The organism is Sneathiella sp. HT1-7 (assembly GCF_020731145.1).
Taxonomy (GTDB): domain Bacteria; phylum Pseudomonadota; class Alphaproteobacteria; order Sneathiellales; family Sneathiellaceae; genus Sneathiella.
Genome location: NZ_JAJFZN010000003.1, coordinates 691,079 through 748,177, shown reverse-complemented (window position 1 = coordinate 748,177; position 57,099 = coordinate 691,079). Strand labels below are relative to the sequence as shown.

Annotated in this window: 55 protein-coding genes (1 of these 55 running past the window's edge); 21 read left to right on the top strand and 34 right to left on the bottom strand. The window is 53.4% G+C overall.

Annotated features, from left to right (window positions below; translation table 11 throughout):
* Window positions 1-111: 111 nt before the first annotated feature.
* A complete protein-coding gene (gene alaS / locus LKE13_RS13270; protein ID WP_227951857.1) occupies window positions 112-2,793 on the bottom strand; it encodes an alanine--tRNA ligase in 2,682 nt (893 codons plus the stop codon).
* A gap of 190 nt (window positions 2,794-2,983) precedes the next feature.
* Here alaS and LKE13_RS13265 point away from each other — a divergent pair, with 190 nt between their 5' ends.
* Genes LKE13_RS13265 through LKE13_RS13250 form a run of 4 tightly spaced genes read left to right on the top strand, consistent with a single transcriptional unit; the run spans window position 2,984 to window position 7,141 of the window.
* Window positions 2,984-3,922: an AAA family ATPase gene (locus LKE13_RS13265; RefSeq protein ID WP_415776536.1), complete on the top strand. Its 939-nt coding sequence runs from the start codon at window positions 2,984-2,986 to the stop codon at window positions 3,920-3,922.
* Window positions 3,922-5,364, top strand: a complete 1,443-nt coding sequence (locus LKE13_RS13260) for a VWA domain-containing protein (RefSeq protein ID WP_227951855.1) — start codon at window positions 3,922-3,924, stop codon at window positions 5,362-5,364. The genes LKE13_RS13265 and LKE13_RS13260 overlap by 1 nt, the downstream gene beginning before the upstream one ends.
* A 56-nt stretch (window positions 5,365-5,420) precedes the next feature.
* Complete coding sequence (locus LKE13_RS13255) at window positions 5,421-6,251, top strand: sulfite exporter TauE/SafE family protein (RefSeq protein WP_227951854.1); 831 nt, start codon at window positions 5,421-5,423, stop codon at window positions 6,249-6,251.
* Window positions 6,248-7,141: a DUF1853 family protein gene (locus LKE13_RS13250; RefSeq protein ID WP_227951853.1), complete on the top strand. Its 894-nt coding sequence runs from the start codon at window positions 6,248-6,250 to the stop codon at window positions 7,139-7,141. Before LKE13_RS13255 ends, LKE13_RS13250 begins: the two co-directional genes overlap by 4 nt.
* Here LKE13_RS13250 and LKE13_RS13245 read toward each other — a convergent pair.
* Genes LKE13_RS13245 through LKE13_RS13185 form a run of 13 tightly spaced genes read right to left on the bottom strand, consistent with a single transcriptional unit; the run spans window position 7,138 to window position 18,505 of the window.
* Window positions 7,138-8,451 (bottom strand): TadE/TadG family type IV pilus assembly protein, encoded by a 1,314-nt coding sequence (locus tag LKE13_RS13245; RefSeq protein WP_227951852.1) that lies wholly within the window; start codon window positions 8,449-8,451, stop codon window positions 7,138-7,140. The genes LKE13_RS13250 and LKE13_RS13245 overlap by 4 nt on opposite strands.
* 11 nt (window positions 8,452-8,462) lie before the next feature.
* Window positions 8,463-9,023 carry a TadE/TadG family type IV pilus assembly protein gene (locus tag LKE13_RS13240; protein WP_227951851.1) on the bottom strand — a complete coding sequence of 187 codons (561 nt, stop codon included), beginning with the start codon at window positions 9,021-9,023 and terminating at the stop codon, window positions 8,463-8,465.
* Window positions 9,013-9,489 (bottom strand): TadE/TadG family type IV pilus assembly protein, encoded by a 477-nt coding sequence (locus LKE13_RS13235; RefSeq protein WP_227951850.1) that lies wholly within the window; start codon window positions 9,487-9,489, stop codon window positions 9,013-9,015. Before LKE13_RS13235 ends, LKE13_RS13240 begins: the two co-directional genes overlap by 11 nt.
* Entirely contained in the window at window positions 9,486-10,307 is an 822-nt protein-coding gene (locus LKE13_RS13230) for a tetratricopeptide repeat protein (protein WP_227951849.1), read from the bottom strand. Before LKE13_RS13230 ends, LKE13_RS13235 begins: the two co-directional genes overlap by 4 nt.
* A 4-nt stretch (window positions 10,308-10,311) precedes the next feature.
* Window positions 10,312-11,289, bottom strand: coding sequence for a type II secretion system F family protein (locus LKE13_RS13225; RefSeq protein WP_227951848.1), 978 nt, complete (start codon window positions 11,287-11,289; stop codon window positions 10,312-10,314).
* The gene (locus LKE13_RS13220) at window positions 11,286-12,245 is read right to left on the bottom strand and encodes a type II secretion system F family protein (protein WP_227951847.1); all 960 of its coding nucleotides are present in this window, start codon (window positions 12,243-12,245) and stop codon (window positions 11,286-11,288) included. Before LKE13_RS13220 ends, LKE13_RS13225 begins: the two co-directional genes overlap by 4 nt.
* Window positions 12,242-13,594, bottom strand: coding sequence for a CpaF family protein (locus LKE13_RS13215; protein WP_227951846.1), 1,353 nt, complete (start codon window positions 13,592-13,594; stop codon window positions 12,242-12,244). Before LKE13_RS13215 ends, LKE13_RS13220 begins: the two co-directional genes overlap by 4 nt.
* Window position 13,595: 1 nt before the next feature.
* Complete coding sequence (locus tag LKE13_RS13210; protein ID WP_227951845.1) at window positions 13,596-14,816, bottom strand: AAA family ATPase; 1,221 nt, start codon at window positions 14,814-14,816, stop codon at window positions 13,596-13,598.
* A 14-nt stretch (window positions 14,817-14,830) separates the two neighbouring features.
* Complete coding sequence (locus LKE13_RS13205) at window positions 14,831-15,463, bottom strand: hypothetical protein (RefSeq protein ID WP_227951844.1); 633 nt, start codon at window positions 15,461-15,463, stop codon at window positions 14,831-14,833.
* A gap of 19 nt (window positions 15,464-15,482) precedes the next feature.
* Complete coding sequence (locus tag LKE13_RS13200) at window positions 15,483-16,889, bottom strand: type II and III secretion system protein family protein (protein ID WP_227951843.1); 1,407 nt, start codon at window positions 16,887-16,889, stop codon at window positions 15,483-15,485.
* 6 nt (window positions 16,890-16,895) lie between these two features.
* On the bottom strand, window positions 16,896-17,756 hold the full coding sequence (gene cpaB, locus LKE13_RS13195; RefSeq protein ID WP_227951842.1) for a Flp pilus assembly protein CpaB: 861 nt from the start codon (window positions 17,754-17,756) through the stop codon (window positions 16,896-16,898).
* 5 nt (window positions 17,757-17,761) lie between these two features.
* A complete protein-coding gene (locus LKE13_RS13190) occupies window positions 17,762-18,262 on the bottom strand; it encodes a prepilin peptidase (RefSeq protein WP_227951841.1) in 501 nt (166 codons plus the stop codon).
* Window positions 18,263-18,319: 57 nt separating this feature from the next.
* The gene (locus tag LKE13_RS13185) at window positions 18,320-18,505 is read right to left on the bottom strand and encodes a Flp family type IVb pilin (protein ID WP_227951840.1); all 186 of its coding nucleotides are present in this window, start codon (window positions 18,503-18,505) and stop codon (window positions 18,320-18,322) included.
* A 613-nt stretch (window positions 18,506-19,118) separates the two neighbouring features.
* On the opposite strand from LKE13_RS13185, the gene LKE13_RS13180 reads away from it, so the two are divergent.
* A complete protein-coding gene (locus tag LKE13_RS13180) occupies window positions 19,119-20,351 on the top strand; it encodes a glycosyltransferase family protein (RefSeq protein WP_227951839.1) in 1,233 nt (410 codons plus the stop codon).
* 11 nt (window positions 20,352-20,362) lie between these two features.
* On the opposite strand, the gene LKE13_RS13175 is transcribed toward LKE13_RS13180, so the two are convergent.
* Window positions 20,363-21,268: a glucosaminidase domain-containing protein gene (locus tag LKE13_RS13175; RefSeq protein ID WP_227951838.1), complete on the bottom strand. Its 906-nt coding sequence runs from the start codon at window positions 21,266-21,268 to the stop codon at window positions 20,363-20,365.
* A gap of 321 nt (window positions 21,269-21,589) precedes the next feature.
* Here LKE13_RS13175 and LKE13_RS13170 point away from each other — a divergent pair, with 321 nt between their 5' ends.
* From LKE13_RS13170 to LKE13_RS13155, 4 genes are all read left to right on the top strand, one after another.
* Window positions 21,590-22,894, top strand: coding sequence for an NAD(P)/FAD-dependent oxidoreductase (locus tag LKE13_RS13170; protein WP_227951837.1), 1,305 nt, complete (start codon window positions 21,590-21,592; stop codon window positions 22,892-22,894).
* Between the two features lie 30 nt (window positions 22,895-22,924).
* A complete protein-coding gene (locus LKE13_RS13165) occupies window positions 22,925-25,342 on the top strand; it encodes a GcvT family protein (RefSeq protein ID WP_227951836.1) in 2,418 nt (805 codons plus the stop codon).
* A 29-nt stretch (window positions 25,343-25,371) separates the two neighbouring features.
* On the top strand, window positions 25,372-26,919 hold the full coding sequence (locus LKE13_RS13160) for a trimethylamine methyltransferase family protein (RefSeq protein ID WP_227951835.1): 1,548 nt from the start codon (window positions 25,372-25,374) through the stop codon (window positions 26,917-26,919).
* Between the two features lie 89 nt (window positions 26,920-27,008).
* Window positions 27,009-27,344, top strand: a complete 336-nt coding sequence (locus LKE13_RS13155; RefSeq protein ID WP_227951834.1) for a hypothetical protein — start codon at window positions 27,009-27,011, stop codon at window positions 27,342-27,344.
* Window positions 27,345-27,347: 3 nt separating this feature from the next.
* On the opposite strand, the gene paaE is transcribed toward LKE13_RS13155, so the two are convergent.
* The 5 genes from paaE to paaA are packed head-to-tail and all read right to left on the bottom strand — an operon-like array spanning window position 27,348 to window position 30,946.
* Window positions 27,348-28,418 (bottom strand): 1,2-phenylacetyl-CoA epoxidase subunit PaaE, encoded by a 1,071-nt coding sequence (gene paaE, locus LKE13_RS13150; protein WP_227951833.1) that lies wholly within the window; start codon window positions 28,416-28,418, stop codon window positions 27,348-27,350.
* Between the two features lie 10 nt (window positions 28,419-28,428).
* Window positions 28,429-28,917, bottom strand: coding sequence for a 1,2-phenylacetyl-CoA epoxidase subunit PaaD (gene paaD, locus LKE13_RS13145; RefSeq protein ID WP_227951832.1), 489 nt, complete (start codon window positions 28,915-28,917; stop codon window positions 28,429-28,431).
* Window positions 28,911-29,669 (bottom strand): 1,2-phenylacetyl-CoA epoxidase subunit PaaC, encoded by a 759-nt coding sequence (paaC, locus tag LKE13_RS13140; RefSeq protein WP_227951831.1) that lies wholly within the window; start codon window positions 29,667-29,669, stop codon window positions 28,911-28,913. The genes paaD and paaC overlap by 7 nt, the downstream gene beginning before the upstream one ends.
* A gap of 8 nt (window positions 29,670-29,677) precedes the next feature.
* The gene (gene paaB, locus LKE13_RS13135) at window positions 29,678-29,962 is read right to left on the bottom strand and encodes a 1,2-phenylacetyl-CoA epoxidase subunit PaaB (RefSeq protein WP_415776535.1); all 285 of its coding nucleotides are present in this window, start codon (window positions 29,960-29,962) and stop codon (window positions 29,678-29,680) included.
* 24 nt (window positions 29,963-29,986) lie between these two features.
* Window positions 29,987-30,946, bottom strand: a complete 960-nt coding sequence (gene paaA, locus LKE13_RS13130) for a 1,2-phenylacetyl-CoA epoxidase subunit PaaA (RefSeq protein ID WP_227951829.1) — start codon at window positions 30,944-30,946, stop codon at window positions 29,987-29,989.
* 166 nt (window positions 30,947-31,112) lie between these two features.
* Here paaA and LKE13_RS13125 point away from each other — a divergent pair, with 166 nt between their 5' ends.
* Together LKE13_RS13125 and denD are read left to right on the top strand one after the other, a co-directional pair.
* Entirely contained in the window at window positions 31,113-32,168 is a 1,056-nt protein-coding gene (locus LKE13_RS13125) for a hypothetical protein (protein ID WP_227951828.1), read from the top strand.
* Window positions 32,165-33,154 carry a D-erythronate dehydrogenase gene (gene denD / locus LKE13_RS13120; protein ID WP_227951827.1) on the top strand — a complete coding sequence of 330 codons (990 nt, stop codon included), beginning with the start codon at window positions 32,165-32,167 and terminating at the stop codon, window positions 33,152-33,154. Before LKE13_RS13125 ends, denD begins: the two co-directional genes overlap by 4 nt.
* On the opposite strand, the gene mtnA is transcribed toward denD, so the two are convergent.
* Complete coding sequence (gene mtnA, locus LKE13_RS13115) at window positions 33,151-34,242, bottom strand: S-methyl-5-thioribose-1-phosphate isomerase (RefSeq protein WP_227951826.1); 1,092 nt, start codon at window positions 34,240-34,242, stop codon at window positions 33,151-33,153. The genes denD and mtnA overlap by 4 nt on opposite strands.
* Before the next feature lie 115 nt (window positions 34,243-34,357).
* Between mtnA and LKE13_RS13110 the strand changes: the two genes are divergently transcribed.
* Complete coding sequence (locus tag LKE13_RS13110) at window positions 34,358-35,467, top strand: S-(hydroxymethyl)glutathione dehydrogenase/class III alcohol dehydrogenase (RefSeq protein ID WP_227951825.1); 1,110 nt, start codon at window positions 34,358-34,360, stop codon at window positions 35,465-35,467.
* Window positions 35,468-35,478: 11 nt separating this feature from the next.
* On the top strand, window positions 35,479-36,318 hold the full coding sequence (gene fghA, locus LKE13_RS13105; protein WP_227951824.1) for an S-formylglutathione hydrolase: 840 nt from the start codon (window positions 35,479-35,481) through the stop codon (window positions 36,316-36,318).
* Here fghA and LKE13_RS13100 read toward each other — a convergent pair.
* Genes LKE13_RS13100 through LKE13_RS13090 form a run of 3 tightly spaced genes read right to left on the bottom strand, consistent with a single transcriptional unit; the run spans window position 36,315 to window position 39,061 of the window.
* Window positions 36,315-37,103: an alpha/beta fold hydrolase gene (locus LKE13_RS13100; protein ID WP_227951823.1), complete on the bottom strand. Its 789-nt coding sequence runs from the start codon at window positions 37,101-37,103 to the stop codon at window positions 36,315-36,317. The genes fghA and LKE13_RS13100 overlap by 4 nt on opposite strands.
* Before the next feature lie 36 nt (window positions 37,104-37,139).
* Complete coding sequence (locus LKE13_RS13095; protein ID WP_227951822.1) at window positions 37,140-37,877, bottom strand: isochorismatase family protein; 738 nt, start codon at window positions 37,875-37,877, stop codon at window positions 37,140-37,142.
* 14 nt (window positions 37,878-37,891) lie between these two features.
* Window positions 37,892-39,061: a substrate-binding protein gene (locus LKE13_RS13090; protein ID WP_227951821.1), complete on the bottom strand. Its 1,170-nt coding sequence runs from the start codon at window positions 39,059-39,061 to the stop codon at window positions 37,892-37,894.
* Window positions 39,062-39,310: 249 nt separating this feature from the next.
* On the opposite strand from LKE13_RS13090, the gene LKE13_RS13085 reads away from it, so the two are divergent.
* From LKE13_RS13085 to LKE13_RS13060, 6 genes are all read left to right on the top strand, one after another.
* A complete protein-coding gene (locus LKE13_RS13085) occupies window positions 39,311-40,030 on the top strand; it encodes an ATP-binding cassette domain-containing protein (RefSeq protein WP_227951820.1) in 720 nt (239 codons plus the stop codon).
* A complete protein-coding gene (locus LKE13_RS13080) occupies window positions 40,023-40,724 on the top strand; it encodes an ABC transporter ATP-binding protein (protein WP_227951819.1) in 702 nt (233 codons plus the stop codon). The genes LKE13_RS13085 and LKE13_RS13080 overlap by 8 nt, the downstream gene beginning before the upstream one ends.
* A gap of 11 nt (window positions 40,725-40,735) precedes the next feature.
* Entirely contained in the window at window positions 40,736-41,596 is an 861-nt protein-coding gene (locus LKE13_RS13075) for a branched-chain amino acid ABC transporter permease (RefSeq protein ID WP_227951818.1), read from the top strand.
* Window positions 41,586-42,560 (top strand): branched-chain amino acid ABC transporter permease, encoded by a 975-nt coding sequence (locus tag LKE13_RS13070; protein WP_227951817.1) that lies wholly within the window; start codon window positions 41,586-41,588, stop codon window positions 42,558-42,560. The genes LKE13_RS13075 and LKE13_RS13070 overlap by 11 nt, the downstream gene beginning before the upstream one ends.
* 125 nt (window positions 42,561-42,685) lie before the next feature.
* On the top strand, window positions 42,686-43,366 hold the full coding sequence (gene ung, locus LKE13_RS13065) for a uracil-DNA glycosylase (protein WP_227951816.1): 681 nt from the start codon (window positions 42,686-42,688) through the stop codon (window positions 43,364-43,366).
* A gap of 2 nt (window positions 43,367-43,368) precedes the next feature.
* Window positions 43,369-44,124 carry a glycerophosphoryl diester phosphodiesterase gene (locus LKE13_RS13060; RefSeq protein ID WP_227951815.1) on the top strand — a complete coding sequence of 252 codons (756 nt, stop codon included), beginning with the start codon at window positions 43,369-43,371 and terminating at the stop codon, window positions 44,122-44,124.
* A gap of 6 nt (window positions 44,125-44,130) precedes the next feature.
* On the opposite strand, the gene LKE13_RS13055 is transcribed toward LKE13_RS13060, so the two are convergent.
* The 3 genes from LKE13_RS13055 to LKE13_RS13045 all read right to left on the bottom strand — a co-directional run bounded on the left by LKE13_RS13055 (window position 44,131) and on the right by LKE13_RS13045 (window position 48,475).
* A complete protein-coding gene (locus tag LKE13_RS13055; RefSeq protein ID WP_227951814.1) occupies window positions 44,131-45,756 on the bottom strand; it encodes a Na/Pi cotransporter family protein in 1,626 nt (541 codons plus the stop codon).
* A 135-nt stretch (window positions 45,757-45,891) separates the two neighbouring features.
* The gene (locus LKE13_RS13050) at window positions 45,892-47,073 is read right to left on the bottom strand and encodes an iron-containing alcohol dehydrogenase (RefSeq protein ID WP_227951813.1); all 1,182 of its coding nucleotides are present in this window, start codon (window positions 47,071-47,073) and stop codon (window positions 45,892-45,894) included.
* A gap of 10 nt (window positions 47,074-47,083) precedes the next feature.
* Window positions 47,084-48,475 carry an aldehyde dehydrogenase family protein gene (locus LKE13_RS13045; protein WP_227951812.1) on the bottom strand — a complete coding sequence of 464 codons (1,392 nt, stop codon included), beginning with the start codon at window positions 48,473-48,475 and terminating at the stop codon, window positions 47,084-47,086.
* Window positions 48,476-48,685: 210 nt separating this feature from the next.
* Between LKE13_RS13045 and LKE13_RS13040 the strand changes: the two genes are divergently transcribed.
* Window positions 48,686-49,438, top strand: a complete 753-nt coding sequence (locus LKE13_RS13040; RefSeq protein ID WP_227951811.1) for a DeoR/GlpR family DNA-binding transcription regulator — start codon at window positions 48,686-48,688, stop codon at window positions 49,436-49,438.
* Between the two features lie 20 nt (window positions 49,439-49,458).
* Here LKE13_RS13040 and LKE13_RS13035 read toward each other — a convergent pair whose 3' ends face one another.
* The 3 genes from LKE13_RS13035 to LKE13_RS13025 all read right to left on the bottom strand — a co-directional run bounded on the left by LKE13_RS13035 (window position 49,459) and on the right by LKE13_RS13025 (window position 52,760).
* Entirely contained in the window at window positions 49,459-50,322 is an 864-nt protein-coding gene (locus tag LKE13_RS13035; RefSeq protein ID WP_227951810.1) for a type 1 glutamine amidotransferase, read from the bottom strand.
* A 15-nt stretch (window positions 50,323-50,337) separates the two neighbouring features.
* A complete protein-coding gene (locus LKE13_RS13030) occupies window positions 50,338-51,192 on the bottom strand; it encodes a TauD/TfdA dioxygenase family protein (protein ID WP_227951809.1) in 855 nt (284 codons plus the stop codon).
* A gap of 119 nt (window positions 51,193-51,311) precedes the next feature.
* Entirely contained in the window at window positions 51,312-52,760 is a 1,449-nt protein-coding gene (locus tag LKE13_RS13025; RefSeq protein ID WP_227951808.1) for a PLP-dependent aminotransferase family protein, read from the bottom strand.
* A gap of 118 nt (window positions 52,761-52,878) precedes the next feature.
* Between LKE13_RS13025 and LKE13_RS13020 the strand changes: the two genes are divergently transcribed.
* Window positions 52,879-53,301, top strand: coding sequence for a GNAT family N-acetyltransferase (locus LKE13_RS13020; RefSeq protein ID WP_227951807.1), 423 nt, complete (start codon window positions 52,879-52,881; stop codon window positions 53,299-53,301).
* Here the strand turns inward: LKE13_RS13020 and LKE13_RS13015 are convergent.
* The 4 genes from LKE13_RS13015 to LKE13_RS13000 all read right to left on the bottom strand — a co-directional run.
* Window positions 53,294-54,661 carry a glutamine synthetase family protein gene (locus LKE13_RS13015; protein WP_227951806.1) on the bottom strand — a complete coding sequence of 456 codons (1,368 nt, stop codon included), beginning with the start codon at window positions 54,659-54,661 and terminating at the stop codon, window positions 53,294-53,296. The two genes, LKE13_RS13020 and LKE13_RS13015, sit on opposite strands and share 8 nt — an antisense overlap.
* Window positions 54,662-54,699: 38 nt before the next feature.
* A complete protein-coding gene (gene hisN, locus LKE13_RS13010) occupies window positions 54,700-55,521 on the bottom strand; it encodes a histidinol-phosphatase (RefSeq protein ID WP_227951805.1) in 822 nt (273 codons plus the stop codon).
* Window positions 55,522-55,617: 96 nt separating this feature from the next.
* Entirely contained in the window at window positions 55,618-56,184 is a 567-nt protein-coding gene (locus LKE13_RS13005; RefSeq protein WP_227951804.1) for a sarcosine oxidase subunit gamma, read from the bottom strand.
* Window positions 56,177-57,099: the 3' end of a sarcosine oxidase subunit alpha gene (locus LKE13_RS13000; protein ID WP_227951803.1), read on the bottom strand. 2,095 nt of this gene lie beyond the right edge of the window; the window shows 923 of its 3,018 coding nt (coding positions 2,096-3,018); its start codon lies beyond the right edge, outside the window; its stop codon occupies window positions 56,177-56,179. The genes LKE13_RS13005 and LKE13_RS13000 overlap by 8 nt, the downstream gene beginning before the upstream one ends.

Genomic DNA, 57,099 nt, shown 5'->3' with positions numbered 1-57,099 from the left:
AGAAAGTGCCGTCCCTGCCAATTTTACCCCGATTGGACCGGGACGGCACAGTCGAGTAACCAGTAGCGTAAGAAGCCGGCAGGATGGCAGACCTGCCGGCTTTTCGTTTGTTTATTGCCCGGCCAAGGCTTCGCCAGAGGCCATTTTCGCAATCAAGCCTTTGATGGAGGCCACCGCCTCTTTTCCCTTCGTGCCGTCGGGACCGCCTGCCTGCGCCATATCAGGACGGCCACCGCCGCCTTTGCCACCAAGCGCCTCTGAACCGGCGCGAACAAGATCGACAGCACTGATATCATTAGTCAGATCCCCGGTGACGCTGACCACGATGGAGGCTTTCCCGTCGTTATTACTAATCAGGACAATCACGCCACTTTTAAGCTGTTTCTTGATCTCATCAGCCATAGGTTTCAGGTCTTTTGGCGGGACATCGGAAAGCAAACGCGCCATCAGGGATATGTCACCAACCTTCTCCGGTGCCTCAGGCGCACCGCCGCCGCCGCTTACCAGCTTCTTGCGGGTATCGGCGAGTTCACGCTCAAGTTTCTTGCGGTCCTCAAGTAGGCTCTTAATACGGTTCCCAAGATCCTGCGGCGCGATTTTGAGGGTCGCGGCCGCATCGGCGAGGATTCTCTCCCGCTCATTGACATAGTCAAGAGCGGCTTCCCCGGCCACGGCCTCAATCCGGCGGACACCTGCGGCAAGGCCACTTTCACTGACAATTTTCAGAAAGCCGATATCGCCGGTGCGCGCGACATGAGTGCCGCCGCAAAGCTCCGCTGAATAATCTCGCCCGGCGCCCTTAGTCTCATCCCGCCCACCCATGGAGACAACACGAACTTCATCGCCATATTTTTCTCCGAATAGCGCCATGGCGCCTGCCTTGATTGCCTCTTCGGGCGTAGACAACTGGATATCCACATCGGCATTCACGCGAATACGGTCATTGACCATTTTTTCGACTTCGGCAATTTCCGCGTCAGTCATTGGCTTCTGATGCGCGAAGTCAAAACGCAGACGGTCTTCTGCCACGAGAGAGCCTTTCTGCGTCACATGATCACCGAGCGTCTGACGCAGCGCTTCATGCAGCAAATGAGTTGCCGAATGATGGGCGCGCAGACGATTACGGCGATGCTGATCGACATGTGTTTCCACCACATCATCAACTTTCAATTCACCCTTGGCGACCTGTCCGATATGGATAAAGAGGTCCTGCTTCTTTTGGGTATCTTTTACCACCATTGCAAAGCCATCGACAGTTTTCAGCATGCCGTGATCACCTTCCTGACCACCGCTCTCGCCATAAAAAGATGTCTGGTTGAGGACAACCATAATCTCATCGCCCTGCCCCGCGCGGTCCACTTCCTTACCATCCTTGATGATAGCCTGAACCTTGCCTTCCGCGGTTTCCGTCTGATAGCCTAAAAATTCCGTCGCACCGACTTTGTCATGCAGATCAAACCAGAGCGTATCCGTTGCGGCCTCCCCTGAGCCGGACCAAGCCGCACGAGCGGCTTCCTTCTGCTTTTTCATGGCGGCATCGAAACCAGCCTCGTCAAGTTCCCGTTTCTGACCGCGAAGAATGTCTTTCGTAAGATCGAGCGGGAAGCCAAATGTATCATAAAGCTTGAAGGCCACATCACCGGGAAGTGGATCGCTGCCACCCAGCTTTTCCGTTTCATCGCCGAGCAGCTTGAGGCCGCGTTCCAGCGTTTCCTTAAAGCGAGTTTCCTCCAGCTTCAAAGTTTCAGAAATCAACGACTGGGCACGGGCAAGTTCCGGGAAAGCGTCGCCCATTTCCTCGACCAGTGTCGGCACAAGTTTATGGACCATCGGTTCCTTCGCGCCCAGCATATGCGCATGGCGCATGGCACGGCGCATAATCCGGCGGAGCACATATCCCCGCCCCTCGTTCGACGGCAGTACGCCATCGGCGACAAGGAAGGAGGAAGAGCGCAAATGATCCGCGATCACCCGGTGGGACATCTTGAATTCCCCATCCGCCGAAATGCCGGAAACATCGGCCGAGGCCTCGATAATATGGCGCATCAGGTCGATATCGTAATTATCATGCTTGCCCTGCAGGACAGCGGTTACCCGTTCCAATCCCATACCGGTATCAATGGACGGACGCGGCAGGTTTTCCCGCGCACCGTCGGCCTGCTGCTCGAACTGCATGAAAACGAGGTTCCAGATCTCGATAAAGCGGTCGCCATCCTCGTCCGGGCTGCCGGGCGGTCCGCCAGGGATTCCTTCCCCATGATCAAAGAAAATCTCGGAGCAAGGACCACAAGGCCCCGTATCACCCATGGACCAGAAGTTGTCGGATGTTGCGATGCGGATGATCCTGTCGTCGGAAAGGCCTGCAATCTTCTTCCAATAGTCTGCGGCTTCGTCATCGTCATGATAGACAGTAACGAGCAGCTTCTCTTCCGGCAGACCGAATTCCTTGGTCAACAAGTTCCAGGCCAGCTCAATCGCCTGATCCTTGAAATAGTCCCCGAAGGAAAAATTTCCCAGCATCTCGAAAAAGGTGTGATGGCGCGCCGTATAGCCGACATTCTCAAGATCATTATGCTTGCCGCCCGCCCGGACGCATTTTTGCGTCGTTACCGCACGGTTGTAGGGGCGTTTCTCCTGTCCGGTGAAAACATTCTTGAACTGCACCATGCCTGCGTTGGTGAACAGCAAGGTCGGATCGTTCCGCGGCACCAGTGGCGAGCTCTCCACCTTTTCATGACCATTCTTCGCGAAATAGTCGAGAAAGGAGCTGCGTATTTCTTTTGTCGTACTCATTTTGCCATTTCCGTTCACCTAAGCAGAAAAATGCGGCATATAGGCCGCATTGTTGCCGCTTTTTAACCCGCCCTGCATCCGCTGTCCAGTTGGATTGCCCTAGCAAAGCGCGGAGGAGCCTGCTATTGAATAAGTAATCTTTTTTAACCAGTGAACAATAATAATAACATGGAACCGATACGTGACATTCATTGATAAAGACCCCGCAACCGCCATCGACCTGATCAAAGACGGATTTGAGAAGGCGGGATATATCTGCGATCGCCATATCGCCACCTCTATCTATCTATCGCAAAAGCTCGATAAACCAATCCTGGTCGAGGGACCTCCGGGTGTTGGCAAGACGGAACTTGCGAAAGCTGCGTCCGAAATTCTGGCGGCACCCCTGATCCGGCTGCAATGCTATGAGGGGCTGGATGAATCGAAAGCGCTTTATGAATGGAAATATGGCAAGCAGCTTCTCTATACCCAGATCCTGAAGGAAAAACTCGGCGATCTTCTTGAAGATGCCGTCGGTTTGGAGCAATCCATGGAAAAGCTGCACCAATTCGGCGACAGCTTTTACTCTGAAAAATTCCTGGAGGCCCGCCCTCTCCTGCAGGCGCTGCAATCGGAGGAGAAAACGGTTCTGCTGATTGACGAGATCGACAAGTCAGACCATGAGTTCGAGGCGTATTTGCTGGAAATCCTCTCGGATTACCAGATATCCGTTCCCGAAATCGGCACGATCAAGGCAAAAACCAAGCCGCTCGTCTTCCTGACCAGTAACAACAGTCGGGAAATGAGCGACGCGCTGAAACGCCGCTGTTTGCATCTTTACATTCCCTTTCCCGATGCCTCTCTGGAACGGCGGATCATCCAGACGCGGGTGCCGGAACTGGAAGAAAACTTGCGCAATCAGCTTGTCTCCTTCGTACAACAGCTTCGCACGCAGGATTTGAAAAAACTTCCGGCGGTCAGCGAGACCATCGACTGGGCGCGCACCTTGATGCTACTCCATGCGGACACACTCGAAGTGGATCTTGTACGCAACACGCTGAATATGCTGCTCAAGTTCGAGGAAGACATCGACAACATGCATAGCGAGGTGCCGAAATTTATCGCCGCCGCGCAAAGTGAAAGAATGTAATGGACAAGGCGCTTGCAGATTTTGTTGAGATGCTGCGCTATTCAGATGTGCCGGTGTCCATCAGCGAAAGCGTCGATGCCGCTGAGACCGTGCGCCTGTTCGGTTATAAGGATCGCGGACTTTTAAAGACCGCGCTCGCGCAGGTGATGGCGAAAACGATCGAGGAGCAGGAAAGCTTCGATCGCTGTTTCGATGAGTTTTTTAGCTATCAGATCAACCCTGACCTCGCCCCGGACGAGACGCTTGATGAGGAGGGCGAGGAGACCGGCGAAAACCCTGATTCATCGCCCGAAATAACACCTGCGAATGATGATGACAACTCGCCCAACCCTGCATCTGGCGGCGGTGAAGGCGGCGGTGGCTTTTCCGGAGAGCAAAGCGAGAGCGGTTCAGCGGCTCCACTCCTGGATATGCTGGAGCGCAATGACCGAACCGAGCTCACCATGGCCATGACCGCAGCCGCGAGCAACGCCAATCTTCGCAATATCGTCCTGATGACCCAACGAGGGCTCTTTACCCGCCGAATTATGGAAGGCATGGGTCTCGATGACGTTAATCGGGAGATATCTCGACGCAACAAGGAAGGCGATGCAGAAGGCGCGGATCAACTCTCCGGCCGGCTGGAACTTCTCTTCGACGCGGTCCGCGATATGGTGGAGCGGCAACTCGCCCTCACCAGCAGCGGCAAGGCGAAGCAGTTCCGTCAGGATATCCTCAAAAATGTGCGCCTTTCAAATGTTGAACATCGCGACTTCAAATATATGCGCCAGCTTGTCCAACGCATGGCGAAACGCCTAACCGACATGAACTCGCGCGTGAAAAAGGTGAAGAACCGGGGTCATCTCGATATTCGTAAAACCATGCGTCGCAACGTCGCCTATGACGGCATCCTGTTTGAAACCCATTGGAAGCAGAAGCATAAAGACCGACCAAAAGTCCTGGCGGTCTGTGATGTCTCTGGTTCTGTGGCATCGGTTGCGCGGTTTTTGCTCTTGTTCCTCTATAGCCTTAATGAAGTGCTGCCGAAGGTTCGTTCCTTCGCATTTTCAGGCGATCTTGGCGAAATTACCAGTGACTTTGACCGTCTCGGACCGGAGGAGGCCATTCCCTATGCCATTGAAAAATATGGCGGACGGTCAACCGACTATGGCAGGGCGCTGGAAGATTTCAAGGAACTTTGCCTCGATGAGATCGACAACCGAACGACGGTTATATTCCTCGGCGATGGCCGCTCCAACGGCGCTGATCCGCGCATCGATATTCTGAAGGAAATCAAACTCCGGGCGAAACGGGTTATCTGGCTCAATCCGGAAAGGAAGTCCGTCTGGGGGTCAGGGGATTCAGAAATGCTCCGTATTGCGCCCTATTGCAGCACTGCCGAAACCTGCAATTCCCTGAACAAGCTTGAGCTTATCCTCCGCGATCTGCTAAAGAGCAATTAGAGCGCTTCTCCCAATACTTGGATTTGTATTTTCTGACATGATGGAGTTATGACTGGATGTTCGCTGATGTTTCCCTGCCGCTTCTGATCGGGCTGATCGCGGCGCTTGCCGGAACGGGCATTGTTGGCGGCATTCTCGCCGGTCTTCTGGGCGTTGGCGGCGGTATCGTTATTGTGCCGGTGCTTTACAACATCCTGCCCTTTTTCGGCGTGGATGATAGCATCCGCATCCATGTTGCCATCGGCACCTCGCTTGCGACCATAATACCGACATCCATATCCTCCGCCCGATCCCATTACAAAAAGGGGGCGATCGACACAGATCTGTTGAAAAGCTGGGGGCCGGTGATTTTTATTGGGGTTATTCTTGGGACCATCATCGCCGGGTACGCCAACGGCAATCTGTTGACGCTCGTATTTGCTAGTCTCGCGCTCCTCGTGGCGGCAAATATGGCCTTTCGGCCAGATAATGTACATATTTCCGAAAGCTTACCAAAAGCCCCGTTCAAGCAGTTAATTGCCCTCTTTATCGGCGGATTTTCTGCGATGATGGGCATCGGCGGCGGCACCTTTACTGTGCCGATACTCACCCTCTTCAACTACCCGATCCGAAAAGCAGTTGGAACGGCGGCCGCCATCGGATTGATCATTGCCGTGCCTGGTACCATCGGCTTTCTGATTTCTGGCCTGGATGCCACAAACCTGCCACCGGGCAATATTGGATATGTCAATATTCTGGGCTTTCTGGTGATCTTTCCTATGGCCGCGCTGTTTGCCCCGTTTGGTGCGAAAATTGCGCATCAGATCAACGCGAGTCTACTGAAAAAGGCGTTTGCCTTTTTCCTGTTCCTGACCTCCGCGCGTATGTTCTATAGTTTATATGGATGATGACAGGACCGGAGAATAGGACACCTTTCGCACTTCGCGATCTGGAATGGGTCATCAACTCCCCTTTCCTGCTAAAAGAATTTCCTGAGCCCGACCTTGCCCGCCACCCCGAAACAAAGGCGCTGCTCACAAGGCTCAGGGCCGACCCAGAGCCTCTCCTTGAACATCTCGCCACCACGCCGCGCCTTAACCTCGGTCGCTATTTCGAGCAGTTGGTTATTTTCTGGCTTGATAATCTACCCTCCGTCCGGCTGATCGGCAGCAATATTCCCATCTTTCGAGAAAAACGCACCCTTGGTGAGATAGATCTCATTTTCCTGTATGAGGGGACCGCACGGCATTGGGAGCTGTCGATCAAATTCTATCTCAATACAGGCTCTCCGTCAGATGAAGCAGATTTTGTCGGACCGATGCTGAAAGACACACTTAAAAGAAAGCTCGACCGGCTCTACGGGCATCAGCTTTCGTTGCCCGACCAAACAGAGACAATCGCTATGTTCAAATCTCTTGGAATTGGTGATGTAACATCTTGTCCATGGGTCAAAGGTTGTCTTTTTTATCCCGCACCATATGGCCCGACACAACCCGCACCGCATAGAATTTCAATGCAAGGCATGAGAGGAGAATGGCGCGATAGAAGCCGTCTTACAGAAACACCTTTGCCCAACTTCGACCATTTTCAGATTCTGGAGAAAAAGCGCTGGATCACCCCTTACTTTTATCCGGACGAAGCGACTACCGGGACAGTATCGGATTTACTCGCCGAAATAGATAAGGCGATCGAAGGGCGACCTATGCCCTATCTCGTTCATTTGATGCGGGATGACGGAAAAGAAAAGCTCACTTCCCTTGGCCAGCTATTCATCACACCTGAAGGTTGGCCGGATTAACTGCCGAACCGAACCACGGTCATAAACTTTGCGATAGAGAAAAAGGCGCTTTGCAGGGTCACCATATCTGTCACCCGAAAATAATGCCCTGCCGTAGTTGCGCAGGCCTGAAGTAACGAGGTTGTCGCTGCCGGCGCAAGATAGTCAATTACATAAAGAGTAATGTTATTTTGCTTCATCCGCGCACAACTGCTGGAAAGGCGGGTATCCTCCGCCACATCCGCGGCACTGGAACCAACAATGAGAATAGCTATCTTTTCGGTCGTCTCATCTTCATAAGCCGCGGGCATACTGGCATTGCCATTCCATAGGCCCTGCCAAAGTGGCGATAATATCCGCTCCGCCCAGAGCATACTCCGACCATAAGCCGCGTCGCCATTCCCACCGAGGGACGCAAGCGCTGTGGAAATGGGAAGACTACTGGTGAGGCCTATAATCCGCTCCTCCCGGCAATCAGCTGTTGTGATATTTGAATAATGGGGCAGGCCCGTGGCCGCATCTATCTGTGAATCCAACGTGAGAACAAGAGGAAAGGCTACTGTTCCAGGCGGCGTATCATCTTCCCCCGCTACCCCGGCACGCGGCGCAACACACCAACGATCCTCTGCCAGATCCCCTCCCCATTCCGTTGTTCCCGGCACATCCGGTGGAATATTGGTGGGCCAACTCCCCGCCTCCACCCAGTTGTCATATGGTGCGACATTCACAATTTCATTGCCGACGGGAATGAGCGCCCAGCTAATACCTTGCGCCTGAGTAGCCTCCGCTTCTAGCGCGGCGATAAAGACATTTGCGGCGACCGTTACCTCAGCTAAACGGCCTGCAGTTTCAAACACCTCAGATGAGTCGATAACAAGAGCGACCTCTGCCTCCGGTTTCTGTTGAAAAGCCGAGACTTTGCTTTCCACCGTTACATTGTCAAAAAAATTGAACGTCCTAAGCAAGGTTGTCGGAATTTCCGCTGAGGCGGTCAACGTGATCTCACCTGTCTCCCCATCCGTAACAAGATTAACTGCGGGAGCCGCGATAGCATCATCCGAATAAGTCAGCATATGTGCAGCATGGAAATTTGCCTGCATCACATCTGCGGCCAGTTGGTTTAGCTCCGCCGTTGTCAGAAACTGGAAATTCTGTGCGGCCGCGACAACCGCCATTTCACTGGCAATACTGAGGCGCGACTTAGCCGCAAAAAAACGGGAAACATCAATTGCAAAGGCCACACTGCCGATAACCACAAAAAGAGTGAGCGCGAAAATCAGCAACGCTGCACCCTCCTCCGCCGCCCAAAATTCCCGGATATTTCTCAGCATAAAGCTACTTCCTATTCCAGACTGCGCGCTGCAGCCTGACGAACGGGCGCCACCGCACGGGCATGAATGGAGAATTCCATGACGCTCAAAGCACTTGAGAGGAAAAATCCATCACCCGGCGTGGCACACAGATCAACTTGTATAAGATACACAACACCCGCGCCGCCCTGCGTCCCAACAGGAGTGGCATAGGAAGGAGCTGAGGCTGTACAATCGCCCCCACCCCCGTCGCGGTTCCGCCTCCAGAGGAAGTTGGCTTCTGTCGCTGGATATAATGCTATTGCCTGAACGGAAAGCCAGGACGCAACATTATAATCACCAATATCAATCAATTCTGTCGTCGCCGTAAGCGCTTCATCAAAATCCGATTCAGCAATAGTCGTTCTTTGGGAAAAATCATCGGCCAGAACCGCCGCAACCCGGTCGGCGGTACGCGAAAGCTGCACAACATGCACTAACGTAACGCCAGCAAGCAAAAGAAACATAATCGCCGGCACAATAAGCGCCACTTCCACCATCACGCTGCCTCGGCAGTCCCTGGTCAGCGTATTCGTTACGCACTTACCGGCCATTTCTAACCATCAAAACAACGCTCTCCGTCATCTCCGACGCGCTATAGAGATAGTTCACGAAAGGCGTAATCAAAGTCACGATGTAATCAAGACGATACGCCGTCAGCGATCCCTCTGCGGAAATACTTCCACTTGTGAAATCCGCAAGAGTTTCATAGTTGCTGACCGTTACGTTAAGGCGGGAAACATCTACCAAGCCTCCCACCAGATTGGGGGCAATAGCGGCAAGTCTTGCTTCAGCCCCTGCCGATGTAATAACTCCAGCCGCTCCGCCATTGAACTTGATATCGTCAGCAAGCGATACGGCAAGATGATCGAGCAAACTGCGGGCGAGCAGAACGCGGCTCACATCGATCACCCCAAAAACAAGCGCAAAGACGAGCGGCAAGATAATCGCGAGTTCCACTGGAAGAGAGGCACGGCAATTCGAAGCAACTTCCCACAATTTACGCCCAGTCTTGGTCATGTTGCGCCAGCATTTTCAGATCGTGCTCCCAGTAGGTAACGCCGGAGCAGATTGCGGTCCTTCATGCGACGGATCAGGTTATAGAATTTGATATTATTGTCGGCGGCTTCCGGATCAAGATCGAGACGCGCAATGCGGGCCGCCGCAGCCTCGTCCCCGGCAAGACCGTATGCCAGCGCCAAATTCTGGCGAATTTGGGCAGTAGATTGGGGAGCGAATGCAAGTTTGGATAAAGACGTAACGGCGGCATCATATCTCCCCTCCATCAGGTAGGAGAGCGCTACATTATTTTGAATGCGCAGGTCGTCTGGCGCAATATCAAGGGCCGCCTCATAAAATTTACGGGCATCTTGATGATCCCCCGCCATATCCGCAGCAATGGCGCGGCCACCTAGTATATCAATGTTGTCTGGTGCAAGTTCAGCCGCTTTTGCAAAATAGAGCGCGGCGGTCTCCGGTCGATACAGAAAAAGATGCGCCCGACCAAGCCCGATCAGGGGCCGAATATCATCATGCGTCATCTCCTCCAGATTTTCATAAACGACAACCGCTTCATTCGGAGCACCCGCTTTGAGATAGGTCGATCCAAGTGCATAAAGCACATCTTCATCGAACTTATTCCGGGAAAGCAGTTTTTGATAAATATCAATCGCGGAGAGATAATTACCTGAGTTCACGGATACATCTGCGATTTTCATCGCTCGTTCCCGCGCGGCTTTGTCTTCAAACAAATTTTGCGCCTCCAGTCCTTTGCCCGGCAACCCACATCCCGTCAAAAACAGCGTCAAACCTGCAAGTGTTAAAAACCTTAATAACATCACTTCATCCTCCAATCGCACGCATCATCAATGCGAATCCAGGCCCGGCAGATAGCGCCACTACGGGCGGCAAAATAAATAAAATAAGGGGTATGCTCAGGAGCGCAGGCATCCGCGCCGCGCTATTTTCAAGGTCCAATATGGCATGTTTGCGGTTCTCCACCGCGACCGATTTCAGTGCACCGGTGATCGAGGTGCCATACCGTTCAGATTGTCGCAGAGAAAGCACGAGATATTTAAGACTCTTGGACGCGGTGCGTTCCTCCAGATTGGTAAGAGCCATAGATTTATCTGGCAGAATTTTAAGCTCACTCAAGGTGATTTTCATCTCTGCCGCAACATCTGGAGCAAACGGCTCCAACCCCTCTATCGCGCGAGCGAGTGCAACTTCAAGCGTCAGTCCAGCCTCGACACACAGGATCAACAAATCGATCATGTCCGGCATGGCGCGCTCGATACGTCTTTGCCGTTGCTTAATTTGGTAATTCAGCACGAAGAACGGCAGGAAACTACTTGCAACGCCGGAAAAGATGACAAAAACGACAACGGTAAGAGTATTTAGTGTCGGAAAAATTACACTATTCTGCAGGAAGGCTGCGATAAGTGAGCTCGCAATAAAGAGAAAAATACGTGCCAGCAGAAACAATCTTTTCCCGCGTACGGGATCAATACCAGCTCGGATAAAACGCCAGCTGAAATTTTGCTTGGTCTTGCCCGTCTTTCCAAACGAGAAAGGCCGGAGCCATGTCGCTGCCTTGCCGGTTGTCGCCTCCTCTCGCTCCAAGTCGATCCTGACCGGAGGGGCTAATCTCCTTCGGTTTATGCCGTCATCACCCACAAAAAGCCGAAGCCTCTTGTCGAGATGTTCTGATTTCCTCGCTCGGAGCGCGATGATAAAAAAGGCAAGCGCGAGGCTGACGCAAAGCCCTATTGCCATCAAAGACAACATATCATCCATTGATGCCTGCCAGAACACGCTCATTGCAGCGTCCTCAGCAAGCGGGATAGAGTGAAAAAGCCTATAAAAATACTGACTCCAGCATAAATCAGCAGGTTGTGACCGAGCGGATCATCGAATAGAAAATCAAACTGCGCCTTGTTTGTCGCTGCAAGGATTACCAGAATAACAGCCGTGACGATGGCAACGATCCGGGCGGAAACCCGCGATTCAGATGTTAGAGCTTTGGCCTTTAAGTATTGTGCGCGTCGATCACGCAACACCCGGGAGAGGTTTTCCAAAACCTCCGCATATTGACCACCAGTCCGGCGCTGCAGGATCAGGGTGGTTGCCATAAACTGCAGTTCTTTGACGCCAATTTCATCTACTGCCGAGGTAAGCGCCGTTTCAAGGTCAATTCCGATCCCGAGTTTTTCCGCAAGGATGCGAAACTGTCGGCCCACCGGATCGGGCATTTCGCGGGCGATCACCTGAAAATTTTCCGGCAGGGACATGCCGACACGGGCACCGCGAATGATAATATCAATGGCCTCCGGCAACTGATCCACAAAACGTTGACGCTGCACATTCCGCTGGTAAATATGGAATGCAACGTAACCGCCCGCGATGCATACACCAGCCCCGACAACGGCAAACGTGATAATCGGATATTTGTATAAGGCAACCATCAATCCCATCACGAGGGCGAGCACTAAAAACGCGAGCGGTTTGGCTCGAACTTTCAGAAATTCCTGCCATTTGGTGGCATCTTTTTCTTCACGATAAAGAGGGGAAACCTCCGGGAAGGGCGCGATAGCAATTGATCCTTTTCCCTCACTTTCAGTATTCAGCTCTCTAAGGCGTGCCGCGAGTTGCCGCTCTCCTTCACCGAGCCGTCGAAACGCTAAGAGAAGAAGGGTAAGGCCGCTTCCAACAAATACTGCAAAGACCAAAATATTAGGCCATTCAGGAGCATTTCTAATCAATGCCTCCAGCGTCATGGGCGAAGTGCCTCCTGCAATTCCTCCCCTAATCCGAATTTGGCAATTTTCTCCTCAAAATGCGGTCGCCCACCGGTATAGCGGAACGCGGAACTATCCTGCTCAGGATGATCTGCATCCTCAGCATACTCGAATAGAGTCTGGCTGGAGATCACATCTGCCTCAAGGGCGACAATCTCGGATATTTCCCGAATGAAGCGCTGCCCATTCGCTCCACGTTCAACATGGATCACAAGGTCAAGGGCACTGGAAATTTGCTGTCGGGCACCGCGACTCTGATAGTTTGACAGTGTTGAGAGCATCAGGTTTTCGAGGCGCAGCAGCGCGTCGCGGGCGCTATTGGCATGAATGGTCGACATGGAGCCATCATGTCCCGTATTCATCGCCTGCAGCATGTCGTAAACTTCCGAGCCGCGAACTTCGCCTATGATGATCCGGTCGGGCCGCATCCGCAGGCTGTTACGCAAGAGATCCCGTTGAGAGACATCCCCGGTTCCCTCTGTATTGCGCTGGCGGGTCTCTAAGCTCACCACATGCGGGCGTTGCAGGGCAATTTCCGCCGCATCTTCAATCGTGACGATCCGTTCATTTTCGTCAATCAATCCCGACAACGCATTCAGCAAAGTCGTCTTGCCCGACCCGGTTCCACCGGAAACCAGAATATTAAGTCGGCACCGAGCCGCAATTTCAAGGAAACGGGCCATGGCGGTCGAACAGGAACCACCGGCACATAAATCCTTCAGGCTCATGAATTGCTTTGAGAATTTGCGGATAGATATAATCGTTCCGTAAACTGACAAGGGCGGCGCGATCACATTAACGCGGCTACCGTCTTTCAGGCGCGCATCTACCATGGGGTTTGCCTCATCAACCCGCCGCCCCACGGAGGCGGCAATGCGGCGCGCCACTTCCAGCACATGATCCTCATCGCGAAATTTATAGCTGGTAAGCTCCAACCGCCCATCCCGCTCTACATAGACCGTATCAGACCCATTCACCAGAATGTCCGTCACTCTCGGGTCGGAGAGCAGGTTTTCAATCGGACCTATACCAACGATATCGTCAAAAAGTTCCCGTGCGATGGCGCTTTGCTCCATCCAGTTGACCTGAAGCTTTTCCTCGTCAACGATCTTGGAGACCGCCTCGGTAATCCGGAGCGAGAGTTCATCGGGTGGCATGGTAGAAGCCGCGGTCGGATCGATGCGGTTAAAGAACTGCTTTCTCACACGTTCAATAAGTTCCGGCGGAACGTCAAACTCCCTCTCCGTTGACGTCGCCTGACTAACAAACACCTCTTCCGAATTGGCGAGGCTGCCGACCCTTTCATTTTCTATTTTGCGGCCAAACACTCTATGCCCCCTTTCTGCCCGCAAACCAGCCTAGGCGGCGTGCTTTGGCCTTCCGACCGATCAGTTCCGCCGCCAATCTGTGGTAGGCATCAGTGATTGGTAATTTTTGACGGACGACCGGTTCAGCGTTCAGGCTGGCAAGTGCGAGTTTTTTCTTCTCAAACGGGATGACAATATCAATCGGATGATCAACAAATCGGCAAATTTTTTCCAATGGCACATCGCCCCGGATACGCGCCCGCGATCTATTGAGAACAAGAAGAGATTTTTTTTCTTCCCCCTCAGTTTTCAGGACTTTGAATATCCGTGCAGCATCCCTTACTGAGGCCAATGTTGAATCCATCACCAACACCCGGACATCTGCATTTTGGAGCACCGTCATCGCAGTCTCGATCGACGCCCGGTCCACATCTTGGATAATAAAATGATAGCGGCTTCGTAAATGCTGCACCAACTGCGCGACGGCATCCGCGTTATAAACAGGAGCGGCAGCAAAATCCGTTTCAGAGGCCAATAACTTGAGCCGCTCTTCCACCTCCCGTGTGGCACGATCAACAAAAACATTATCGATCCGATCAGGACCTGTCAGAAGGTCAGCTAGGCCGGATGCCGGTTCCACCCCCATTTCCAGGGCGAGCGTTCCTGACGTGAGATTGAGATCGGCCAGCATGACATGGCGATTATAGTGATTAGCGAGCAGCCATCCTAAATTAAGAACAGCCGTAGTCGCCCCCACACCACCGCGCACGCCAAATACAGCTACGGACTTTCCCGCGCGAGGTTCGGGATTGCGCGCCGCGAGACGACCGCTCGCCCGGGCAACAGCACGAAAGAGTAAATCACTTGGCACTGGCTTAACCAAATAATCTGTTACTCCAATTTCCATTAAGTCGCGATATAGACCGACGTTGTCCTCGGTTCCCAGCACGACCACCTTCACCCGCGGAGGGCAGATATCCGCTAGGTTCTGCAAATCAGAAAGCGGTAACGCGACCTTGGATATATCGACAATCAGCACTGTCGGCATGTTTTTTTCGCTGTAGTCACGGATCACATCACTTAAGGAACCGCGCTTTATTTGCGCCTTGTCATAGCCCCATTTCGGCAACAGATCATTGAGTTGCTTTTCCGTCTCCCGATCCGCGACATAGGCGGCGACCGATGTGTTTGCGCCGTCCGCGTTTGGAAAGGTTACAATTTCAGGCGTATTCCGTGCCGGCATCTTCTGTATCCAGTCTATTTATTTGCGGGGGGAAATGGCGTTGGGGGAAGCGCCTGATATGTCGTAATGGCCTTTACCTGTGAGCGGGCGAGAGGGGGCGCCAGATAACCGCCTGATCTGGCATTTCCCGGACGAACAAGACTTACCAGACGATTGTGATTGACCGCGCAGCCAAACCCTGGCGTTTTCCAGGCCTCGTGATCAACCAACCGGCGATCTAGATAAGCGCCGCAGTTCTGAAGTGTATAGGCATAATAGGTTAGCTCTATTTCGAGAACAGAATTCTCCTCCGTCCCTGCTGGAGCAACCGGTGCAATTTCCACGGCGCTATAGCGGTAAATATCCGATTGCTCCAATAACTGGAAAATCATTTCTTCCGAGAGCACTGTCCCTCGTGGCTGAAGTCGCAAATATCCAGGAGGGTCTTGCCGCAAATTTTGCAGAAAATCAGATAATTTAAGACCGTCTGAGGTCTTTATCGAGTGATCCGCCCAGTCCTCAAAGAAAGAGATGCGATAGCTCTGGTTCAGCAATTTGGAATTTGCGAGACTTTGCGGAATTTGACCCGAAGCCTCCGGTCCACCGCAGCCACCTAACAGGCCGAGCGCGGATAAAACAAGAATACCGCCTGTAATAAAACGTCGCATTCTGGCGCCTTTCTCTTCCTCAATAAATATAGCCAACCGGCCCTTTAAGGGTCAGGCCATCCTGTCCCTTGATATTTGGGATTTCCGGCGCCAGCGTCGGGAGGGCAAGCTTGCCCGTCGTCATTTTCTCTGAAAGATCGGTTGGTCGATATTTATCCGCTGGGCTTGCAAACAGAGATCCATCGCGGGGCGTAACAATATTTGCCGTCGCAATAATGACAAGTTCCGTTTCCATCTTCTGATAACGGCTGGATCGGAACAGCGGCCCCAACACGGCCAGGTCGGCCAACCAGGGGACCTCATTGACGATGTTTCTGGTCTGGTTCTGCAACAAACCCGCCACCGCAAAACTCTGTCCACTGCCAAGCTCAATCGTTGCCTCAGTGCGGCGAACGGCAATGCCGGGTATCTGAAAGTCGTTGACGACAACCGCGCCAACTTCGGAAATCTCACTCACCTCGGGCCGGATATGAATGCCAATCCGCTGATCCGAGAGCACTGTCGGGGTGATATCGAGAATAACGCCGAATTTCTTAAACTCGATTGTCACCTGGTCCTCATTTGCGGAAACCGGTATCGGAAATTCCCCACCAGCGAAAAAACTTGCGGTTTCACCGGAGCGGGAAGTTAGATTCGGCTCCGCCAGAACCGTAATGAGGTTTTCCTCGGCCAACGCATCAATAACGGCGGAAACAGAACCCTGACTGCCACGATACCCAAGCAGGCCACTCCCACCAACGCCGGAAATCGCGGAACTCGGGATCAACGCGTTACCAATCGCCGACGGCCAGCGATTAGTGATTAACCCAATCGCGAGCGACCCCGGGTTCAACAACACATCCCAGTTAATACCAAGGTTCTTTGTAGCCTCCCGGTTCATTTCGACAATACGTACCCTGATATTCACCTGAGACGGCGCCAGCAGTTCCATTCGGTTGACAATTTCCTCCCCCTCTCCCAGAAACCCTCGAACGACGGAGGTAATCTGCTCTGCCTGCATAGGGGTGCGAGCCATGCCGGAAAGAAGAATGCGGCCCGGACTGGATTGAACTGAAAGGTTACTCTTTGGGAACTGTTCGGAAAGAAGCTTTGAGAGCGTTACAAGATCGCGCGTAACGGTAACAGACTGATCGTACAATATCGCACCACCCGCCCCGAGCGCCATAACATGTGTCCGCCCAGGCGCTTTACCAAACACGAAGAGCCCATTGGAAGCTGTAATCTGGATATCCGCGATCGAGGGATTTGTCACCAGCACCTCTGAGACAGGAACATTAAGCGGGATAAGATGGCCCTGGTTCACATCGAGTGACAAAGGCGTCCTGTCTTCGGTGGCGCGAGCGTAGCCGGAGGGAGCCGAAAACATGAGAAAAACCGCCAGCATCAGGAATATGTAACCAATTTTCTGTAGGCTGTTCTTCATCATGGTCCCCTATTTTCCTGCAACCGGCGACAGGGTAACGACAGTGGTTTCTCCGCCGCGCATTATCCGTACATCCCGGGCGTGACGCTGAAGAACTGCTGGCGGAACCTGTTTCAGCTCTGGAAAGAGGTCGCTCGCTGAAAAAGCTGCTTTTGCGGGCCTCTCCAAATATTCATTGGAACCCGTTTCTCCCCGCAAGGATATCCGCAACTTACCAATTGTTTCTGCCATGGATACAAGTTCAACATCGGTCGGGGACAGCGCCAGAGTCAAAGTCTCCGATGATCTTATGGCGTTATTAATTACCTTGGTCACAGGCGCTGTCTCCACAGCAATGATACGGCGACTCTCTAATATGGTTTTGACAACCGTTTCCCCGGCTCGCGCCGCATGGACGGGCGTAACATAGGTTACGATCAGGTCGACATAGTCACCGGGACGCAAATGTTTGAAGTCACCAAGATTTTCAATAGCCATAGGACGCGCGCGCAACCCAGCCGTCAGCAATGTCTTGAGATGATCCGCTTCAGTCGGACGGACAAGATGCACTTCCTGAAGATAGACACCCTTTTTCAGCGATTGCGTAAAAGCCGCTCCCTGCCAATCACCAAGATCAGTTTGTTCGCGAATGAACAGATGCTTTCCTGTTTGGCCGCGCGGCAAAAGGTCCCAGGTCATCTGGCCCTTTTCGAGAATGTCGCCCCGATTTACATCCTTCACGAGTCGGAGTGCCCATATACTGGATGCTTGCGCAACAGCTTGGCCCGCTGAAGGAGTGCTTTTCGCAGGCTCAAATAGATACTTATTTCCAAGATAGGCAGCAGACCCCAGGAACAGGGCAGCGAGAAGGATGAAGGTAAAACTTCTCATTGCAATCACCCGATACCGTTCAAATAGGTTTTGTAAAGTGCCACCGTACCGCCCGCCGCGATGGCAACACCGTAGGGCACGGTGGGAGAAGCGCCCTCCTCACTTACCATTCCAGTTTTTATGAACGGTGCAATCGCCCATTCGCGCATTAAACTTAAAATCGGCATTACGATAAAGAGGGCGAGAATACCTCCACAAAGAGCGGTAATAACAAAAAACTCAGGCCCCGCTTTGGGGCCGATCCAAAGCATGACAACAGTCGCCAGCTTAACGTCGCCGCCGCCGACTTTACCGAAAACAAAGCCGATCAGTAACAAAGCAAACAGCGCGACTGCCCAAATGACATGGTCAATAATGTCCAGAGGAATAACTGGGAACGTTGCATAGAGAATAAAAAGCAGCAACAGTGCGACGGATATCCAGTTGCGGATCAAGCGGCGCGTAAGATCAGTATAGGCGGCCAGCCAGAGCAGTAAAATTGCCAAAATGGGATAAATGGGGGACATGGTACCTTACTCCTCCCGGCACGAAAAACCGGCCGGGAGGTAATTGGTTACTGAAATCTAGTTAGTGCTACCACTACCACTAGATCCGGAAAGATCAATGGCGTTAAAGGCTGTTTGAATTTTTGTATAAAACGCCGATCCGGCAACGCCAACAACAGCTGCCGCGGCTGCCGCCATCAACGCATATTCGACGGCCGTGACACCACTTTCATCTCTTATAAGATCGCTAAGGATTTTTTTCATACTCTTAACCCCTCCTCTATAAAATTTTGGTGCATTAAATCTATCAAGACAGAAATGCACCCTCATGAATTGTTATTGATCTGAAAATCATAAGGAAGGAGGCATCTCTTACTAGAGATTACAAAATTTACTTTGCTGACGACGCCTATTCCTACTTCAGATTTTACGAAGCACACTACAAAATTAACCAAAAAACTACACTTACATTTCTATGTTTATTAACATCTTATTTTAATTGATATTTTCCATTTTCTGGGATTTTTTATATTAAAAATTTTAATCACCTTGTCAGTAATTTTATCTATTATTTATAGTTAATATTGAAATTTATTATAGTTAATACTCTTTTTTTATACATTAGCGTGCTTTAATTTACCACATAAGCTCTTTATTGGTGTATTTTTTTGATATTTTTACCCGCTCGTTTAAATAGTTTTAAAGAATCACCTGATATGTGAAGGAATAATTTTTGACTGAACCAGTCCAGATTGAAACGCTCCTTCTGATGATCTTGAAGACGCAAAACTTCATGTAATTGTTGCGGCACTCACATATAAAGTTGAACTATCCACCGGAACCCCGTATATGCGAACCAGAACAAGCGGAGGCCGACATGAACAAGATCGAAAGCGCAAGACGCATCTTGATCTATAGCCACGACTCATTTGGTCTCGGCCATTTAAGGCGTTGCATGGTTATGGCAAACTCGTTGGTCGAGCAGAACCAGAACCTGTCTGTTCTCATCCTGTCTGGCTCCCCCATCATCGGCAGTTTTGATTTCAAGGCCCGCGTTGATTTTGTCCGCATTCCCGGCATTATCAAGCTACGGAACGGGGAATACACATCCTTGAGCCTGCATATTAATACCGAACAGACGCTGGCTATGCGTGCCTCCATCATTCAGCACACAGCGGAAACATTTGATCCGGATATTTTCATTGTCGACAAGGAGCCATACGGCCTGAAAGGCGAAGTCACCGATACGTTGGAAATGCTGAAAGCGTCAGGCACTCATCTTGTACTCGGGCTTCGGGATGTCTTGGATGATCCTTCCCTGCTGGAACCGGAGTGGGAGCGCAAGAATGTCATGCCTGCGCTTGAGGACATCTATGATGATATATGGATTTTTGGTGTCAAGCAGATCTACAATCCTTTGACCGGCCTCAAAATTCCTGCCAACGTCAAACGGAAAATCACCTATACTGGGTATCTGCGACGCTCGCCCCCGGCCGTTTCCCAACCAGCCATTCTGGATGAAATGACAGAGCCTTACGTTCTTATTACGGTCGGCGGTGGCGGCGATGGTGATGTTCTGACGGATTGGGTCCTTCGCGCTTATGAGGGAGACCGGCAACCTCCACTCAACGCACTCTTTGTACTGGGCCCCTTTATGCCGCCCGATACCCGCGCCAGTTTCCGCGACCGAATACAACAACTGCCCCGCGTCCGTGCCGTTACCTTTGATAGCCACCTGGAAAGCCTGATGCAGGAGGCAACTGCCGTTGTCGCCATGGGCGGATACAATACATTCTGCGAAGTGCTCTCGATGAACAAGCGCGCCCTCATCATACCTCGCACAGTGCCGCGGCTGGAACAATATATCCGGGCAACCCGTGCGGCAGAGGCCGGACTGATTGGTGTCCTCGTAGATGATGGTGAGCGGTCGGGCGACACAATGCTGACAGCGTTGCGCCATTTATCGCAGCAAAAGAAACCATCAGAAGTGATAATTCCGGGGTTGCTCGACGGGCTGACCAATTTGAACCGGCTGGTAAGCTTGCGTTTCAAGGCTGTTGATAAACGACGGGCGGATCTATCTTCTGAACAAGCTATTGCTTCCGACTAATTGGCCACAGCTTATTTAAGAACCAGATACATAACTTTCCCATCAGCAAGCCGGGCATGATCAAGAGGCGGCAGATTATTGCTGGACATTATCCCCTCAATATTTCTGACATAGGCCTCTCCCCGCTCTGAATATTTGATAAGCGTACCGACCAATTCAGGCCCTGTTACTGCTTTTCCGTCCGCCCGAAGGGACGCGCGGCGGTCCCGAAAGCCCGCATAGGCATCATGGGAGTTCAGGTTCAGCATGTACGCGCGGACTGAATCCAGCGGTGTCTTGAAGGCTGCGACACTATAGTTGCCTTTGCTTTTCCGTTGATCCTTTGGCTTGATACCGCCCTTATAGCTCCACTGCCCGAAGAGAGCATTCCCCTCCGCCGCAAAGCGGGAGGTCCCCCAACCACTCTCATCCACCATTTGCGCAACAATCAGGGACGGCGGAACAATATCCATACGTTTCTTGATCTCCCGCCAGAACGCCGCGTCATATTCACCCTTGGCGAGGCCATATTCTTCCGCCTGTGTCGCGAGCCATTTCTTGTCATGGGATGAAAGATCTTGCCACGCAGTATGATCTTTCTCAATCGCGGTCATCTTTTTCCGGTCTTCACGCAGGTGATGATTAGCGACGAAAGCAAGCGGTATGGAGAGACGGAAGAAGGTTTTCTTTTTCTCCGCTACCGGCATATCCGGGGCCACTTTTTTACGCCATTCCTCCGGGATATCGAGGATGGTGTAGGGAGGCACATCTTGTGCGCCCGATTTCCACTTCGGGATGGAATAACCGCTACGCTTGAAGAAACTGGCGAAATCGTCAAAATTCTGGATCGTAATCGTCTCTGCTCGAAGAGGTAGCACGGCCCCAAACAAGAGAGCACTTGCAACAATCCCCCCACCAAGATGTTTCGCTACACTCATTCTATTCATTTTGCGTCATTCCCCCAGACTTCAGATATATAAATGCATTATGCCATGATTTCGAACAGATCGGGAGCCTGTTAGGGATTATTCTGTCTGCGACTCTGTTATCTAAATGTCGAAACAACGAAAACACGGCCCCCTCCCTTATTTCTCTTGCACTGCAATTTATACCCTGCCGACCCGGTTTTTTACAAAAACGACATACAAATAATTTTTTAATGCCGATGCTCTTCACTTGGACAGTTTCCGCTTGCATGGACACGTCTACAGGGAAATAGTTGTTGAAATCACTTGGCAAGCGAGAGGGAGGTACAGCCGATGAGCGACAAATACGATGCCGTCATAATCGGTGCCGGCGTTATCGGTGCCTGCATAGCCTATGAACTCTCGAAGGCCGGCCGCAAGGTTCTGTCGATCGACCGCCTGCCCGCTTCCGGCTTCGGCTCAACATCTGCCTCCTGCGCCATCATCCGCACCTATTATTCCGCGCTGGACACCTGCGCACTAGCCTATGAGGGCTGGTTCTACTGGAAGAACTGGGCCGATTATGTCGGTGTGGAGGATGAAAAAGGCCTGATCAAGTATCATGATACGGGCGCATTGATCGTCAAAACGCCGCATAATGACTACATGCGGAAAATCTGCACCCTGATGGACAAGATCGGCTGCCCCTATGAACATTTAACGCCCGAACAGATGCACGAAAAGCTGCCGATTATCGACACACACCAGTTTGCGCCGGTAAAACGGCCCGACGATCCGTCCTTTGGCGAACCGACGGGCGACAGTGTACCGGGGGGCGTCTTCTTCCCGCGTGGCGGTTATGTCAGCGACCCGCAGCTTGCCGCCCATAATGCCCAGCGCGCGGCGGAGGCTCACGGCGCCAAGTTCAGGTTTAATGCCGAGGTTACAGCGATCCGTCAGTCGGGCGGCCGCGTCACCGGCGTCACGCTGAAAGACGGGACCGAGATTGATGCGAATGTTGTCGTCAATGTTGCCGGGCCGCATTCCGCCAAGGTCAATGACATGGCCGGGGTGCTGGAGGATATGAAAATGACCACCCGCGCCCTCCGGCATGAGGTCGCGCATGTCCCCTCGCCCGACGGATTTAATTTCGAGACCGACGGTGTGGTGCTGTCCGACAGCGACGCCGGGATATACTGCCGGCCGGAGCTTGGCAATCATATCCTGATCGGCTCGGAAGACCCCAAATGTGATACGCAGGAATGGGTCGACCCCGATAACTTCAACGAGGATTTCACCGAGCAATGGAACGCGCAGGTTCTCCGCCTCGCCCAGCGCTTTCCGGAAATGGGCGTGCCGCGCCAGACCAAGGGTGTCGTTGCGCTTTATGACGTGACCCGCGACTGGGTGCCGATCTATGACAAGTCGAGCCTTGGTGGCTATTACCTCGCCATCGGCACCAGCGGCAACCAGTTCAAGAACGCGCCGGTTGCCGGGCGGATGATGGAGAAACTGATCCGCGAATGCGAGGCGGGCCGCGATCACGACAGGGACCCGGTTCATTTCCATCTTGAAAATATCGACTACGATCTTTCCATGGGCACTTTTTCGCGCAACCGGGAGGTCAGCCAGGACAGCAGCTTTACCGTCCTTGGATAGAAGACAGTTTAAAAACGAGAGGGCAGAAACATGAAATCCCATGTCAAGGTAGCCGTTGTCGGAGGAGGCGTCGTCGGCTGTTCCGTCCTCTATCATCTGGCCAAGCTCGGCTGGACCGATATCGCGCTGATCGAGCAGTCGGAACTGACCTCCGGCTCCACCTGGCACGCCGCCGGCGGGTTTCATACCATCAACTCCGACACCAATATCGCCGCGCTGCAGGGGTATACCATCAAGCTTTACAAGGAGCTCGAGGAACTGTCCGGGCAATCCTGCGGCCTGCATCATGTGGGCGGCATTACACTCGCGGGAACGCCGGATCGCATGGATTACCTGAAGACCGAGCGGGCGAAGCATCGCTATATGGGCCTTGATACCCATATCATCGGACCGGCGGAGATCAAGGAGCTTTCCCCCATCACTAATGTCGAGGGCGTGATTGGCGGGCTCTATGACCCGCTCGACGGTCATCTCGATCCTTCCGGCACCACCCACGCCTACGCCATGTGCGCGCGCAAGCTGGGCGCCGAGATATATCTTCGCAACCCTGTGCTGGAACTGAACCCGCAACCAGACGGAAGCTGGCAGGTCGTCACCAAGGACGGCACGATCAACGCGGAATATGTGGTCAATGCCGGCGGTCTTTGGGCACGGGAACTCGGCGAAATGGTCGGCATTTTCCTCCCGCTGCATCCGATGGAGCATCAATATCTGATCACCGAGGATATTCCAGAGATATATGAGCTTGGCCGGGAGCATCCGCATGTCATGGACCCCGAAGGCGAAAGCTATCTTCGCCAGGAAGGCCGTGGGCTCTGCATTGGTTTTTACGAGCAGGACTGTGATCCATGGGGTGAGAACGGTACACCTCTTGACTTCGGCCATGAACTGCTCCCCAACAAACTCGACCGTATCGAGGATAGCATGGAATTCGCCTTCAATCGTTTCCCGGTCCTCGGAACGGCGGGCGTCAAGAATGTGATCAACGGTCCCTTCACATTCGCCCCCGACGGCAACCCCCTGGTCGGGCCGGTACCGGGGCTCAGGAATTACTGGTCAGCTTGCGCGGTGATGGCAGGTTTCAGTCAGGGCGGCGGTGTCGGCCTCACCCTTGCCGAATGGATGATCGAGGGCGAACCAAGCCGTGACGTTTTCGCCATGGATGTGGCGCGATATGGCGACTATTGCTCCCGTCCCTATGCGCGAAAAAAAGTCACCGAGAATTACCAGCGCCGCTTCAGTATTTCCTACCCCAATGAAGAACTGCCCGCCGCACGGCCCTTCCAGACAACGCCCGCCTACCCGATCTGGAAAGAGCAGCGCGCGGTCTTTGGTCAGGCCTATGGGATGGAGGCAGTCAATTACTTCGCGCCGGAGGGAGAGCCGCTTCTGGAGACACCCTCCTTCCGCCGGTCCAACGCCTTTGATGCTGTTTCCGCCGAATGCCGGGCCGTGCGCGAAAAGGTCGGAATCACGGAAATACACAACTTCGGCAAATACAAGGTGATGGGCCCCAAGGCGGCGGAGTGGATCGATATGATCATGGCGGGACGCGTGCCCAAGGTCGGACGGATGAGCCTGAGCCCGATGCTGAGCCCGAAAGGACGGCTGATTGGCGACTTCACCATCGCACGTCTGGGTGAAGAGGAGTTCCAACTCACCGCTTCTTTCGGAGCGCAGGCGTATCATCTTCGCTGGTTCTGGGATCATCTGCCGGAGACAGGTGTCGAGATCGAGAATGTCAGCCTTAAACGTATCGGGTTCCAGATTGCGGGACCCCGGGCGCGTGATTTGCTCGCCAAGGTGACCTATGAGGATGCCTCGACAACGGCCTTTCCCTTTATGGCGGTCAAACGCATGGGTGTCGGGCTGTCCGATGCCATTGTCCAGCGGGTCACCTATACCGGCGATCTCGGCTATGAAATCTATGTCCCGGCAGATGAACAGATCGGCCTTTATGAAGTGCTGGCCGAGGCCGGCGAGGAATTTGGCCTGACGCCCTTCGGAATGCGCGCGATGATGAGTTTGCGCCTTGAAAAATCCTTCGGTTCCTGGCTTCGGGAGTTCAAGCCCGACTACACGGCAGAGGAAACCGGCCTCGATCGCTTCGTCGCCTATAACAAGCCTGCGGATTTCATCGGCAAGGCCGCGGTGCTGGAGGAAAAGGCGGAAGGCGTGACGCGCAAGCTCTCCACCTTCGTTGTCGAGGCGCTGGATGCCGATGTCCATGGAGATGAGCCGATCTGGAAGGACGGCAAGGTTGTCGGCTTCGTCACTTCCGGCGGCTATGCCCATTATGTCGGGAAATCTGTCGCCATTGGTTTTACCCCGCCTGACATGATCGAGGACGGCGGCGCGTTCGAGATCGAGATCCTGGGAGAAATGCGACCCGCGAAAATGTTGCTTGAGCCGCTGCTCGACCCGACGGCGGAACGGATGCGGGGATAAACGTCCCGCTCTATTAAGAGGAGATAATGATGACGGCAGGAAAAGAACGCTCTCCCGGTCGGCGCTCCCGGCGCGGCCACCGGGTCAAGGCAAGTTTCACCCAGCTCCCCCGCCAGAAAGTCGTCAACACGTTCAAGCCCATCGAGCTTCTGTCCGAAGACCAGATCGAGGATATCCATAACGCCTCCATGGAGATCCTTGAAAATATCGGCATCATGGTCCGCCTGCCAAGGGCGCGGGAAATCCTGAAGAAAGCCGGACAGAAAGTCGATGAGGATACCCAGATTGTCTATTTTGATCGCGGGTTCATCATGGAGGCAATGTCTTACGCGCCATCCGAATTCACCCTGCATGCCCCCAACCCCGAGTGCGATCTCGCCATTGGCGGGCAGAATCTCGTTTTCTCCATGGTCGCGAGCACGCCCAACGCCATGGATATGGATGGCGGACGGCGGACTGGTAACCGGGTGGATTTCCGAAATTTCCTGAAACTGACCCAGAGCCTGAATATCCTTGGGACCAGCGGCGGCTATCCGGTGGAACCGGTGGATATTCACGCCTCTATCCGGCATCTGGAATGCGGGCGGGATTTTGCCACCCTGACTGAGAAAGTCCCTTATATCTACTCCCTCGGGCGCGACCGAAATCTCGACGGAATCGAGATGGCGCGGATTATGCGCGGCATCAGCAGGGAGGAAATGCTGACCCAGCCAAGCCTGTTCACCATCATCAACTCCAACTCCCCCCTGATGCTGGATTCCCCCATGCTGGAAGGAATTATTGAGATGGCGGCCCATGGGCAGGTTGTGATGCTGACTCCCTTCACTCTCTCGGGTGCAATGGCGCCTGTTACACTCGCAGGCGCGCTCGCCCAGCAGAATGCGGAAGCCCTCGCCGGGATGAGTCTCGCCCAGACCGTGCGGCCCGGAGCCCCGGTCGTCTATGGCGGCTTTACCTCCAATGTGGACATGAAGTCCGGCGCCCCCGCTTTCGGCACACCGGAATATGCCAAGGCGACGATCGCCAGCGGGCAGCTTATCCGGCGATATGGCGTTCCCTATCGGTCGTCCAACGTGAACGCCTCAAACGCGCCAGATGCACAGGCGGCCTATGAATCGGAAATGTCGCTCTGGTCACTGGTTCTCGGCGGGGCGAATTTCGTCAAGCATTCCACGGGCTGGCTGGAGGGCGGCCTGAGCGCGAGTTTCGAGAAAGTCATCATGGATGTGGAGATGATTCAGATGATGATCGAGATGATGAAGCCCATCGATACCTCTCCTGACTCTCTCGGCCTCGATGCAATGCGGGAAGCCGGTCATGGCGGTCACTTCTTCGGGACCCAGCATACTCAGGAGCGCTATGAAACGGCATTTTACACCCCGATCCTCTCAGACTGGCGCAATTTTGAAAGCTGGGTCGAGGCCGGCTCTCCTGATGCGATGAAGCGGGCCAATACGATCTATAAATCCATCCTCGCAGAATATGAGGAGCCGCCTCATGATCCGGCCCGGCTGGAGGAATTGAACGAATTTATCGACAAGCGCATTGCCGAGGGCGGCGTCAAGACGGACTTTTGACGCATACACAAATATTTTACTCCGGCGGCATTGTTTCACGGCGCAGACAACATAGCTCTAAGGAAAGATACTTTTCCGGAGTCGTCCCGATGCGCCGTTCAATCCTTTTGTTTGTTAGTTTATGTCTTGCCATTGTCTCCGTCGTTCCCATAGCTGCCGCAGATCTTTCAAATGGCCGCTGCCACAAAGAGATCGAGAATGAAATCGCCAAGCTTTCCATTGCACCGGAGCGGATCAAGGCTGCGGATATCATCAACATCTATGACGGTAATGGCCCTGGTGGGGGCCGCATTGATCATGTTGAAGCCTGGATTTCCTTCAACGATTGCAAAGGAAATCTGGTGGTGAGCGTGAATAACGCCTGTATTATAGAGCAGGTCTACACGACGTATGAATGCCGCGTACCGGGCGTCAAGAATTACTGATCTTTACGCGTCGTAATCAACGACGACGTCATCGCTCAACGGATGAGACTGACAGGTAAGCACGAAGCCTTCCGCAACCTCATCCTCCTCAAGCGCATAATTGATATCCATCCGCACATCTCCGCTCACGACTTTCGCGCGGCAGGTGGAGCATACGCCGCCCTTACAGGCGTATGGCAGATCAAGCCCCTGCATCAGCGCCGCATCAAGAATTGACTTCCCCTCCTCTGTCATTTCTACATCGGTACGGCGTCCATTCAGCACAACAGCAACCTGCCGTTTCGGGCCTATCTCATCCTGAACTGGCGATGCCGATCTCGCATTCTTCGCAGCCTCCGTAATAAAAAGCTCAAAATGGATGTGGGACTTATCGAAACCATGCGCCTCGAGTGCGGCTTCCGCGTCATGGATCATCTGCTCAGGGCCACAGAGAAACGCCTCATCCAAGGTCTTCACATCAATCACGCTGTCAAACAGGTCGTTGCATTTTTCCACATTGATGCGCCCGTTAAAAAGCGCTACGTCCTGATGCTCCCGGCTGAGGATATGCATAAGATTAAACCGGTCGGGATAAATATTTTTCAGGTCCTCAAGCGCCTCAAGAAAGATGATCCCGGCCACTGAGCGATTGCCGTAGACGAGCGTGACCTGCGATTTTGGTTCCGTTCTCAGGATCGTCTTAATAATCGACATAATCGGCGTAATACCGCTACCCGCTGCCATGGCAAGATAATGTTTGGCGCTTTCCGGTACGAGTGGCGTGAAAAATCGTCCTTGCGGTTCCATCACCTCAATCACCGCGCCGGGCTTATAATTTTCGTTAGCATGACAGGAAAATTTTCCGCCCGCGATCTTCTTGACGGCAATACGCAAATCGGGCTCGCCCGCCGCGCTGCAAATTGAATAGGAACGGCGCACTTCCTCCCCCTCCAACTCTTCTTTAAGCGTCAGATGCTGGCCTTGCGTGAAGCGATAGGCGTCCTTCAACTCGTCCGGCACATCGAAGGAGATGGACACGGCGTCTTTCGTCTCGCGCACCACGTCCTTGATTTTGAGGGGATGGAAAATCGTCATTCTAGGAGCCTTATACACATTTAAAATAATCGAAGGGTTCGAGGCAGTCCCGACATTTATAAAGCGCCTTGCAAGCGGTCGAGCCGAACTCGCTTACTCGTTCCGTGTTCACGGACTTGCACTGCGGACAAATAACTTCTTCATGGCCAAGAAGAGCTGCCTTCCCCTTGTTCGCAGGGGGCGCGATGCCATATTCCTGCAGTTTCCGGCGTCCCTCCACCGTGATCCAGTCTGTCGTCCAGGCCGGGGAGATTTCTGATCTGACCTCGAAATCAGTAATGCCATGGAGCTTCAGCATATCGGCGATATCCGCCTCGATCACCTCCGTCGCCGGGCAGCCCGAATAGGTGGGCGTGATCACGACGACAACCCGACCGTCCTCATCTTCCTCGATCCGGCGGATAATGCCGAGGTCGGCAATACTCAGAACCGGAATTTCCGGGTCCTTCACAAGAGCCAGAATACTCTCGATTTCATCCTTCACGGCAAGAGCTACCATTTGGCATCCGGATACGCGCGCGGCAGGAACTGCATCTCGGCGAGGATATAACCCAGATGCTCCGAATGCTTGCCTTCCCGGCTTCCGTGAACGGACCAGCTATTTTCAGGTCGCGTAAGCGTCGCCTCCGCAAGAACGCCATTGATATACTCATCCCAATGAGACCGAAGCGCCGAGACATCGACGCCAATTCCCTCTGCAACCATCGCCTCATCCACCGCGTCCATATCGAACATTTCAGGAAGATAGCCCCAGATCGCATCAATGGCGCTCTGCATCTTCTCATGGCTTTCCTCCGTGCCATCGCCCAAACGGATCACCCAGTCGGCGCTATGGCGGCGGTGATAGGTTGTCTCCTTCAAAGACTTGGCGGCAATCCCGGCGAGCCGCTCATCTGATGATTTGGAGAGCCTTTCGAACTGCAGATACTGGAAAGAATCGAAAAAAAATTGCCGCGCCATGGTCGCCGCAAAATCACCATTGGGCTGTTCTAGCAGCAGAAGATTGCGCCAGTCTTTCGTATCCCGGAAATAGGCGAGCCGATCTTCATCGCGCCCCTTTCCTTCCACCTCCCCGGCGTAGGAGAGGAACATCCGCGCCTGCCCCAACAGATCGAGACCGATATTGGTGAGCGCGAGGTCTTCCTCCAGCATCGGCGCATGGCCGCACCACTCGGCAAGCCGCTGACCGAGGATCAGGCTGTTGTCTCCAAGGCGCAAGAGATAGTCAAAGAACATATCATTATTAGTCATTGCGCCCCTCACATATGGCCGACTTCGTCGGGCAACTCAAAAAAAGTGGGATGCCGATAAAGCTTATCTTCGGCGGGCTCGTAAAAACTGCCGCGATCCTCCGGCGATGAAGCCACAATATCCGTCGATTTTACCACCCAGATACTGACCCCCTCACTCCGGCGGGTGTAGACATCCCGCGCATTGGTAAGCGCCATTTCCGGGTCCGACGCATGCAGGCTGCCGACATGTTTATGATCAAGGCCGTTCTTGCTGCGAATGAAAACTTCATAAAGCGGAAGCTCGTTTTTTATCTCATTACTCATGCCTAAATCTCCTTACGCGGCTTTCGCTTTACCGGCCTTTTTCTTTTCGGCGTAGGCTAGTGCCGCATCGCGGACCCATTTTCCACCATCATGCGCATCGACACGCGCCTGCAACCTCTCCCGATTGCAAAAGCCATTCCCCATGACAACGGATTTAAATTCTTCCCAGTCAATTTCGCCAAAATCATAATGCCCCCGCGCCTCATTCCATTTGAGTTTGTCATCAGGAATAGTCAGACCCAGAAACTCAGCCTGAGGGACAGTTGCATCGACAAACTTTTGCCGCAGATCATCATTTGACTGACGCTTGATTTTCCATTTCATAGACTGGGCACTATTCGCCGAATTCGCATCATTCGGGCCGAACATCATCAGGGTCGGCCACCACCAGCGGTTCAACGCATCCTGTGCCATTGCCTGCTGTTCCGCTGTGCCCCGCGCCATGTTCATCATAATGTCGTAGCCCTGGCGCTGATGGAAGCTCTCTTCCTTGCAGATGCGGATCATCGCCCGCGCATACGGTCCATAAGAACAGCGGCAGAGCGCAATCTGGTTGGTGATCGCCGCCCCGTCGACCAGCCAGCCGATGGCGCCGATATCCGCCCAGGAGAGTGTAGGATAATTGAAAATTGAAGAATATTTTGCCTTGCCACTATGGAGCTGTTCGAACATTTCATCACGGGAAATACCGAGGGTTTCCGTCGCACTATAAAGATAAAGGCCGTGCCCGCCCTCATCCTGGATTTTTGCCATCAGGATTGCTTTACGTTTCAGGCTCGGCGCGCGAGTAAGCCAGTTTCCTTCCGGCAGCATCCCAACCACCTCCGAATGGGCATGTTGCGACATCTGCCGGATCAAGGTTTTGCGGTATTTCTCCGGCATCCAGTCTTTTGGCTCGATCCGTTTTTCCGCTCCCACCTTTTTCTGAAAGGCCGCTTCCAGTTCTTCCGGGTCTTGCTCCGTCACATCCATTTGCCACTCCCAAGCTTGAATGGCTCTATTATGATACATTTTGAATATTTTTTCAAATTATTTTGTATCATAACGAATGCAGAAGCAGGGCTGACGAAAAGAAACGGTCGATGTATACTTTCCCCATCAAGAACAATAACAATACAATTAAATCGGGATGAAACTCATGTTGGACACTTCCACAAAACAGGGCCGATATTCTGCCGTCGCTTCCCTGTATCATGCCTATTTCACCGGGCTACTCCTCACCCTTGCACTCCGCAAGAGCCATGCAGCGGCTGGCGACCTCAGTTTTCATGTTTTTCGCCGTCAACATCATGAAAAATTTCTCTCAAGTTTTGAGAAATTGGGACTATCTGACCTGCCCGATGCTGTCGCATGCGCGCAGTATCATTATCTTTCCAACGGAGTTGGCGGCGTTCCGGTCGAGTATATGTATGAAAGCGACGACAAGGCCTGGGTCCATTTCTGCCATCCCCGCTGGATCTATGACGGCGCGGCGATCTGCGGCGTCCCCCTTGAGGTCAACCACGGATACTTAAAAGGCTGGTACGCACAGAATGGCGTGAGCTTGAAAAATCCGCGCCTCGGTTTCGTCTGCACATCGCAGGATATGGATGGTCAGTACGGTATGGCCGGATATTTCAAGGTGCACACTCATGACCTTGCGCCGGAGGAACGGTTGCAGTTTGCCCCGGGAGAAATTGCGCCCCCCTTCGATCCATCCGCCGCGCCAACCTTGGATACCTCCGCCTGGCCGGAAGAAAGATTGAAGAAAGCTAACCGTAATTATTCCATGGAGTATGTAAAAAACGCCTTCATTGTTCTTGGCGATATGTACGGCCCGCTAGAGGCTACTGCTTTCGGCGGCATCACCGCGCAGCTAGTTGGCAAGCAGTTCTATCGGCAGACCGCCGATACACTCGGTATCACCGGCGATAATATCGAAGCCTTCGCCCGTTATCTCGCCGGGATGATTGATGGTCATGATGACGAAGTGGAAATGATAAAGGACGGCGATGCCTTCCACGTTCGCCAGAAAGGCTGGCGCCTGATGCGCGGCACTGGTCCCCATCCCGCCAGCGTCTTTGAAAGCTGGAACCAGCTTTGGCAAGGTGCCCTTGCCGTGCATAACCGCAATCTCGTACTCGAAGTGCTGCAGCGGCAAGATTATGGCGACGAGTGCTTTGAATGGCGCATCCGGGAAAGGAAATCCTCATGAAGATTGTTATCACTGGCGGTGCGGGCTTTCTCGGCAAGCGACTCGCGAAAGCCTTGCTTGCACGCGAAAGCCTAACCGGCCCGGATGGCGTGACCAAGAAGATTAAGGAGTTGGTCCTTTTCGATATTGCGCCGGGTATCGATCTTGAAGATGACCGGCTTCGTTATATCTCCGGCGATATTTCGGATAGCGAGACGGTTAAAAAGCTAATTGACGAAAATACCGCCAGTATCTTCCATCTCGCCGCAGTCGTGAGTGCGCAAGCAGAAGAAGATTTCGATCTCGGGTTCCGCATTAATCTCAATGGCACCTATCATGTACTGGAGGCCGCGCGCGCCCTCCCCCATGCACCGAAACTGCTATTTACAAGTTCCATTGCGACTTACGGTGGAGACCTCCCAGATGTTGTAGCCGATGAAACGGCGCAGATGCCGCAAACCTCCTACGGAACCGCAAAGGTTATGGGAGAGTTGCTGGTGCAGGACTATAGCCGCAAGGGTTATATTGACGGGCGGTCACTCCGCCTGCCGACCATTTCCGTACGCACCGGCCTTCCCAACAAGGCGGCATCAACATGGGCAAGTTCCATGATCCGGGAGCCACTTTGTGGCCGGGATGCGATCTGCCCGGTTAGCGAAACAACGCCGATGGCCTGCATGTCACCGACAAAAATCATCGGCGCCCTTATCCATGCGCATGACCTCCCCGCCGACGCCTTCGGGGCGACACGTTCCCTTCTTCTTCCCGGGATATCGATCACCGCAGGGGAAATGGCGGCAGCGGTGGAGCGACACAAGGGCAACCGCAAAATCGGCAAGATACTCTGGCAACCCGACCCCGCTATTCAAAAAATCGTTGACGGTTGGCCCCGGGCAACCCATTCGGCGCGCGCCGAATACCTCGGCTTTGAAAAAGACAACAACCTAGACGATATGATTCATGGCTTTATCGAGGAAGACCTCGAGGATCAACTTACCTTATATTAGAGACGCCGGTAAAGCCGCGCTAGGCCTTCTTTCGAAGCTTCCGCGACGCCGCGTTCGGTAATCAAGCCCGTCACCAGCCGCGCCGGGGTTACATCAAAGGCATAGTTGGCAGACGAACTCTCCTCTGGCAATATCCGCACTTCGCTCACCTGCCCGGCGCTATCCTTCCCCTGAATATAATCCACCTCGTGGCTGTCGCGGATCTCAATCGGGATATCCTTCACCCCGTCATCAATTTCCCAGTCGATGGTTGGACCCGGCAGCGCCACATAAAAGGGCACATTGTTATCCTTCGCCGCGAGTGCCTTCAGGTAAGTGCCGATCTTATTGCAAACATCCCCCGCAGCCGTCGTCCGGTCTGTCCCGGTGATACAAAGATCCACCTCCCCATGCTGCATCAGATGCCCGCCGACATTATCGACAACAAGCGTATGATCAACCCCATGCTTGCCAAGCTCCCAGCAAGTGAGATGCGCGCCCTGATTACGCGGACGTGTCTCGTCCACCCAGACATGGACGGGGATGCCCTTGTTATGCGCCTTATAGATCGGCGAGAGCGCGGTCCCCCAATCTACGGTCGCGAGCCAGCCCGCATTGCAATGGGTGAGGATGTTGACAACGCCTGTCTTGCCCTTTTCCTCCCAGATTGTCTCGATCACGCCAAGACCATGATCGCCGATGGCGCTGTTGATGGCGACATCCTCATCACAGATTTGCGCCGCCTTCTCATAGGCAGCCGAGACTCTCTCGATTTCAGGGAGCGGGAGGAGCAGGTCCTGCATCTCCCGGATGGCCCATCGCAGATTGACTGCCGTCGGCCGCGTCGCAATCAGGACATCGCTTATTTTCTGGAGTGCCGCATCGCTCGCATCTTCGCGCAAGCCAAGACAGGCACCGTAGGCGGCTGTCGCCCCGATAAGCGGTGCACCCCGCACCAGCATCGCCTTGATCGCATGGGCAGCCTGATCTAGGGTGGTCAACCGTTCAACCTTGAATTCATGAGGTAATCGCGTCTGGTCGATAATATCAACGGACCAGCCATCTTCATTCAACCAGATACTGCGAAATGGCATTCCATCGACTTTCATCTACTGTCTCCCGATCAAAATTGGAGCGTAAAGTTTAACCGGAAAAGCCTTGCTTCGTCAGCCCTAAATCTGCAAACTCCGGGCAATAACAAGCACATCAGCAAGGAAAAGACAAATGGACGTTAAAGCAGCGGTCGCCCATAAAGCCGGAGCCCCTCTCACGATCGAAACTGTTACTCTCGATGGCCCGCGCGAGGGCGAGGTTCTGGTCGAGATCAAGGCGAGCGGCCTTTGTCATACAGACGCGTTTACGCTCTCGGGCGACGATCCGGAAGGCATTTTCCCCGCCATTCTCGGCCATGAGGGCGCGGGCGTTGTTGTCGATGTCGGGCCCGGCGTCACGTCCCTCAAGAAGGGTGATCATGTCATTCCACTCTATACCCCCGAATGTCGCCAATGCGACTATTGCACCAGCGGCAAGACCAACCTCTGCCAGGCAATCCGCGTGACGCAAGGCCAAGGCCTGATGCCAGATGGAACCAGCCGCTTCAAGATCAATGGGGAGAAGGTCTTTCATTACATGGGCTGCTCGACCTTTGCCAACTACACGGTCGTGCCTGAAATAGCCCTCGCAAAAATCCGCGAAGATGCGCCGTTTGACAAGGTCTGCTACATCGGCTGCGGCGTCACCACCGGGATCGGTGCAGTCATCAACACCGCGAAGGTAAAGCCCGGCGATAATGTCGTCGTCTTCGGCCTTGGTGGCATTGGCCTCAATGTCATTCAGGGCGCGCGGCTTGCCGGTGCGGACATGATTGTCGGCGTCGATCTCAACCCGGCCCGCAAGGAGCTGGGCGAGAAATTCGGCATGACTCATTTCGTCAATCCCAAAGAGATCGAGGGGGATATTGTTCCCTATCTTGTCGACCTGACCAAGGGCGGTGCGGATTACTCCTTCGAGTGCATCGGTAATGTCAATGTCATGCGGCAGGCGCTTGAATGCTGCCATAAGGGCTGGGGCGAGAGCATCATCATCGGCGTCGCGGGCGCGGGTCAGGAAATCTCCACCCGGCCGTTCCAGTTGGTGACCGGTCGCGTCTGGAAAGGCACGGCCTTCGGCGGCGCGAAAGGCCGCACGGACGTTCCGAAAATCGTCGACTGGTATATGGATGGCAAGATCAATATCGATGACCTCATCACCCATGTCATGCCGGTCGAGAAAATCAACGAAGGCTTTGACCTGATGCATGAAGGCAAATCCATCCGCAGCGTCGTGACATTCTAAACAGAAAGACTATGGAAATTATTTCAGAACAGGCCTGTTTCGGCGGTACGCAAGGTTTCTATTCGCATCTTTCCTCCGTTACCGGGACAACCATGCGCTTCGCCGTTTATCAGCCTGCGCAAGCGCGCGGGATGAAGGTTCCGGTCCTCTATTACCTTGCCGGGCTTACCTGCACCGAGGAGACCGCGACCATCAAGGCGGGTGCACAACGGCTGGCGTCGGAGTTCGGCATAATGCTTGTCATGCCTGACACCAGCCCGCGTGGTGTGGGTCTGCCCGGAGAAGAAGATGACTGGGATTTTGGAACCGGCGCCGGATTTTATCTTGATGCGGTAAAGGAGCCCTGGGCCGACAGCTATCGGATGTACAGCTATATCCGGGACGAGCTACGCCTCCTGATCAACGAAAATTTCAACGCCGATATCGACCTGACCGGCATTTTCGGCCATTCGATGGGTGGGCATGGCGCACTCACCATCGCGCTTAAAAATCCGGACATCTATAAATCCGTCTCTGCCTTCGCACCGATTTCGTCGCCGATGCAATGTCCTTGGGGCCAAAAAGCCTTTACCGGATATCTAGGATCGGACAAGGCGAGCTGGATCGAGTATGACGCGGCGGAACTTGTGAAAAATGGCCACCGTACAACTCATATCCTGATCGATCAGGGGAAGGCCGATCAATTTCTGGAAGAGCAGCTAAAACCGGAAATATTCGAGGCCGCCTGCAAGGAGGCGGGACAACCCCTTACCTGCCGCCTGCATGACGGTTATGATCACAGCTACTACTTCATCCAGACATTTATGGAGGATCATATCCGCCATCATGTCTCTATCCTGAAGCAAAGCTAAACAGAAGCGAGATGTGCCCGGACATTTTGGTTGAACTCTTCGGGCTTATCGATGGCGAGCTGATGCGCCGCGTTGTCGATCACCACCAATCTTGATCCTTCAATCTGCCGGTGGATCAACTCCGATGAGCTGAGCGGCGTGCCCATATCCTCCCGTCCGACGATGACAAGAGTCTTTTTCTTGATCGCCGGAATGCGATCCCTGAGATCAATTCCCGCGATGGCGTGGCAGCAGCCGACATAACCATTGATGGAGGTATCGACGATCATTTTACGTACACGTTTGCCCAGTTCCGACCGGTCATCGAGCGGTCCTTCCACGAACCAGCGGGACATAGTCGGCTCGACTGTCGCTTCCAGCCCTTCTTCCGAGGCGAGGCGAATACGTTCCGGCCAAAGCGCCGCGGCGCCGTCCGGTAGCGCACAGAGAGAGCTTGAAATCACAAGGCTTGTCGTCCGTTCTGGGTAGCGAAGCGCAAATTCTTGCGCGATCATACCGCCGATGGAAAGACCAACGAAATGACTTTCCGTCACTCCATAAGCATCCTGTATCGCCGCCACGTCATCCGCCAGCATTTTAAAATCATAGGGTCCTTCAACGGGGGCGCTTTTGCCATGCCCGCGCAAAGAATAACGGAGCACGCGGTGATCTTTTTTTAGATCCTCTGCCAGTTCATCCCAGGCGGTCAGATCGCAGCAAAGCGAATGACTCATCGTGACGACAGGCGCGCCCTCCGGTCCCTCAATGCTGGTTTCAAATTCTATTCCGTTTGCCGTGATTGTCATGATCGCTCCCTTGTTATTATTTAACGGGCAAGATCATTATGTCGGAAGCGCCACCTTGTTGACAAGCTGCGCGCCACGACTTGCCATAAAATAAAGTCCCATATAATGTGTTACATCCTGCGGGTGGGCCGCAGTTGCCCCATAGCCAATCTCTTCCGCGACGCTGCGCGGCAGATCATAGGTCGAGCAGCCCTTGTCATAGACATGGATATCCTTGAGGCCCGGCATCATGTCATGGTTGCGGGCGCTCAGGCTAGTGAGCACGAAATCCATCACGCAAATATCGGTGCATATCCCGACGACGAGAAGATCTGTGATTCCGTGCGCCTTCACCCAGTCCGCCACCGCATTGGTCCCATCGGGGCGAGTTGCGCCAATGAACCCGTTGATGCAATCCTTTTTAACAAGCGTGGTATTGGCATCCTCTTCCAGCCATTTAAGTTCCGGCACCAGTTCCTCTTCCCCGGTCCCCTCTTCGCAATGCGGCGGATAGGGCGGTTCCGGCTTGCCCGGAGTATGGGTGTCGAGGAACGCGAGGATCGGCCAGCCCTGCGCCGTGAAATGCCGGGCGAGGCGGACCGTTTCCGATACCATTGTTGAGACCTGCTCATTCGGTGCCGGCGGCGCAAGTGCCCCGGCGCCGACGGTCGCGAACCCATTAACCTCATCGACGATCACGAGGCCGACCTTCCGCCCCTCGGCGGCGGGGTCGAATTCGGAAAAGCCGAGCGGCATGGTCGCCGCCAGTTCATTTGTGAGGTCACGGGTAGTCATGGTCTCTCCTTACCTTATCCGCACTGTGGGGCGGGCTCGATCACACCAAGTTTTTTCGCGATATTCAAGGTGCCGTTGCTCGTCCGGGCGATATACATATTCATCGCGACATGATGATCGTTCTCGGTAATCCGCGCAGGACCCGTCGGGATTTCAAATGACAACCCTGCCATGCCATCAATCATGGCTTCCTTGTCGATCTTGCCGGCCTTCTCCAACCCGCCTTTCAGCGCAATCAGGGAATTATAATGCGTCATCACATAGAAGGAGACAACGGCATCATCTCCGTTTGCTTTGCGAATTTTGGCGACAAAGTCCTGCACGCCCGGCTCTGGTGAGCGGGCTACGAACGGAACGCCCGCATACATCCCCTCGCCCTTGCCCTCACCGAAGGCGCCGAGATAGGTTTCCGCGAAGCCAAGAAAGGCAATCGTCATTTTCTTGGTAAGGCCGAATTCCTCCGCCTGCTTAATGAAGGTGATGCCATCGGCACCCGGCAGCGCGAAGAGGAGGATTTTCGCACCCGAATCCGCAATCTTGCGAATGATGGAAGAAAAATCCTTGACGCCAAAGGGGGTATATTCTTCGCCGACGGTTGTCCCGCCAATATCGCCGATAATTCCTTTTGCCGTTTTGAACATGTTCCGTGGCCAGACATAGTCTGCGCCGAACATATAATAGCTGTCCCCAAGTCCCTCTTCTTTCAGATACGGGATGAGCGGTGCCGTATCCTGGTTCGGCACGGTGTTAAAGGAAAAAAGATAGCGATTGCAGATACCACCTTCATAGTTGGTCGCATAAAGAAGCGGTGTCCGGCCCCGTTCCATCGTCGCCGCCATCGCATCACGACCGGCCGATGTGATCGGACCCGAGATGGCCATGACCTCATCCCGTTCGATCAGCTTTCTCGCTTTCTCAACCGAGGTTTTGGGGTCCGTCTTGCCATCTTCATAGAGCATTTCAACCTGATGGCCCATAATACCACCGCCCGCGTTGATTTCCGCAACCGCCAGATCGAGACCCATTTTCGCCTGATTACCGAAGAGTTCCAGACCGCCGGAGAAAGGCTGCACCGCGCCTATTTTAATGGACTTCCCGGCGGCAATGGCGGGCATGCCGATCGTGGAAGCCATTGCTGTCGCGCCCATCGCGCCCATGAATTTTCTTCTGGAAATCTCGATCATCGCTTTATCCTCGTAATCGTTAAAATACCGGGGTTCCGGCTTAACAAAACAGTTGTTTGTTAAATTGAATTGTGCATGGTTATGCCAGTTACCGTAAAAGAATCAAATAATTACCGATAAATATCGGCATTTTGCCCGGTTTTGAGAATAAAAAGCAAAAAATTCAAACGTACACATATTAAACTTTGTATGTGCACGTTCCTTATTTGTAAGTATGCATATGAAATAACCTGAATCGGCGAAACATGCATGTCTATCCTTGAATTGAAATCACTAAGCAAGTGTTTTGGCGGACTTCGTGCCGTCGATGATTTTACGCTTACTTTAGCGGAAGGGAGCCTGAATGCCCTCGTCGGGCCGAACGGCTGCGGGAAATCCACGCTATTCAACCTGATCACCGGATTAATGAGGCCCGATGCCGGCAAAATCCAATTCAAGGGTCAGAATATCACAGGCTGGCCACCGCATAAAATTGCCCGCCTTGGCATCGGCCGTAAGTTTCAAGTCCCCGCCATATTTGAAGAATTGTCGCTTCGGGAAAACTTGATTATTGCCGCCAGAAAGAACGAACAGAGAGCGGCCATTGATAACATTCTTGAGCAGATAAATCTGAGCAATGAGGCTCATATGCTAGCGGGAGAACTCGCCCATGGTCAGAAACAATGGCTTGAAATTGGATTGTTGCTGGCCCAGGCCCCGTCCCTCATTTTGCTCGATGAGCCGACCGCCGGCATGACAGCAGCAGAAACCCATGCGACTGCGGAACTGATCACCCGCATCAACCGGGAACGGTCCATGACGGTATTGGTGATTGAGCATGACATGGGCTTTATTGAGCATCTCGCCTGCCCGCTTCATGTCATGTCGAAGGGACAAATTCTGAAATCAGGGAATTTCAAAGTTATTCGCAATGACTCGGAGGTGAAGGCCCTCTATTTTGGCCAGTCGGAGGCGATGCCCGATGCTTGAGATACACAACCTTTCTTCAGGTTATGGCGACGCGATGGTGCTTCGTGATTTTTCCTGCCAGATTGACACCGGCAAGGTGACCGCCCTGATGGGCCGCAACGGCATGGGAAAAACAACGCTCGTGAAAACCATCATGGGACTAATCCGGGCAAAATCGGGCCGCATCATGTTTGATGGCACGGCCATAGAAAAGCAACCCACCCATCAGATTTCCCGGAACGGTATGGGTTATGTGCCGCAAGGCCGCGAAATTTTCGCCGATTTCACCGTTACGGAAAATCTGCGCCTTAGCCTTCTCGGCCATGAAGGCGGGAATGTTCTGACGCTTCAACAGATATATGACTGGTTTCCGATCCTGAAAGAACGGGCTGAGCAACGCGCGGGAACATTCTCGGGCGGGCAACAGCAAATCCTCGCCATTGCCCGATCTCTAATTGGCGGGCCGAAGATGTTGCTCCTCGATGAACCGACGGAAGGGATACAGCCCAGCATTGTCCATGAAATCGGCGTTCAGCTGAAACGCATCGCGCATGAGACAGGCCTCAGTATTCTGATCGTGGAACAGAATGTCGATATGGTGCGCACCCTCGCCGATGAGGTGCTGTTCATGGAAAACGGCGCAATACAGGAGCGCTGTGATATTAACGCAATGCGCGATGATGACAGCCTGTTGCATCGTTATCTGTCGGTTTAGGATTTTACTTTATGAGTGAATTTATTCCCATAATCCTCGACGTCAGTTCCTATATCCTAATTCTGGTGCTTGTCGCGCTTGGGTTAATGATCGTGTTTGGTATGATGGGTGTGATCAATATGGCCCATGGGGAGCTGTTTATGATCGGCGCCTATGTGATGGTGGCGGCCCAAAGTGTAGGGCTCCCCTTTCTCGCCGGAGTCATTCTCGCACCCATAGTTGTTGGATTCCTCGGCCTTCTGATCGAGACTGCTTTGATACGCCATATCTATCTCAGGCCCTTGGACACTATTTTAGCGACCTGGGGCCTGTCCATCGCGCTCAAACAGCTTGTCGTCCTCACTTTTGGACCGGAATCACACAGTGTCCCTCTGCCTATTGATGGCAGTCTTGAACTCGGTACGTTCAGCTATCCGCTTTATCGCCTGATCCTGATGGCAACATCCGTCCTTCTTATCGGCGGTACGTTCTGGCTATTTACCCGCACAAATTTCGGCCTGATGGCCCGCGCCGTGATTGCGCGGCCGGATACCGCTGCGACACTCGGTATCGATACGCGCCGAATGTACCGCTGGAGCTTTGTGATCGGTACCGCGCTCGCGGGGCTTGCCGGCGCGCTTGTTGCCCCCATCATCAGTGTCGATCCCCAAATGGGCTTGGGTTATCTGGTACCGGGTTTTCTCTCTATCCTTGTCGGTGGCGCAGGTCCACTCGCCGGGGTGTTGGTTGGAGGGACCGTTATCGGCGGGGTCAATAATCTTCTTGCTATCTGGATTTCACCGGTCGCCGCAATGATTACGGTCTATATCATCGCCATCCTCATCATCCGGCTCAAGCCCGAAGGTCTAATGGGAGGGCGCCGTGCGAAGTAACCTTCTTGCCCTTCTGGTTTTCGCCGCCCTCGCCGCCGCGCCAATCCTCATCGGCGGCTATTGGACGGGACAGCTCACCACGTATCTCGTCTATGGTCTGCTCGCCATGTCGCTTTCCCTGGTATGGGGTTATGGGGGTATTCTCTGTTTTGGACAGGCGATGTTCTTCGGTATCGGTGGTTATATCATGGCGGTACTGACCAAAGGGATGATTTTGCCGGAACTGACCAGCAGCTATCTTGGCCTGATTGCAGCCATGGCGGGCTCTGCCCTCTTCGCCCTCGCTCTCGGTTATTTTTTATTTGCGGGCCGAGGGATCAGCGGGGCCTATCTCGCCATTATCACCCTCGCCATGGCGCTGGTGCTGGAACGGTTGATGAATAACTGGTACGCGCTGGGCGGCTACAACGGCCTGCTCAATGTCCCGCCGATCAAGCTCACGTTTTTCGGCGCCAGTTTTGAACTTTGGGATCGAATGCCAACATTCTACGCCGTTCTTGCTGTTGTTGCCCTCGTCTATCTTCTTGTTAGCTGGCTGTTGAACTCCACCTATGGCCTGAAACTGACGGCAAACCGCACACATCCAGATCGGCTGGCGTCGCTTGGCTATAATGTGCTCATAATCCGGCTCTCTGTCTTCGCGCTGAGTGCCGCGATTGCCGGACTTGCAGGGGCCATCTTCGTCACCTTGGACGGGTTTGCCTCCCCCACCCTGATCGGTTTCACCCTCTCGACGGAGGCGTTGATCTGGGTCGCGATCGGAGGCAAGGAGATGCTGCTCGCAGCGTTTCTCGGCGCGATCCTTACCCGCACAGCAGAAAGCTGGCTTTCGGAAATCTTCGGAGATTACTGGATCCTGATTCTGGGGATCGCCTTTATGATCAGCGTCGTCCTTCTACCTAAGGGACTTCTCGCTACGCCCCTCGAAAAACTAACCCAAGGCAAAGGCAGAAAATCGCGCTAGATCATGGAGAAAGAGGGAAAATTCAGCCATAATTATTTTGCAATAATCCGGATTCATAATAAAACAATGAGAATTGTAATCAGAGATCCGGTTCCGGATCTTTCACAACAAATAGAGGGGCGGGTTTGAGCGACATAAAGCTGGAAAAAAGCTGGCTCGAGCAGTTAGGCCCAGAATTCAACAAACCCTACATGCGGAATTTGCGGGAATTTCTGGTGGCGGAAAAGGCAGCCGGAAAAGTTATTTTTCCACCAGGCGACAGTATATTTGCAGCCTTCAACCACACGCCCTTCGATCAGGTAAAACTTGTAATATTGGGGCAGGATCCCTACCACGGCCCCGGTCAGGCACATGGCCTCAGCTTCTCCGTTCCATCCGGTGTGCAGATCCCGCCGTCTCTTCGCAATATCTATAAGGAATTGAACCGGGACCTTGGCCTTCCCTCTCCGACGCAAGGCAATCTGGAGCATTGGGCCGATCAGGGAGTATTGCTCTTGAATGCCGTCCTCACCGTGGAGCAGGCGAAGGCCGGCGCACATCAGGGCAAGGGTTGGGAACAATTCACCGATGCCGCCATTGCCGCCCTCAATGAGAAACGCGAACATCTCGTCTTTCTTCTTTGGGGCAGTTATGCTCAGAAAAAGGGCAGCTTTATTGACCGGCAGAGACATTTGGTTCTACAGAGCTCACACCCATCCCCGCTGTCGGCGCATAGGGGCTTTATCGGTAACGGACATTTTTCAAAGGCCAATGAGTATCTTCGCCAGTGCGGTCAGACGCCAATCGACTGGTCGTTAAAGGAATAGAGATGATAAGCGCAGAAAAACTGTTTCAAAAGATGCCAAAAGTCGTCGGCCACCGTGGAGCCAGTGGGCACGCGCCCGAAAATACACTAGCCTCTCTTCGGAAAGCAGCAGAGCTCAGTACTTCCTTCGTTGAAATTGATGTAACGCTCACGCAGGACAACTCGGCCATTATCCAGCATGATGCCGACGTCCGCCGCTGTACAAACGGCAGCGGGCCAATCTTGCTTAAATCTCTGGAAGAGGTCCGCGCCCTCGATGCGGGTAGCTGGTTCTCACCGGAGTTCACAGGAGAACACATCCCGACCTTGAGAGAGGCAACAGACATATTGCAGGAACTCGGCCTTGGCCTCAATCTAGAGATCAAACCCACAGTTGGCTGGCAAATCCCAACAGCGGTACAGGTCGCTAAAGAACTACTTGATTACTGGCCGGAGGACCTACCGCTTCTGATCTCTTCTTTCGCCGTGGAATGCCTGATCGAGGTGCGAAAGCACCTCCCAGAAGTTCCGCTTGGTTATCTCACCTCCGCTATTCCTCCGGATTGGGAAAAGCGAATGAAAGAGTATGACTGCGCCTCCCTTCATTGTGAACGGCATTATGTGACGGAGGATCACATCAATGCCATCAGGAGCGCCGGATATCGTGTGCTTGTCTATACGGTTAACGATCCAGAGGAGGCGAAAAAGTTTCTCGGCTGGGGCGCCGATGCAGTAATCACAGACTTTCCTGACCGGATGCTTGGCCTGTTGAAAAGCTAAACCGGACTATTGTTCTTTCTGCCCCACGACCAGGTAGGCGATTGACGACAGAAGCGAGTTGATACGCCGCATATCACCGAGCAGACTCAGGTGAATGGCACTGGCTTCCTGATCGAGCATTTGATCGTTTCGAAGGCGACGAAGATGTTCATCCACCGCCCGCCGCTCCGCCATCCGAAAAGTCTGTTTATGCTGAATCAGGTTATTCGCGGTAACCGCATTTTCCGTCATTAGCACGCTGAAAGACATGCGGAGGTTACCCAATACCATATCCAGCAGACGCACCTCATCGCGCAAATCCTCATCTGAGAGGGCGGTCTGGTTTTTATGGACCGTCTCCACCAGCTCGAGCATATTCATCACCACAATATTGCTAATATGGTCAATGGCTGTCGTAAAATTCAAAATCTCGGTGCAACGTTTTTCATCCTGCTCATCGAGCGATTCCCGGCCCAGCTGAGTGAGATACGCCTTGATCGCGCCGTCAAATTCCTTGATCACATTGTTATCGTCACGGATTTGTCTGAGTAAATGCGCCTCTTTTCCGCCAAAAGTCTGGCGAAGTGAGCGGCACATTTTTTCCAGCACGTCCCCCATGCGCAATGTCTCTCTCACAGCATTTGCCATAGCAAGCTGCGGGCTTTCAAGTGCGGCCTTGTCGAGATATTGCGGCTGAGGCGTGTTGGTATCCTCCTCGACCTCGTCGGGAAGCAATCGCTCTGTCAAGCGGCCAAGCGGTCCGACAAATGGTAAGAAAAGCAGGGCGCATGTTAGGTTAATCAGGGTGTGGAAATTGACGATTTGACGTCCGGCGTCAGCCTCGAACGCGGCAAGTTGTGGTTCGATCAATCCAATAAACGGAATAATCGCAATAACAATGACCAATCGGCAGATAAGGTTGGCAAGCGGAGCCCGTCGCGCCGCCCTCTCTGCCTTTAGCGTCGCCATAATCGGCGGCACGGCCCCGCCAAGGTTTGCCCCGAGGACAATGGCATAGGCAACATCTATCGGGAAATGACCGCTCAGTGATAATGACAGCGCGAAAAGAACCGTCGCCAGAGAGGAATGGGCGATCAGGGTGATAATCGCCGCAATCAGCACGACCAGCACCGGCTCACCCGACAGAGAACTCAGAACGAACTGCGAGACGGAAGAATCGCGGATCGGTTCCGATGCAAGGGACAGCAATTTCAGGGCTGTGAGCATAATCCCAAGGCCCAACATGATCCGTCCGAGATTTTTGGCACGCGTCGCATTCGCCGTGGCATGCCGGACAAACCCGGCAAACAAAAATACCGGCGCAAGGAAAGAGAGATCGAGGCTGAGCAACTGGGCAACGAGGGTCGTCCCCACATCCGCACCAAGAATAATGGCAATAGCAGCAGTCGCGGGAAGCAAACCGCGGCCTGCGAAGGACGCTGTTAAAAGGGCCGTCGCGGTGCTGCTTTGCAACATCATTGTTACGGTCAAGCCACCAAAGAAAGCCCGGATACGGTTTTTGAGACAGAATTTAAGGAACAGGCCGAGTTCACGCCCAAAGGCGCGCATGACTCCCGTGCTGACCATGCGCAGGCCCCACAAGAGAAGGGCGACTCCGCCCAATAGATTGATGAGAACTACAGTTCCGTCCAAAACCTCTGCCCTATTATCCGGTCATTTAAACCGGATTTATTGTTATATCGTACGACAGCCTAGGTTGCGCGCAAACTCCCAAGAAAATCAACATTTTCCTGCAAAATCTCCACATAACTTTTCTATTTCTGGCAACTAGGCCGATAAATCGCCAGTCACAGCCTTCTCAAACAGGCGACTATACTCATCAGGGGAAAGAGAAATAGGGTTGCCTCCCGAGGATGGGTCCTCTACCGCCATGCGTCCAACAAGATCAGATTGTTTAGTGTCGATACTGAGCGCGGAAAGATCGTTCGGGATATCCAGTTCCTCCCGTATTGCCAGCACCCAGGTCAGAAATGAATCATAAGACGGGTTGGCCAATCCGAGATATGCGGAAAGCCGCGCCAATCTATCTGCAATGACGTCCCGGTTGCGGATCAACACATAGGGCATCAGGATCGCGTTCAGCATGCCGTGATGCGCATCATATAGCGCGCCCAACGGATGTGCGAGTGCATGCATTCCACCGAGGCCGCGCTGAAACGCTGTCGCCCCCATAGACGACGCCATCATCATCTGGCTACGGGCGACGAGGTTACTGCCTTCAAACGTCGCAGTAGGTAGATACTCCTTCACCAGGCGAATTCCCTCAATGGCTATGCCTTCTGCCATCGGATGAAAATGCGGAGAGCAAAAAGCTTCCAGATTATGCGACAGGGCATCCATCCCCGTCGCAGCGGTAATCATCTGCGGTAATCCGACAGTCAAAGCCGGGTCGCCAATGACAACCGACGGCATCATCTTCGGATTGAAGACGATCCGCTTCACATGGTTTTCTTCATCTGTAATAATAGACGCGCGACCGACTTCGGACCCGGTGCCGGAGGTTGTCGGGATAGCAATAATCGGTGGTATTTCGGTTGCCGGAATATCTTCCCAATCGTGGCCGCCGTCGAGATAGCCGAACACAGTCTCCGTCTGCTGCGCCATCACCGCGACCGCCTTGGCCGCATCAATACCGGAGCCACCGCCAAAGGCTATTACGCCATCATGGCCGCCGGCTTTATAGACCGCAACGCCGTCATCAACATTTTTGCCCACCGGATTTGCCTTGATATCACTAAAAAGACCGCAGCCAACGCCAGCCTTTTTGCAACTCTCCATCGCCTCGGCGATCATAGGTAATGCTGCAAGGCCCGGATCAGTCACCAGAAGTGGGTTTTTCATGCCCACTTCCTTGCAGGTCTCACCCAACTCCTGTAGTCGGCCCACACCGAAGCGCATAGCTGTCGGATAGTTCCAGTTCCCATTCAGGGCGCTTGCGTCTGTTGGCATATGTGTTCCCTTAAATTTTGGTTCGTAAATGATAGGATTTCGGCCGGGTCAAGCTTTCGTAACCCACCGATGATAAAGTACAGCCACGACCGGAATTCTTGACGCCCGTCCAGGCAAGAGCCGGGTCGAGATAGTCGCAGCGATTCATGAACCAGGTACCTGTATTGACCTGATCGCCAATACGGATGGCGGCTGCTTCGTCGTTGGTCCAGACGGATGCGGTCAGGCCAAACTCGCTGTCATTCATCAGGCTGACTGCCTCCTCATCAGAGGCGACCTTCATGATACCGACCACAGGGCCAAAGCTTTCCTCGGTCATTATCCGCATACCGTGATCGGTATCAACGATCACATCCGGAGCCATATATGCTGTGCCTGGCTTATCTTCAGGGAAGAGCGCAGGGTCAATCAAGGATTTCGCCCCGGCCTTCACCGCATCCGCGATCTGTCCACGTACAAAATCCGCGGCCTTCGCATTGACAAGCGGGCCCAGTGTCGTTTCCGGATCAATGGGAGAGCCAAGCTTGTAGCCCTTCACCACCTCAACGAAATTTGCGACGAATTCATCATAGACATCGGCGTGCACATAAATCCGCTCTATCCCGCAGCAGGACTGACCAGAATTGAACATCGCGCCATCAACGAGATTTTCTGCTGCATAGGCAACATCCGCATCGCGCCGCACATAGGCCGGATCCTTACCGCCCAGCTCCAGCCCCACGCCAAGGAAGTGGCCAACAGCAGCTTCTTCTATGGCCTTGCCCGCCGGAACAGAGCCTGTAAAGCAGACATAATTCACCTTATCGGACTGGATGATGGATGCCGCCATTTGATGACTGGCAACGACAATCTGGAAAAGGTCCTTCGGCAGCCCCGCCTCAACAAAGGCTTCGACCATCCGTTCCCCACAGAGATGGGTCTGCGTTGCATGCTTCAGGATAACGGCGTTACCTGCCATTAGCGCTGGCACAATAGAGTTCACCGCCGTCATATAAGGGAAGTTCCAGGGCGCAATGGTGAAGACTACGCCAACCGGTTCCCGCTTGATATAACGGGTAAAGCCGGATTTTTCCGGCACCTTAATGTTTTTCAAGGCTTCTTCTGCAATGGAGATCATATGGCGGGAGCGTTCTTCAAAGCCGCCAACCTCACCTGCGCCAAACTTAACCGGTCGGCCCATCTGCCAGGCCAGTTCCTCAACAATCACGTCCTTTTTGGAGATGAAATTATCGACACATTTCTCAAGCAGCGCCGCCCGTTCGGCGATCGACTTCTTCTGCCACGCCCTCTGAGCGGATTGCGCTGCATCAAGCATAGTGTCAACGGTCGAAAGCGGCGTATAGGCACGTTCCACATAAAGGCTACCATCCATCGGGCTGATCGTTTTTAAACCTTCTGACATCTATACTCTCCAATCTAGGCGTTTGATATTTCTAGCATTATTCAGCAAATTTCTAATCAGAAATTTTCAAAAAATCACATTTTTAGTGATCATGTTTTGTGTTTTATGAAGGCAAAAAATGTGGATTCCCACACGATGTTTCATTTTTTCCCAAAACATGCTACGTATTCTAAAAAAATGCCGTCTAATGTCGGCTGTCAGCGGGGAAATATGAAACAAAATAAACGGCAATTTGCCATCATGAATATGCTGCAGGTCGAAAGATCTTGCGGAATTGTAGATCTGGCGAAGCGACTGGACGTCTCTGACGAAACGATTCGCCGTGACATTAAAGAAATGGCGAAGTTTGGCGCGGTTGAAAAAATTCACGGCGGGGTGATGCTGCCCAATACCGCACTGGAAGCTCCGTTCCTGCGACGCCTTGAAACACAGCGGACTATCAAACAAAAAATTGCGGAGCTTGCTGCGTCCCTCATTGTAGACGGGGAGACCCTGCTGATCGACAATGGCAGCACTTCCTGCTACGTCGCGAAAGCTTTGAGTTCGCGCCGGGACCTTACGGTAGTGACCAATTCGACCGAGGTTGCGCGCGACCTCTGTGCCCGCAACAGCAATAAGGTTTTCATGGCGGGCGGCGAAATCCGAGCGGATGACAGCGCGACCTATGGCCCGACCGCCGTCAATTTTGCGAAACAATTCGCGACGGAACGAGCCATCCTCTCGATTGCTGCGGTCAGTGCCGATCAGGGGTTTTTGGATTGCGACCTTGGGGAGGCCGAGTTCAAGCGGGCGATTCTGCCTCAAGCCGCCAGCGTAATCGTGGTTGCCGATCATACGAAATTTAATCGACCAGGAGTGGTCAAAGTGTGCGATTTTGACGCTATTGACCTTCTCCTGACCGATCAGCTGCCCCCGCAGAGTATAATTGATAAAATTGGCCGCGACCGGATCATGATCGCCTGACTTTTGGAGATGCCGCATCCCTAGTCATTGAGCCGGGGATGAATTTTCACCGTAAGCCAGTTGCGCACCTCTTGCTGCTTAACACGGGTCTCCAACACATCGTCATCCACCCCTAATTGCCAGCGAAGATAACTTGTACCTGGTGACTCATGCAGCGCCTGCATTCTATCGATAAACTGGTCCGCATCATCAAGTGAGGCAAAGTTTCCCTGCTTGGTAAGCGCTTCACGGCGCCAGCGACAAAGGCTCGCTACTTCGTTAAAATCATACTCAGGATGATATTGCACGGCCCAGAAACTACCGCCCTTATGAGTTACATCCACTGCCTGCACATGGGAAAAATCATTACCGGCAAGCAGAACAGCCCCTTCGGGAAGCTCCGCGACTTCATCTTCATGACTGGTGAAACCATCGAAGACAGCCTTTTTCCCCTCATACATCGGGTGAGCGCGGCCCGCGTCATTCAGGCTGATTTTGCGAGCAAGACCGAATTCCCGGCCCTTCGGATTCTTTGCACATTTACCGCCCGCCGCCGTCACCGCCATTTGCGCGGCCCAGCAACTTCCGAACATCGGTGTTTTCGCCTCATAGGCAGCTTTTGCAAAGTCGATCTGGCGGGTCACACGCGGATCGGCCTCATCATGGATTGTCAGGCTTGATCCTGTCCAACAAATCCCGTGATACGCCTCAAGGCCTGCCCCGGTGGGTAGCCTGCAATCCGCATCCGCCGGGAAAATAATATCCACTTCACATCCGGGCTCGCATTCTTTCAGCATCTGCGCATAAAGATCGCCCGCAAGTGTCCCGCCATTCTCCGCGAGAGGCCCACGATGCTCCATAGGATAGCCATCAAGCACTAGAAATCGAGCGGTCTTACGCGCCATAGCCAAGCCCTTTTCTTATACGGGACGCGTATCGCCGCCGATGGTGACACGGCGCATAAACCGCCGATACTGCACATAATCATTCATAGCATAATGCTGTGTGCAACGATTATCCCACATGGCGACTGATTTAGGCTGCCAGCGGAAGCGGCAAACAAATTCAGGCTTGGTTGAGAAATCATAGAGATACTTCAGCAGCGGGGCACTTTCGGCATCCGCCATGCCCTTGATCCGGAGGGTAAACATGGGATTGACGAAAATTCCCTTGCGCCCGGAAACCTCATGAGTGCGGATCAGCGGATGTTCGACTTCCATTTCCACAGCGTCAGAGTATGTGTATTTAAGGCTATGTTTGCCTTCATATTTCTCGCGGGTGTGGCGTGGATCGAACGCAACGCTTGCCGAATGCACAGCAACCAGCCCGTCGAGCAATTCTTTCATGCCATCTGAAAGAGCATCATAAGCTGCCTCCATGCTGGCCCAGAGCGTATCGCCGCCAACCGGTGGGATATCAATACCATACAGCATCGTTACCATGGTTGGTTTTTCAAAGAATGTATTGTCCGTATGCCAACCCGTCCCGAAGGAAGCACCCTCACCTGCCGGTTTCAAAACCTCAATCAACTCGGGATGGGCGTTAGAGCCTTCAACAATGGGATGCACTTCGGGGGTGCCGAACCGTTTTGCAAATTCAAGCTGACCCTCGGGTGTAATTTCCTGATTGCGGAAGAAAACCACATGATTGTCGACAAGCGCATCATGGACGTCTTGGAACTGCTCGTCCGAGAGAGATTTGGACAAATCGACGCCTGCGATTTCTGCTCCAATACAAGATGTTAGCGGCTGGACTTCAATTGTATTGTATCCCATGGCATTCCCCATTTTTCCAGAATGATTAAATCTGCTGATAGAAAATAGCTAAGTCATTCTTCCTGGCAACGATAGTACCAATTTCACCGATTCATATCTACCAGATTTAAAATCGAACGCTAAAGAAGAGCCGCCAGCCGCTTAATTCCCTCTTCTATCCGGCCAAGCGCAATGGAGGAAAAGCCGAGCCTGAAATAGCGCTGCCCCACGGCCTCTTCCATAAAATGGACTGCACCCGGTTCCAGAACGATGCCTTTATCAAGCGCGCGCGTTGCTAACTCCTTTGAATCAAGTTCTTCAGGCCCCTTGATCCAGAAACTTGTCCCACCGAACCGCGGCGCAGTCGTCATGCCCGGCATATGCTCTGTCAGTGCCGCCGCCATGCGGTGCCAACGCTCCCCATAAGCTTTATGCAGCTTATGGATATAGGAAAGGTGATATCCTTGCGCGATGAAGAGAGCGGTCGTGCGCTGATTATTACTCGGCGCGTGACGGAGCATTAACCGCCGCAGGGTCCGCAACTCCCGGATCAATCGTTCCGGTGCGACAATAAATCCAAGCCTCAGCCCCGGAAACATGGATTTTGACAGACTGCCAACGTAAATCACCCGCCCGTCCCGATCCTCCGATTTGAGCGCGGCAACAGCGGCGCCCATATAATTGGTATCGCTTTCGAAATCATCCTCGATGATAAGCGAGTTGTTTTCCGCCGCTGATGCCAGGAGTGCCTTGCGCCGCTCTGGCGATAGAGTCACCGTTGTCGGATACTGATGGCTCGGCGTGACATAGAGAATTTCCGACTTCGCCACATTTCCATCAATCACAACCCCATTTTCATCCACGCCAAGCGGAATCAGGGATGCACCACGCCGATCAAAGATATTGCGCGCATCCGGATATCCTGGATCCTCAATGCCGACGGTCATTCCTTCCTGCATCAGTACGGCAGCGATAAGATAAAGCGCATTTTGTGCGCCAAGCGTGATCAGAATTTCCGACTCGTCCGCATAAATGCCGCGTTTGGGGAGTAGTTTGGAGCGAATTTCGGTAATCAGTTCCGGATCATCCGCCATCACGGCGTCGTTGGCCCAGTCGCGCATGGCGAGGCGGCTCATCGCTTGCCGGGAACATTCCCGCCAGGCCGGCAGCGGAAACAGGCTGGCATCAGGCTGCCCATAGACGAAGGGATAGGGATAATCCTGCCAGTTTGCAGGCTTGACGATATTGCGCTGACGACCGAGGCGGCTTTCCAGCAACCTCTCCCAATCAACTGTCCCGCCAGAGTTGTCGGTACCTACTTCCTCTTGCGGCGCATTCTCAATATTTAGCGCGATATCACTCACGCGATAGCCTGAGCGAGGCAGTGCGACAAGAAAATTCCCCTCCACCAACTTGTCATAAACGATCATTACCGTGGTGCGAGAAATTTTGAGATCCTTCGCAAGCTTGCGGCTGGAGGGCATTTTTTCACCGGCGATCAACTGCCCGTTCATCAACGCCGCGATGATCTGCTCACGCAGCTGATTCTGGACAGGTTTTTGCAGGCTTCGATCAATGGTAAAAAGCAACTTGCGGAACCCCGGCTAAAGGAAGTTAAATTGGCACTGGTTTTCTCATGATAGGAATATTTTCAATATGTTGTCACCGCCGAAAATCAGACCCGCCACCGAAAAGGATTGCCCGGCTATGACCGAGGTAGCCCTGACGGCCAAAGCATTCTGGGGATATTCCGAAGACTTCATGCGTGAATGCGAAGCCGTTCTTACAATCACACCCCGGATGATAGCCCAGTGGGAAAGCGGCGTAATTGACCGAAAAGGCCAAATCGCTGGGTTCTATCTCGCGTCGTTTGAGAAAGAGGAGGCGGAACTCCAGCTCCTCTATGTCTCACCGTTGCATATGGGAAGAGGCTTTGGACGTGCTCTGATGAAGGAGGCAGCGCAAAAGGCTTCCCGTCTTGGTTATAGCCACCTCAGAATTGAGGCCGACCCCAACGCGGTCGGTTTCTACAGAAGGATGGGCGCAAAGCAGGTCGGCTGGTGCCGGTCAGAGGTGGAGGACGCGCGCGAACTCCCCCTTTTGAGCCTGCCTTTAAAACCGGTTAGATAATCTCGAAGTAACGCTGCATTTCCCAATCGGTAATGGCTTTGCGGAATTCCCGCTCTTCCCACTCGCGGGTGACGGCATAATGATCGACAAAGGCATCCCCGAAGAGATCCCGTGCCGCCGTCGATTTCTTGAGTAACTGCGTCGCTTCCCACAGGGTTTTGGGAAGTGTAAGTTCTTCCGGAAATTCCTGATCATAGGCATTGCCGACAACTGCCGTTGTTGGCTCGATCTTGTTCTCGATCCCCCAGAGGCCGGAGCCAAGAGCCGCCGCAATCGCAATATGCGGATTGATATCCGCCGCCGCGATCCGATATTCGACACGCTGCGATTTATCCGACCCCGGGATTGCCCGAAGGGCAGTGGTCCGGTTCTCAATGCCCCAGCTTGCCTCCGTCGGTGCCCAAAAGCCGGGGATCATCCGGGTATAACTGTTGATCGTCGGTGCGATCATCGCGAGAAATTCCGGCATCAGCTTTTGCTGTCCACCAATGAAATAGCGCATGGCATCGCTGAAATTATTCTCTTTACCTTCGTCGAAGAAGAGCCCCTCCCCGTCCTTGCCCTGAAGCGACAGATGGATATGACCGCTTTGGCCCGGATAATCAGGCGACCATTTCGCCATGAAGGTCGCCATCAGATCATTTTTCTGCGCAAGAATCTTAGTGAACGTTTTAAATAGCGCCCCTTTGTCAGCCGCCTTCATGGCCTCATCATAGACAAGAGCCGCTTCCAGCACGCCGGGCCCTGTTTCTGTATGCAGTCCTTCGATGGGCATATCCATCTCTTCGCAGAGAGCAAGGAGCTGCTCGTAGAAATTATGCTCGACAGACGCACGAAGGAACGAATAGCCGAAATTACCCGGTGTAAAAGTGTCGAGATTGTAATAGTTTTTCTCGCGCACCGATTCTGGCGTCTCTTTAAAGAGAAAAAACTCAAATTCACAGGCCGCGGTTGCCTTGATGCCCATATCTTCGGCTCGCTTGAGAACACGCTTCAAAGTCTGGCGGGGGCAGACATGCCCCGCACGATCCCCAAATTCAAGCTGGAAAAACAGCATGTTATCTTCAAGCGGCAGTTCACGACAGCTATCAATAATCGGAACAACCTTGGCGTCTGCATAGCCATTCGACCAGCCAGTATAGCTTTCGGTATCATAAAGTTGGTCATTGACGTCCCAGCCGAGCACCACGTCGCAGAACCCGAAACCGGTTTCCAGAATGCTGAAAAACTTGTCTTTGCTGAGATATTTGCCGCGCAATACGCCATCAATGTCGAAAACGCCGACCTTGACGAAATCAAGATCACGATCTTCGATAATACTGCGGGCATCGGTGACTGTTTTAACGAAACGCGCTTCCATAAATTCCCCTTTGAAAATACGCCTTTCGCCAGCCTACCTTAACGGCCCAAAATCTCAAGCGCCTGTTGATGAAGTTCCTTTGTTGCCGCGGCAACAATTGTCCCGTCCGAATTGAAATCGGGCCGTTTGCCGGACCAATCCGTGATGACACCGCCCGCTTCCTCTATCACCGGGATGAGCGCCATATAGTCATAGGTTTGCAATCCCGTCTCTACAGCAAGGTCGGCCCAGCCGGAGGCGACCATCGCGTAGATATAGCAATCTCCGCCATAACGGCGAATACGGGATTTTTCACGCAAGGCTGCAAATTTCTCCCGATTTTCGGGGGAAAAATATTCAAGCGCAGTAGTCATCAGAATGGCGTCTTCAAGTTTGCGGCAATCACTTGTATGACAGCGGGTACCATTGAAATAGCTGCCTTCGTTCGCGATGCCAATCCAGAATTCATCGAGTTCCGGCATGGAGATCGCGCCAATGCGCACATCTTTATCCCGCGAAAAAGCGATGAGCGTGCCGTAAAGCGGCAGGCCGGATATAAAACTCTTGGTGCCATCGATGGGATCAATCACCCAGATATCAGTAAGTTCAGATCCTTCAAAGCCATGTTCTTCGCCGAGAATGCCGTGCCCCGGGAAACGTTCTGTGATCATATCCCGGAGCCGAGCCTCACATTCCCGATCGGCAATGGTAACCGGAGAGCTATCCAGTTTCTGGATAACATCGATGGGTTTACGAAAATAGGAACGGGTGACGGATGCGGCTGTTGTCGCCAGCGAACAGGTAAAGTCCGCCAAATCGGCAAGTTCGCCGGTAATGGGGGCTGTCATAACAATGGTTTTGGACATGGCCTCACGGATCATCTGGGAATTCTAACTGCCTCTTCATAGCAGCAGCAACGGCACAACTCCACATTTATTCCAACGAAATTTCGGGTAAATCAACAAACTCCAAAAACTTTAAGACGTTTCGCTATATTCCACCAAGGCTTCGGCCAGCCAGGCACCGGCATATCTGCTGAAGGAATTGCGAACATAAATGTGAAACATTTCCCTTCCCACCTGCTCGACAATGGCCTGCGATTTTGCAATCAAGGTCTGGACGCAGTTGCCAGGAGCAAAGGCACGAGGGTGAAAATCCACCTCAGAGCTTTTCATCAGCACCTGGTGACAATACGGGCCGGAGATCTCAAAAATCGTGCGATTGGCGCTTACATCATTGATCGCGACATATTGCCCTGAAAGCGCCTCTTCAAGTGATTGAACGAGGGACGCTGCCTCCCCCTCTCCCACTAGCAGCCACTCATCGGGCGAAAGCCAGAGGGCCTTGCACTCCTTACCTGCCGCCACCTTGTTCGGCGCATCCGGAAGGTCAAGACCGGTTGCGGTTTTCACCGCATTAACAAAGGTCGAATCAGTAACGTCACCGCGCAAATTGACCTGCACGCGTGGGCCAAGTTCCTTGAGACCATCAGGGAAACTTTCCGCAATAGCGGCGGCGGGGGTGATCCAGGGTGTCTCAGCCATTCAATCGCTCCCCTTCCTTGTCATAGAGTACCGGATCGACGATTTCTGCCGTCACGGTCTTACCTTCCAGCGGGGCAAAAATCTTCTGTCCTTTGCGCCCATGCCCGCCCTTGACGAGTGCGAGTGCGATCGACCGGCCAAGCGCCGCGCTGTAATAACTCGACGTCACATGCCCCGCCATCGGAATAGGCTTCGGCACATTCGGATCAAAAACAAGCTGAGCTCCTTCGGGTAATACGTCGTCTGGAGTTTCGGTCAGGAGCCCGACCAACTGCTTACGATCCGGGCGGGCCGTATCACTCCGTGTGAAGGACCGTTTACCAATAAAGTCGGGCTTTTTCTTGGAGACAATCCAGTCCATGCCAAGATCTTGTGGCGTGGTGGTACCGTCGGTTTCCTGCCCGACAATGATGAAACCTTTTTCGGCCCGCAGGATATGCATGCTTTCCGTGCCGTAAGGGGTGATATCAAATTCCGCGCCCGCCGCCATCACGGCTTCCCACAAGGCGAGACCATTGGCCCAGGGGACATTGATCTCATAGCTGAGCTCGCCCGTGAAACTGATGCGGAAAACCCGTGCCTTCAGCCCGGCAACAGTGCCTTCCTTAAAGGAGAGAAACGGGAAATTTTCATGCGACAAATCCATCTCCGGCGCGAGCTTTTTGAGCACGGCCCCGGCCTTCGGTCCGGCGATGGAGACCGTCGCCCATTGCTCCGTGACCGAGGTACAATAGACTTTAAGCTCCGGCCATTCGGTTTGCAGATATTCCTCCAGCCAGTCGAGAACACTTGCCGCGCCGCCCGTCGTTGTCGTCATCAGGAAGCGATCTTCCGCCAGCCGCGCCGTGGTGCCATCATCGAACACCATGCCATCCTCATGACACATCAGGCCATAGCGCACCCGTCCGATCCCGA

What these genes read in the sequence shown, in the direction of transcription:
- alaS (WP_227951857.1), bottom strand. Translation starts at nt 2,793, where the DNA reads ATGAGTACGACAAAAGAAATACGCAGCTCCTTTCTCGACTATTTCGCG.
- LKE13_RS13260 (WP_227951855.1), top strand. Translation starts at nt 3,922, where the DNA reads ATGGACAAGGCGCTTGCAGATTTTGTTGAGATGCTGCGCTATTCAGAT.
- LKE13_RS13255 (WP_227951854.1), top strand. Translation starts at nt 5,421, where the DNA reads ATGTTCGCTGATGTTTCCCTGCCGCTTCTGATCGGGCTGATCGCGGCG.
- LKE13_RS13250 (WP_227951853.1), top strand. Translation starts at nt 6,248, where the DNA reads ATGATGACAGGACCGGAGAATAGGACACCTTTCGCACTTCGCGATCTG.
- LKE13_RS13245 (WP_227951852.1), bottom strand. Translation starts at nt 8,451, where the DNA reads ATGCTGAGAAATATCCGGGAATTTTGGGCGGCGGAGGAGGGTGCAGCG.
- LKE13_RS13240 (WP_227951851.1), bottom strand. Translation starts at nt 9,023, where the DNA reads ATGGCCGGTAAGTGCGTAACGAATACGCTGACCAGGGACTGCCGAGGC.
- LKE13_RS13235 (WP_227951850.1), bottom strand. Translation starts at nt 9,489, where the DNA reads ATGACCAAGACTGGGCGTAAATTGTGGGAAGTTGCTTCGAATTGCCGT.
- LKE13_RS13230 (WP_227951849.1), bottom strand. Translation starts at nt 10,307, where the DNA reads ATGTTATTAAGGTTTTTAACACTTGCAGGTTTGACGCTGTTTTTGACG.
- LKE13_RS13225 (WP_227951848.1), bottom strand. Translation starts at nt 11,289, where the DNA reads ATGAGCGTGTTCTGGCAGGCATCAATGGATGATATGTTGTCTTTGATG.
- LKE13_RS13220 (WP_227951847.1), bottom strand. Translation starts at nt 12,245, where the DNA reads ATGACGCTGGAGGCATTGATTAGAAATGCTCCTGAATGGCCTAATATT.
- LKE13_RS13210 (WP_227951845.1), bottom strand. Translation starts at nt 14,816, where the DNA reads ATGCCGGCACGGAATACGCCTGAAATTGTAACCTTTCCAAACGCGGAC.
- LKE13_RS13205 (WP_227951844.1), bottom strand. Translation starts at nt 15,463, where the DNA reads ATGCGACGTTTTATTACAGGCGGTATTCTTGTTTTATCCGCGCTCGGC.
- LKE13_RS13200 (WP_227951843.1), bottom strand. Translation starts at nt 16,889, where the DNA reads ATGATGAAGAACAGCCTACAGAAAATTGGTTACATATTCCTGATGCTG.
- cpaB (WP_227951842.1), bottom strand. Translation starts at nt 17,756, where the DNA reads ATGAGAAGTTTTACCTTCATCCTTCTCGCTGCCCTGTTCCTGGGGTCT.
- LKE13_RS13190 (WP_227951841.1), bottom strand. Translation starts at nt 18,262, where the DNA reads ATGTCCCCCATTTATCCCATTTTGGCAATTTTACTGCTCTGGCTGGCC.
- LKE13_RS13185 (WP_227951840.1), bottom strand. Translation starts at nt 18,505, where the DNA reads ATGAAAAAAATCCTTAGCGATCTTATAAGAGATGAAAGTGGTGTCACG.
- LKE13_RS13180 (WP_227951839.1), top strand. Translation starts at nt 19,119, where the DNA reads ATGAACAAGATCGAAAGCGCAAGACGCATCTTGATCTATAGCCACGAC.
- LKE13_RS13175 (WP_227951838.1), bottom strand. Translation starts at nt 21,268, where the DNA reads ATGAGTGTAGCGAAACATCTTGGTGGGGGGATTGTTGCAAGTGCTCTC.
- LKE13_RS13170 (WP_227951837.1), top strand. Translation starts at nt 21,590, where the DNA reads ATGAGCGACAAATACGATGCCGTCATAATCGGTGCCGGCGTTATCGGT.
- LKE13_RS13165 (WP_227951836.1), top strand. Translation starts at nt 22,925, where the DNA reads ATGAAATCCCATGTCAAGGTAGCCGTTGTCGGAGGAGGCGTCGTCGGC.
- LKE13_RS13160 (WP_227951835.1), top strand. Translation starts at nt 25,372, where the DNA reads ATGACGGCAGGAAAAGAACGCTCTCCCGGTCGGCGCTCCCGGCGCGGC.
- LKE13_RS13155 (WP_227951834.1), top strand. Translation starts at nt 27,009, where the DNA reads ATGCGCCGTTCAATCCTTTTGTTTGTTAGTTTATGTCTTGCCATTGTC.
- paaE (WP_227951833.1), bottom strand. Translation starts at nt 28,418, where the DNA reads ATGACGATTTTCCATCCCCTCAAAATCAAGGACGTGGTGCGCGAGACG.
- paaD (WP_227951832.1), bottom strand. Translation starts at nt 28,917, where the DNA reads ATGGTAGCTCTTGCCGTGAAGGATGAAATCGAGAGTATTCTGGCTCTT.
- paaC (WP_227951831.1), bottom strand. Translation starts at nt 29,669, where the DNA reads ATGACTAATAATGATATGTTCTTTGACTATCTCTTGCGCCTTGGAGAC.
- paaA (WP_227951829.1), bottom strand. Translation starts at nt 30,946, where the DNA reads ATGGATGTGACGGAGCAAGACCCGGAAGAACTGGAAGCGGCCTTTCAG.
- LKE13_RS13125 (WP_227951828.1), top strand. Translation starts at nt 31,113, where the DNA reads ATGTTGGACACTTCCACAAAACAGGGCCGATATTCTGCCGTCGCTTCC.
- denD (WP_227951827.1), top strand. Translation starts at nt 32,165, where the DNA reads ATGAAGATTGTTATCACTGGCGGTGCGGGCTTTCTCGGCAAGCGACTC.
- mtnA (WP_227951826.1), bottom strand. Translation starts at nt 34,242, where the DNA reads ATGAAAGTCGATGGAATGCCATTTCGCAGTATCTGGTTGAATGAAGAT.
- LKE13_RS13110 (WP_227951825.1), top strand. Translation starts at nt 34,358, where the DNA reads ATGGACGTTAAAGCAGCGGTCGCCCATAAAGCCGGAGCCCCTCTCACG.
- fghA (WP_227951824.1), top strand. Translation starts at nt 35,479, where the DNA reads ATGGAAATTATTTCAGAACAGGCCTGTTTCGGCGGTACGCAAGGTTTC.
- LKE13_RS13100 (WP_227951823.1), bottom strand. Translation starts at nt 37,103, where the DNA reads ATGACAATCACGGCAAACGGAATAGAATTTGAAACCAGCATTGAGGGA.
- LKE13_RS13095 (WP_227951822.1), bottom strand. Translation starts at nt 37,877, where the DNA reads ATGACTACCCGTGACCTCACAAATGAACTGGCGGCGACCATGCCGCTC.
- LKE13_RS13090 (WP_227951821.1), bottom strand. Translation starts at nt 39,061, where the DNA reads ATGATCGAGATTTCCAGAAGAAAATTCATGGGCGCGATGGGCGCGACA.
- LKE13_RS13085 (WP_227951820.1), top strand. Translation starts at nt 39,311, where the DNA reads ATGTCTATCCTTGAATTGAAATCACTAAGCAAGTGTTTTGGCGGACTT.
- LKE13_RS13080 (WP_227951819.1), top strand. Translation starts at nt 40,023, where the DNA reads ATGCTTGAGATACACAACCTTTCTTCAGGTTATGGCGACGCGATGGTG.
- LKE13_RS13075 (WP_227951818.1), top strand. Translation starts at nt 40,736, where the DNA reads ATGAGTGAATTTATTCCCATAATCCTCGACGTCAGTTCCTATATCCTA.
- LKE13_RS13060 (WP_227951815.1), top strand. Translation starts at nt 43,369, where the DNA reads ATGATAAGCGCAGAAAAACTGTTTCAAAAGATGCCAAAAGTCGTCGGC.
- LKE13_RS13050 (WP_227951813.1), bottom strand. Translation starts at nt 47,073, where the DNA reads ATGCCAACAGACGCAAGCGCCCTGAATGGGAACTGGAACTATCCGACA.
- LKE13_RS13045 (WP_227951812.1), bottom strand. Translation starts at nt 48,475, where the DNA reads ATGTCAGAAGGTTTAAAAACGATCAGCCCGATGGATGGTAGCCTTTAT.
- LKE13_RS13040 (WP_227951811.1), top strand. Translation starts at nt 48,686, where the DNA reads ATGAAACAAAATAAACGGCAATTTGCCATCATGAATATGCTGCAGGTC.
- LKE13_RS13035 (WP_227951810.1), bottom strand. Translation starts at nt 50,322, where the DNA reads ATGGCGCGTAAGACCGCTCGATTTCTAGTGCTTGATGGCTATCCTATG.
- LKE13_RS13030 (WP_227951809.1), bottom strand. Translation starts at nt 51,192, where the DNA reads ATGGGATACAATACAATTGAAGTCCAGCCGCTAACATCTTGTATTGGA.
- LKE13_RS13020 (WP_227951807.1), top strand. Translation starts at nt 52,879, where the DNA reads ATGACCGAGGTAGCCCTGACGGCCAAAGCATTCTGGGGATATTCCGAA.
- LKE13_RS13015 (WP_227951806.1), bottom strand. Translation starts at nt 54,661, where the DNA reads ATGGAAGCGCGTTTCGTTAAAACAGTCACCGATGCCCGCAGTATTATC.
- hisN (WP_227951805.1), bottom strand. Translation starts at nt 55,521, where the DNA reads ATGATCCGTGAGGCCATGTCCAAAACCATTGTTATGACAGCCCCCATT.
- LKE13_RS13005 (WP_227951804.1), bottom strand. Translation starts at nt 56,184, where the DNA reads ATGGCTGAGACACCCTGGATCACCCCCGCCGCCGCTATTGCGGAAAGT.